A 57671-nucleotide genomic window follows, 5' to 3' on the forward strand; every position below is an offset into this window, starting at 1 on the left:
GTTTACAGGGTACTTTTTTATTTATTTAGCCTGCTTACGGTAAGATATAACTTTATCTATGATAAAATTAATTGATTAGGAGAAATAACAGTACATGAAAAAATTTATTGAATGGTACTTCAAACAAAATAAACCAACAGTTACACAAGAAGAGATGAAAGCAGCTTTTGGTGATGAGTTAGAAACATTAGTTCCTGCTATTTCACCATATTTTGATATAAGACAAGATGGTGTTATATTAAAACATAAATTTAAACTAGGTATTATCCAAGTTAAAAAAACAGTTGCATTTTTAATTCAACCAGATAGTGACATAAGAATTGATCTTTATGACCTAAATGGTGCGATGGATAATGATTTAGTCTTAGTAAATAACTTCGCATATGATCCATATGTCGTAGAAATCATTAAATCAAGTATCACCCAAGTGATAGCAACCGTTCGTAAGTCAAATAAACATATTCGTTTTGATGCAACAGGCAATGCTAAAGATAAACTGATTATGGTAAAAGCATATCCAGATTATCTAGTGGATGGCCATGTAGTATTGCTAAAAGTGGTAGAAGTTACGCCAACTAGAATCTTCACTGATTTTGTTGAAGTGATTGGTCATCAAAATGATCCAGATATTGAAATTGTAAAAATTATTAATGAATACGAATGGCCACATACTTTTAGTAAAGAATTATTAAAAGAAGTTGCAAATATTAAAATTGATGAAGCATATGAAGAAAAAACACGTCGTAACTTAAGAGATAAATTAATTGTTACAATCGACGGAGAAGATGCTAAGGATTTAGACGATGCGGTTTGCTATGAAAAATTAGAAAATGGCTTGTTTAGAATTGGTGTCCATATTGCTGATGTTTCATATTTTGTTAGAGAAGAAACTTTAGTTGATAAAGAGGGCTATCGCCGTGCAACATCTGTTTATTTAGCGGATCGAGTGATTCCTATGCTTCCGCATAGTTTATCAAATGATTTATGTAGTTTAAATCCACATGAGGCTAAATATACAATTTCATGTGAGATGGTAATGAATGAAAATATGGATTTAATTTCATACGAAATCTTCCCATCAATTATTGAATCTAAATATAGACTGACATATTCTAAAGTTAATGAACTGATTAAAAATAACAAATCGCTTGGTAATGAAGATTTAGATACCATGATTTTTAGATTAAATGAAGTGGCATTAAAATTAAAACAATTACGTTCTAAACGTGGAGCCATTGATTTTGAATCAAGTGAACTTAAATTTGAAGTGGATTTAGAAGGTAAAGTCTTAAGTGTTAAAGAACGTAAGACTGAAGAAGCAGAAGGCTTAATTGAGTCTTTAATGATTCTTGCCAATGAAACAGTAGCAACGCACTTTCATACACATGATTTACCAGGAATTTATAGAGTACATGAAAAACCAGACCCATTAAAACTTGAAATGGCTCTAGATACGCTTCGAAAGATGGGTTTCCAAGCAGATAAGAATGCTAAAACAACACACTTTATGCTTCAAAAATTAGCTAATGGTGCAGTTGATTCGAAGTACCAATATATTGTTCATATGACCTTACTACGTGCGATGCAAAAAGCTAAATATGATCCAAAACCAATTGGACACTTTGGTTTAGGTAGTGACTATTATTCTCATTTCACATCTCCAATTAGACGTTATCCAGATTTACTTCTTCACCGCATGATAAGAAACTTAATGTTTACTGAACATAGTGAAAAGAAATTAATAAAAGAAATTAATCGTTTTGCTGATTTACTACCTGAATATAGTGATCATGCAAGTATTCAAGAACGTATCGCAATTGATATGGAACGTGAAGTTACTAAGTTGAAGTCATGTGAATACATGAGTGCATTTGTTGGTAACTTATTTGATGTAACAATTACTCAATTTTCACCAAGCGGATTTTATGTCAAACTAGATAATGGTATTGAGGGTTTTGTCCATATTAAAAACGTGAATGAATATTTAATGTTTGATGAAGAAAAACTTCTTTTCTATACCGATTCTGGTAAGAAGTATCGCTTAGGTGATGTCTTAAAGGTTAAACTCTTATCAGTTGATATGAAGGAGCTAAAAATTGACTTCACATTAAACGAAAAGAAAAAAGAGTTTAATGGTAAACCTAAACTCGGTAATAAACCAAGTAAGAAAAAAGATTTAGCAAGAATTATGTCATCAAATAAAAAGAAACAAAATTCATTTAATCGAAATAGAAGATAAAGCTTAGAGGTAACATATTATGTTACAATAATAAGTACGATATAAAGAAAAAAGGTATTTCAAGATGAAAGTAATCTCAACGAATAAACGTGCAACATTTGAATATATAATTGAACAAAAATTTACTGCTGGTATTCAACTTCAAGGTAGTGAAGTTAAGAGTATTAGAGCAGGTAAAGTGTCAATTAATGAAAGTTATGTCACAATTAAAAACGGTGAACTTTTTGTCTTAAATATGCATATTGCTAAGTTTGAAGCATCATCAATCTTTAATCACGAAGAAAGAAGAACAAGAAAACTTCTTTTACACAGATCTGAAATTAATAAACTTATTGGTCTTCGTGAACGTGGAGGGTATACAATTATTCCACTTCAAGTTCAATTACACCAAGGTTTAATTAAATTAGAGATTGCTGTTGCTAAGGGTAAGAAATTATACGACAAACGTGAATCAATTAAAGAAAAAGATTTACAAAGAGAACAAAGACAATTATTAAAGGGGAAAAATCGTCTGTGAGTAAACTAAAAATAGGACTTATGCTTGGTGGTGGCGGTGCTAAAGGTGCTTATCAATTAGGGGTAATTAAAGCACTTGAAGAAGCCAAACTATTAAAACACATCAAATCCATTTCTGGCACATCAATTGGTGCTATTAACACGATGCTTCTATTAAGTAAGAAAAATCATAAATTAATGTCTATGATTTGGGAAGAAATTGATGCAAGTGATGTTTTTGGTACAAAGGGTAGTCTATTTGATAAAGAGTCTAGAATGTATTCAGTTGAACCATTAACACATAAATTACTTCAAATGGTTAACATGAAGGATGTTAGAAAATCAAGAATTAAAGGTTACGCAACATCAAGTTTAATGTATTCAAAAACATCGATGTCACACCAAATTAATACAGAAACAATGGAAAAAAGAGTTTTCCATTTAAATAAGATGCAAGATCCATATAAAGCAGTTGTCGCATCTGCATCAATGCCAATTATCTTTGGTCCGACAAAAATTGATGATTTTTATTATGTTGATGGTGGTATCCTTGATAATTACCCCGTTGATCCATTACTTGGTGATAAATGTAACTTAATTTTAACGGTTGCATTAGATACTAAATTTAATCCATATTTATATGATCAACTTGATATCAATATCATTGATTTTACTTCTCAAGAAGCGTTTGAAAGAAGCATTATTAAAGATAGCATTGATACGTTAAGTTTCAATCAATCCTTTAAAGATGAAAAAGCATTATTAGGATACGTTGTGGGTCAAAAATTAATTGAAAAAATGTATCAAGAAGGTATCATCAAGAATTTCTTAGGCATGAAATTCTTTAAAAAGTTGCCAGAGTTTAAAGTAATCAAATTAGATGAACAAGAAGAATTACATATTAAAAACTTAAAACTCCAAACTAAAAAGGAATTTAAGAAACAAGAAAAGTTAAAGAAAAAGTTAAAGAAAAGAGAAGTTAAAAACGAACAAAAATCTCTTAAACAGAATAAATAATATTATCATGTAATAAAAATAAATTAAATGTAAGGACTTGTTCATGGCTACAGTAAAAATAGGATTAATGCTAGGTGGAGGTGGAGCTAAAGGTGTCTACCAACTTGGCGTCATTAAAGCATTAGAGGAAGCAGGACTGTTAAATCATATAGAAGTTTTATCAGGAACCTCTGTTGGTGCAATCAACGCCCTTCTTTTAATGAGCAAAAAGACACATGAACAAATGCTTAATATTTGGGATGAACTAGATAAAGAAAATGTATTTGGTACTAAAATGAACATTTTCAAAAATGAAACGAGAATGTATTCCATTGAACCAATTGCTAAAAAATTAATTGAACAAGTTAATTTAAAAGAAGTTAGGAATTCTAAATATCAAGGTTATGCAACAGCTGCTTTAATGTATTCCAAAACATCAATGGTTCATCAAATGAATCCTCATAGGATGGAAAAGATAGTGTTTGACCTAAATAAGGCAGATGATCCATGTAAGGCGGTCATGGCGGCAGTATCTATACCTGTCATCTTTGGTCCAACTGAAATCGATGGGTTTAATTATTTGGATGCAGGTAAGATAGATAACTATCCAGTTGACCCGCTCATTAAAGATGGTTGTAATTTAATATTTGCTGTACCACTTGATTATAAGTTTAATCCTTATATGTACAAGGATAAAAATGTAACCATTATAGACTTTACATCAAATAAAGTGTTTATTCCAAATATTGCATTAACACAATTAGAACTTTTATTTTTTAACAAAAAATATAAAGAAGAAAAGTATATCTTAGGGTATGTTGTTGGTAAAGCAATGATAGAAAGACTTTATGAAGAAGGTATACTTAAGAATATCTTTGGATTCAAATCTTTTGAAATAAAAGAAAAATTTAATTATATTAAACTTTCAAAAGAGAATGAACATCAAATAAAGACATTACGTATTCAAACAAAAAAAGAATTAAAAGTTGTATTTAAAAAAATGAAGAAAATGAAGAAAGAGAGAACAAGCAACAATGTTTAATGAAATTCAAATCATTGAGTTTATCCAACAAATGCGTTCAGGTTTCATGGATGCATTATTCCAAATCATCACTGAATTTGGTGATCAGTTAATTTTTATTGCCGTTGCCTTAGTCGTTTATTGGTTTGTTGATAAACGCTTAGCATTTAAATTAGTCTTTACATTTATTTTTAGTGCGATTGTAAATGAAGGTTTAAAAGCTTTAGTTCAACGTCCAAGACCATTTAAAGAAAATCCAGCATTAAATGTTGGGGAAGAAACACATGGATATTCATTTCCATCAGGACATGCTCAAAACACAGCCGTAATTTCAACTGTATTATACCAATCACATGGTAAAAAGAATAAATGGTTAAAATGGGTTTTACTTGCTACAATGATCCTAGTACCATTCTCAAGAATGTATTTAGGTCAACACTACCTAACTGACGTGTTAGTTGGTTTAGCAGTAGGTATTGGTGTTTCAATCTTAGTTGGAATCTTAGTTGATAAGATGAAAGATAGAGAACACATTTTTGGATTATATACATTGATTCCGTTAGTTTTAGCAGCAGTAGCTATTCTTTTCTTTGACCCAGTTTATGATGAAGTTAAGAATATTTATGTTGCAGTTGGTGGATTATCCGGTTTCATGGCGGGTTATGCACTAGATAAATTAGTGATTAAGTATGATGTTAAACCAAAAGGCTTACAAATACTTTGGAGAACCTTGATTGGTGGTGCAGGGGTTGCAGTTCTTTATCTTGGTTTGAGTGTAATCTTTAAAGCAATCATTGCTGAAAGTTTAATTTTAGACTTTATCCGTTATGCAACAATTGGTTTCTTTGGTGCAGCTGGTTCAATTTATCTATTTAAATTATTGAAGGTATAAAAATGGTATTTTCTAAAAGCTTTGATGAGTTAACAAATTATGAACTTCTAGAAATCATGAGTCTTCGACAAGAAGTTTTTATGATTGAACAACAAATCATGGAAGTTGACATCGATGAATATGATTCTAAAGCTTTACATGTCTTTATTAAAAGAGAAGGACATGTCGTATCTTACGCAAGATTAATTAACAAACACGACCAATTATATATTGGTCGTGTTGTTACTAAAAAAGCATTTAGAAATCAAGGATTATCAACAGAAATTATGAACTATTTCTTAGAAAGATTTGATGTTTTAGCAGTAAGTGCCCAACTTCAAGTAATTCCTTTTTATAAAAAATTAGGATTTAGAGAAGTAGGGAAAAAATACAAAGATGGTGGCATTCCACATCAAAAAATGGTTTTTATTAAATAGTTTGTGTATCCGTAGCTTAATTGGATTAAAGCATTTCCCTCCGAAGGAAAAGAGTGCCGGTTCAAGTCCGGTCGGATGCACCATATTGAATTGAAATAGTTTTAAAAATTAAGATAAAAGATATTATATTAAGCAAGAGATTGAACCAATCTCTCTATAATCTAAGTGAAAATTAATCAATTTCACCTAATGAAAAAAATAGTAATGTAATATTTACATCAAATAAAAAAATTATTTAATATAAAGAATGTCTAATAAAAATACTGCAAAAGGATAAGTTAAATGAAGAAAAACTGGCTAGTCATATTTGAAATAATTATATACATAGGTGTAATATTAATTTTCAACTTTTTTTTAAACGATATTTATGTAAGTATAAGAAGTTATAAAAACTATTTTAATAGTATTCCACTGGACTTTATTATTATCTATAAAACATTTCTTTATTTTATACCAATATTAATACTAATCATTTTCTTTAAATTAATAATTAACAAACAAAAAAAGACTGGTATTAATGGTATTTATAGGTTGATAAAAAAGATATTAAAACCACATAAATTAGTTTCTATTTTAGTAATAATAGTATCTATAGTATTATTATTTTCATATACAATAATCAATATACATGATTTATTTATTTATTTTCCAACTTACGCTCCAGGTGCGGAGAATATAGTAAGAAATGAAGGTGTTTATGAAAAAATCAATATTATTTCAAATGATGGAAATCAATATAATGGATGGGCATTAATTGATGAATCTAACACTGAAACAATAATTTATTATGGTGGTAATGCCCAATCATCAGCTGTTTTCTTTATGAATCAAAATGAGTTAAAATGGAGAGATTATCAAGGATTTAATTTTGTTATGGTAGATTATCCTGGATACGGGTTAAGTAGTGGAAAACCTAATGAAAACGATATTAATAAAATGTCACTTAGTGTTTATGATTATGTAAGTAAGATGAAGTATGTAGATCCGAATAAAATAGTTGTTATGGGTTTTAGTTTAGGAACAGGTGTTGCCTCCTATGTAGGTAGCCAAAGAAATGTATATAAATTAATTTTAGTAGCCCCTTATACATCGTTAATTGATGTATTTAATGCTAGATTTCCAGTATTTTATGGTCCATTTGAATTACTTATTAAATCTAAATTTAAAACAATAGAAAGAATTGAAAATATAGATTCCGATGTTTTGATTATATACTCATTAAACGATGAAGTTATACCATATAGATTTTCAAAAAAGGTTATGGATAAAGGCAATAACATAGAATCTCTTGTGTTAGAAGAAGAGAGTCATAATAATATTCTTAATAATGAAATGGTATTTATTAAGATTGGTGAATTTATTAGATAATGAACTTTTAGTTATTATAACTACTGGTTTTATTAAAAAATTCTTAGGTTAAACAAGCTTAAAAATATAAAAATTAGGGGTGCGTAAAATGACTAAGGGTGCGTAATTGTATCAAAATAGGTCAACTAACACATATTGAATGCATAGGTTTGATACAATATCAGACCTTTTTTATTTGGTGGCAGAAAGGGTATAATTTTTATCCGCCAGTTTTATAAAGCAAGTTAGATTCATTTAATAGTCATAATCAATGCAAATTGAGAGTCTCTTTTAATTTTATTAAATAACTATTTAACGATTAGGCCTAGTTTTGAACGATTTGAGAAAAAAAGACTACTTAATATAATAAATTTTAGTAATAAATAGATATTTTGATAAAAAAGTGAACTGATATCAAAAACCTGTACTTAATGTAAACTAAGATATATGCAGGAGGTATCTCATGAATAAGCTACATATCGTTTGTAAGGTAAGAAAAAAGAGATATCGCTATATCTTTCAAATATCAAACAAAATTACACCAAACTTACTCAAAAGAGACTTTAAGAAGGATGATCCTAATATGGCTTGGGTCACAGATGTCTCAGAGTTTAGGTTCAATCGTAAGTGGTTATATCTTTCTGTGATTCAAGACCTTTACAACGGAGAAATCAAAGGGTATCAAATCTCTAGAAGTCAAAACGAGGATTTAGTTCTTAAGACACTCAAGAAAGCGATTAATCCAAATGAAGATTTATCAAAGCTTCTCATACATTCTGATCAGGGTATTTTATATCAATCACCTAAATATCGTAATTACCTTAAGAAATCATTATTTACTCAATCCATGAGTGCTAAAGGTAATGCATATTAAATGTCAGTTGTTGAAAGTTTCTTCGGGACACTTGAATGCGAAACCATATATTTACAAAAGTTTAAATATTTATCAGATCTGATTAGAACAATTGATGAGTATATCTATTGGTATAATCATGAACGAATTAAACTAACGCTAGGTGGTTATTCACCTATACAATATAGACTCATGAATCAATTAATGATACAATGATGAAATGTATACAATATACTATTAGAAAGAAAATAATAATAATGATTACACTAAGAATAATAAATGAAGACAATTTTGTTGATGTGATACGTTTAAAGGTGGATGATTCACAAAAAGATTTTATAGCTCCCAATGTTTACTCCTTAGCTCAAGCTTGGCTACATTATAATAAAACAAAACCATTTGCTATTTATTATGAAGAAACAATGGTTGGATTTGTTTTGCTTGATTGGGATGAAGATGAAAGAACAGTAGGCATCTGGAGATTTATGATTGGCAAAGATTTTCAAAACAAAGGTTACGGAAAAGCTAGTTTAATTGAAATTATTAAATTGATTAAATCATCAGTAAAATTTGATATGATTCATTTATCTTTTGTTCCAGGAAACGAGGTTGCCAAACACTTGTATTATAGTTTGGGCTTTAGAGAAAATGGGAAATTAGATGTTGATGAAATAATTATGACATATCCATTAACTGATAATCCTAAAGTTGGCTTTAGGGTTGCAGATAGCGATGATGTCGATGAGATTTATGAATATTTAGTTCAATTAAATAATGTAGAGCATAATGTATCCAGTGAACTTTTATCAAAAGACAATATTGAAAAACATGTAGAAGAGCAAAAAATTGTTCGTTATACAATCATGGGTGAAATGATTGGTTTATCATTTAATAATGAAATATTTTTATTAGATAAAAAATATTTTGATGATATTTTAAAATTTATAAAGAAATAAAAACTTAATATATTTAATTTAGTTTAAGAAACTGCCAAATATTTTTAGCGGTTTTTTAAATTTATATTTAATGTAATAGGCTTACATTGATTTCTTAAGTAAAATATAAAAATTACCTGTGCTTTTAAAAGCTATCAGGTAATTATTATTTAGATACGTATTTAATTGTTGAAGATTCTTTCTGTTAAGAATAAATATGTTATCTTCTTTTCAAAAAGTTAAGAATAGCGATAAACACAACAGCTCCTAAAATTGAAGTGAAGAAGCCTGTCCAACTTAATTCAGTGGTTGTGAAATCATGGAATCCGCTGCCGGCCCAACCTGCTAAGAATGAACCAACGATACCTACTAAGATATCACCAAGTAAACCACGTTTATCTTTTAAAATCCATCCTGCAATACCACCAGCTGCTGCACCAAAGAGTAACCATAATAATAAATTTAACACTATTTTCCTCCTCCTTTTATACCCTTATGATAACTGGGATTTAACTTTAGGTGTGAAAATTTGCTTTTATGAATAAATCAATAAATATATAGGATTAAAATTAATGGTTCAAAACAGTGACACAAAAGGATATGTAAATTGTCTTTAAATATGCACGAACTTATATAAAAATTAATTAAGCAATAAATATTATATTAACATTGAATTATTTAACTATGTTAAACTGTATATAAAGCACAAAATAAATTTTCACAATTTATTAGTTAATTAATGAATATATCATTAAGTACTTTAAAATAGAAAATAATTTTATTCAACAAAGCAAAATAAAGGAGATTTATAAATGGTTACAGGTGAATTGAAAAATAAAATTGATAATATTTGGGAGACTTTCTGGACAGGTGGATTAGCAAATCCTTTATCAGTGATTGAACAAGTAACATATTTAATGTTTATCAAACTTTTAGATGATAATCAATTAAAGAAAGAAAGAAATGCACAAATATTAGGAGTAGAACCTAAAAATTTATTATTTAAATCAGGTAATTTTATTGATGAAAAAGAAAATATCAATGAACCATTTGAAAATTTAAGATGGAGTAGATTTAAAGATTTTGAACCACAGTTGTTATTTAATACTGTAAAAGATAAAGTATTTCCTTTTATTAAACAAATTAATAATGGAAAAGATACAGCTTTTTCTAGATACATGAAAGATGCTGTTTTTATGGTGCCAACACCAAGAGTATTAGTAAAGGTTATTGATGGTTTAGATGCTCTTGATTTGAATAACAAAGATATTATGGGTGATGTTTATGAATATTTACTTGCAAAAATAGCATCAAGTGGTACTAATGGACAATTTAGAACACCAAGACATATCATTCGAATGATGGTTGAAATGATGAGACCTACTTTAAATGATACGATTGTAGACCCGGCAATGGGAAGTGCAGGATTCATTGTTGAATCAGCAAGATATATTCATGAGAATTATGCAAATGAATTATTAAAAGCTGAAAATTTAGAGAAATATACGACAACAATGTTTAGTGGTTATGATACCGATCAAACTATGTTACGTATTGGTGCTATGAATATGATGCTTCATGGTGTTGATCAACCAGATATTAAGTATCAAGATTCGCTTTCAGAAGAAAATAAAATTGCTAATAAATTTACTTTGATTCTAGCAAATCCACCTTTTAAAGGTAGTTTAGATTATGAAGCTGTCTCCAAAGATTTATTATCAGTAACCAAAACAAAGAAGACTGAATTATTATTCTTAGCTGCAATGTTACGCATGTTAAAAGTTGGTGGAAGAGCAGCATCGATTGTTCCTGATGGTGTTTTATTTGGTTCAAGTACTGCACATAAATCCATTAGAAAAGAATTAGTTGAAAATCAGAAACTAGTTGCAGTTATTTCTATGCCAAGTGGCGTATTTAAGCCATATGCTGGAGTATCCACAGCTATTTTAATTTTCACAAAAACAAATACTGGTGGAACTGATAAGGTATGGTTCTATAACATGGAAGCAGATGGTTACTCACTTGATGATAAGAGAAGTAAAATTGATCAAAATGATATCAATGATATAATTGAAAGATTCCACAATTTAAATAATGAAGTAGATAGAACAAGATTTGATAAATCATTCTTTGTTGATAAACAAGAAATTGTTGATAATGAATACGATTTATCAATTAATAAATACATTCAAACAAAACAAGAAAAAGTAGAATATGAATCATCAGATGTTATTATTAAAAGAATTGATGAATTAGATAAAGAAATTGAAATGCTAAAGAGTGAATTGAAATCACTACTAAATTTAGATTTGTAGGGGTGAATGATGAAATACAAATTTGACGAACTTGTAGTTGATTCAAGAACCGGACTAAACCCAAGAAAAAATTTCGTTTTAGGGAAAGGTAGTAACAATTACATCACCATTAAAGATATACGTGACGGTAAAATCGTTATTAGTGATAAGACAGATAAAGTGGATGATGAAGCCATTCAAATTATCAAAAAAAGATCGCAAATTAAGAATGGTGACATTTTGTTTTCGAGCATTGGTCGAGTTGGTGATACAGCTATTGTGGTTAATAAGGATGATAGTTGGGATGTGAATGAATCAGTTTTTGTATTTACTATCAATAAAGATTTGATTACTCCAGAATATTTTTGTTATCTTATGTCATCTAAATCTATCCAAGACAAACTAAATAAGAATAGTACTGGATCAACCTTTAAAAGTGTAAAAATGGGTCAATTACAGAAGATGGTTTACGATGTGCCTACAATAGAAGAGCAAATCCTAATCTCAAAACAACTCAAAAAATCTCAACTAATAATTCAAAACAAAAAACAACAACTATTTGAATTTGATCAACTTATCAAATCCCGATTTGTAGAGTTATTTCTTAATAAAAACTATGAATATAAATCTTTAAAAGACTTATTAAAATCAAGGGCTGAATATGGAGCTTCATCTGCATCAGTTCCATATAAAAGTGGAAGGCCACGTTATGTAAGAATTACTGATATAAACGATGATGGAACATTAAATAATGATACTGTTTGTTCTATAAATAAACAAGATGATATTGATTACAAATTAGAATACGGAGATTTCTTATTTGCAAGAATGGGTGCAACAGTTGGGAAAACATATGCCTTTATAGAAGGAAATGAGATATTTGCAGGTTATTTAATTAGATACAAATTAGATCTCAATAAAATAAACCCACGTTATTTATTTGTATATACAAAAACTAAGGAGTATAACATGTGGGTTAAGAATAACCAAAGTGGTGCTGCACAACCTGGAATAAATGCAAAAAAATTTGATATACTACATGTTCCAGTTCCACCTATTGAATTTCAAAATGAGTTTGCTAAATTTGTAGAACAAATCGACAAATTGAAATTTGTAGTTTAAACTTTCATTATTTTAATAAAAATTATACAATATAAATATCAATACTTTCAAAATAGGGGTGAGTATGTGAATTTTGAATACATAAAAGACATTGAAGGTTTTAAAGATGTTTTTTTATTACTACAAGATGCAGAAGCATTTGTTTTATCACGCCCTAATTTAAGTGCAATTCAATCAAGAAAAGTATTAGAATATTTAGTTAAACTGATTCATCAAATGAAAATAGGTTATGTTCCACAAAATGGGACTCTTTTTGAGTTGATTTCATCTCAGGATTTTGTAGATTATATCAATGATTCTTCAATGATAAATGCATTACACTATATTAAAAAAGTAGGTAATATAGCTGCTCATGAATTAGAAGTGAATCAAAGAGAAGCAATTTTATCATTAAAACAGTTACATATATTCATAGGTGAACTCTTAATTAAACTTAACCTGATAAATTCATATCCGCTTTTTGATGAATCTTTACTTGTTACAACAAAATTGAATGAACCTCTACAATCCGATTTATCAATTAATCAAGAGCTAGTAAATAAAATTAAGCCAAATTTTGATAAATATTCCACACTTGGTGTCGGGGTTAATTTAAGTGAAGCTGAAACAAGAAAAATATATATAGATATTTATTTGAAAGAAGCAGGCTGGACTGTTTTAGATAAAGAAAATATCAAATTCCCAGGAAAAGCTGGTATTGAGATTAAAGTTCAAGGTATGCCTAATAATGAGAAAATAGGATATGTAGATTATGTCTTATTTGGTTCAAATGGTAAACCACTTGCTATTGTAGAAGCGAAGAAAACTGGTGTATCACCAATAAAAGGTAAAGAGCAAGCAATACTTTATGCAAAATGTCTTCAAAAAGAATATGGTTATGAACCGATTATCTATTACACAAATGGTTATCAAATATGGATAATTGATCAATTAGGATATCCAGCAAGACAAGTTTTTGGATTCCATAATATTAAAGAACTTGAATACTTAATGAATCTTAGAAAACGTGGATCTATAAGTGATCTTAGAGTTGAAGAAAAGATCAGTGATAGACCATATCAAAAAATGGCAATCACTTCAGTTGCAGAAGCCTTTAATAATAAACGAAGAAAAGCATTGCTTGTTATGGCTACTGGAACAGGTAAGACAAGAACAGCAATATCACTTGTTGAATTATTACAACGAAATGGTTGGATTAAAAATGTTTTATTTTTAGCTGACAGAACAGCTTTAGTTACACAAGCTAAAAGAAACTTTAATAAATTACTTCCAAATTATACGATTTCAGTTCTTTCAGATAATCAAACTGAAAGAGATTTGAATGCTAGACTAGTTTTTTCAACATATCAAACCATGATTAATTTAATTGATGGTGATGATAGAATGTTTGGCATTGGTCGATTTGATTTAATTATTGTTGATGAAGCACATCGATCAATATTCAACAAATATAAAGCTATTTTCACTTATTTTGATGCATTAGTGGTAGGTCTAACGGCTACTCCAAGAAATGAATTAGAAAAATCTACTTATACTATTTTTGATTTAGAAGATGGAGAACCAACATTCCATTATGAAATGGAAGAAGCGATAAAAGATCATTATTTAGTTGGATACACAGTTTTAGATAAAACTACAAAGTTTTTAAAACAAGGTATCAAATATAATGAATTAACTGCTGAAGAAAAAGAAGATTATGAAAGAACTTTTATTTCACAAGAAGGTGAAATGCCTAACGAGCTTAGTGGTTCAGATTTCTTCAGGAAAATTTACAACGATCATACAGTAGATTTAGTTATTCAAACACTAATGAATGAAGGGTTAAGAGTTAATGGTGGTGATACGCTAGGTAAAACTATCATATTTGCTTTTAACCATAATCATGCAGAATTGATAGTAAAAAGATTTGAAAAACTTTATCCTGAATTAGGACCTGAATATTGTAAGTTAGTTGATAACTATGTTACTTATGCTCAAAATATAATTGATACATTCAGTGTAAGAGATAAATTACCACAAATTGTTGTATCTGTAGATATGTTAGATACAGGTATAGATGTACCAGATATATTAAATCTAGTATTTTTCAAACGTGTTTACTCGAAAATTAAGTTTATTCAAATGATTGGTAGAGGGACACGTAAGTCAGAGAATATATTTGGATATCAAAAAGATAAAGAATTATTCTATATATTTGATTTTTGTGACAATTTTACTTTTTTTGATATGAATAAAGAAGGTAGAAAAGTTAATCAAGGATTAACTCTCTCGCAAAAAGTATTCCAACTTAAACTTGATTTGTTATTTGAACTTCAAAATCATGAAAATCAAACAAATGATTTCCATAAAACATATTATCAAACTTTAAGAAATGAACTTTATCAAACTATTAGAGATTTTAATCGAGATAGAATCTTAGTAAGAGAAAATATGTCATTAGTTGATAAATATTCACATGAAAGTAAATGGTCTTATTTATCTAAAATAGACGTTCAAGAAATAAAAAACAATCTTACAGTTTTAATAGATAGTGATAAGGACATTGAATCTGCTAAGGCATTTGACCTAAAAGTCTTTTATATTATGCTATCTAAGCTGAATGATGATGTAGTAGCAACGAAGGCAGTTCAACAAATTTATTCAATATCATCAGTCTTACTGGATAGATTAACAATTCCACAAGTTGCAGCAAAAAAAGATTTGCTTTTACAGTTACAAATGCAATCTTATTGGGAAAATTCAAACTTACAATCTTTGGAAAACTTAAGAACTGAATTAAGATTATTGATTCAATATATTATTGATGATCATGTTGTCTATTCAACTGATTTTAAAGATCAAATTATTGATCAAGGTAGAAAAGATGTAAATATAATTGACTTTAAGACATATGAACAAAAAGTTATTGATTATTTACTATCAAATCATTTTAATGAAACGATAGTTAAAATAAAAATGTTAGAAAAAATAAATGAATCAGACCTTAAAGAATTGGAAAGAATACTTTGGCAAGAATTAGGTACCAAAGACGATTACTTTAATGTAACTAAACATGAAAATTTAGCTGTATTCATAAGAAGTATTGTTGGTATAGAACAAGAAGCAATTAACCAAAAATTTAGTGATTATTTAAATACCAACACACTATCTTCGAAACAACAAGAGTTTATCAAAAGTATTATTAATTACGTAAGACAAAACGGTGACATTACAAGACATGATTTAATAGAATCGCCGATATTTATTAATAATGATACATTCAGTGAAATATTTAAAGATAAGTATGAAGTTGTCTTAAAAATCATTGATTTACTACATGGTAGTATTCTTGTTTAACTTATATGATAAACAAAAAGCCCTTTATAATCTGGGCTTTTTTAGTGTAAAAATCTTCTTATTTAAATTCTTTATACTTATTTAAGTCAATCTCATCAAAAGGTACTTGTGTTTTACCATCAATGATTTGATACCTTGTTCCCGATTTACTTGTTAAAACATCTCCAATATTAACATTTGATACTAATGGTAAATAAAAGTAAAATGTTTCAAATCCTGTTGGATATTTTTTTGCTTCAATGATGATATATTTCTCGTTCATATAATTCCCCTTTTTAAAATCCATAATTTTATTTTAAATGGAATTATCAAGATTATGCCTTTAAATGCAATTAATTGTTAAAATACTAAAAAACAGAAGTGTTTGAATTATTTAGTTATAATAAAGATAAAGGGGTATAAGTTAAATGAAAAAAATGACAATCATAATTTATATCGTATTATCTCTATTCATTCTTACTTCGTGTGTAAGTTTTTATGCGACAGTATTAAAGAAAAAATATGTAAAGTGGATATCAGAAGATCAAATTTTACAGTTTGAAATTCAAGGTCCTTATAATGAGCAATACGGATTAGGTATATTAAAGATTGGGAATGATTTTAAGGATATTAATACTTATCTAAATCTTGGTGTTGGAACATTATATTTAGAAGTGTATGATTTTGCTGATAATAGTTTATTACTAGGATTTGATGTTGCTTTTGTAAGTCAAACAAGACTTCATTTAACAGTAGAAGATAATGAAACTGATAAATCAAGTTTTGATAATTTAGAATTAACGATCAATAGATTTGATTTGAGTATCGATGAAATTGATGCTAAGAAGTATTTATATGTACAGTATGTTAATGAAACTTTTGGTATAAATATTGATAATGAAATAGAAGGAACATACAGTCGTCGTGGATCAATCAACTATAATAATCAAAGATTAGAAATCATAATGGATTTTTTAGATAATCACACATTTGAAATCTATATCTTGGAATCAAATGATTTAATTCTAAGTGGAGAGTATACTACAACAAAAGAATATATTGACCTTGTATTTGATTTTAATGATTTTTATCAGAGTAATTTAGATTCTATGCGATTAAGTATAATCGAACCTACTACATAAAATTAAGATATTGTATAATTAAAAATTAAAGGGGAATAAAAAATGTATAAAACAGAAGTTATTAAAGGTTTACGTAATTTAGATAAAAGAGCAGAAAAAATGCTTGAAATCATTAGTGAAAATGAAGAAAAGGGGTTTGAATTAATTAGCACGGCATCCTCGGTTAAAGGCGTAATCCTTATATTTAAAGAAAATTCAGCAGCTAAACTGAATAAGGACATCGATAAAGGTGTCAAAGAAGTGACGGGTAGATTTAATAAAATTGTAGATGCGATTACAGGTAAATAAGAAAATATAAATGGAACTCATAAATGAACTGCACTCTGTTTAGTAGATAATAAATTTAAAGGTTAAATGATAACAATATTATCTAATAACCAAAGTACTCAATTATTTTAATATGCTATAAATGCATAAGTGATAGCAAAATTACGATAAAGTCTATTATCTAAATCCGAGATTTTATTCGCTTCAAGAACTTAATCTAAATAATCAATTGTAATTTTACATGAAATATTTTTTTATTCATGCTACAATTAATTTGATAAAAAAAATAATAGAGAGTGAGATCAAGATGAGAAGTTCTTCTGCATTAAAAGTTGTTTCAATTTATTCTATCGTCATTGGAGTGCTTGGACTGATTGGTTCGTTCAATGATCAGTTAAGTAGCTATGGTTCTAATGCATTTATATTTATAGTTTTAATTGTTTTATCAATCTTGTCATTAACTATTCAAAATTTAACTGCACAAAAAGTCTTTATGATCATTATCTTTGTATTTTACTGTCTTATGATTGGTACAAGTTTGATTATTTTAGCAATATTCCCTGGTATTGGATTATTAGTACTTGGACTTTTCGTTGTTCCATTCATCTATGGCATTATTTATCTTGTTAAATCAGGAAAAGAACGTGTTTTTGGTGCAAGCAGTGGATCTTCTAATTATCGTTCACTTGAAGTACAAGAATTAGATGAAGAAGTTAAATTCAACAAATATGATTTAGCAAGAAAAATGGAAGAACAAAATGAACTTCGTGTTGCACTTCGTTTATTCGAAGAAATTCGCGACTACAAAGATTCATATTTACATATTTTAAATATTAAAGAAGCATTAATAAGACAAGAAAAAGAACATCTTGGAAGAAATAGTTCGGAATGATAAAAAACTAAACACCTTTAACAGGTGTTTTTTTATCTTCTATATTTATACTTTATAGGTGCTATAATAAGTTTATAGATACAATAACAAAAGGGGTCGATTAAATGAAAAAAATAAAGGTTAGTATTGTGAATCCAACAACTTTGAGATTAGATGAAGAAGGACAGGTTGGGGATATTATTGATTTACGAGAACTTCAATCAGTTGATCAATCTTTTTTAATAGATGCAATTAATCAATCAAGAGATGAGACATATGAAAAATTACTTGAAAAAAATCGTGAACAACAACAATCATTGATTAATGTGAAAGTTTTAGAAGTTGAAAACAATTATAAACTTCAGTTAGAAAAAATGAATCTTGAGAAACAAAGACTTGAAGATTTGGTTAAGTCACTGGATAAAAAAATCGAAGAAGAAGCAAAAACAATCACATCGAATTTAAAAACACAATTTGTTTCGGAAAAAAGCCAATATGAAATTCAAATTGCTCAATTACAAAAACAATTAGAAAGCCAAAAACAACTCATAGCTTTAGAAACTCAAAAAGCAAAAGATGATGAATATAATAAGAAAATTCAAGAGCTTAATAAGTTGATTGCAGATAAACAATTAGAGATTCAAAAACTTAATTCGAGTTTATCTCAATCAGATAACGAGAAAAAACTTGCTGAACAAGCACTTAAGAGTGAATTTAGTTTAAAACTAAAAGAACTAGAAACTGAACGCGATTACTACAAAGACCTAAAAGCTAGAGTATCGACTAAGATGCTTGGTGAAACACTTGAACAGCACTGTGAAATTGAATTTAATAGAATTCGTTCAACAGCGTTTAAAAATGCTTATTTTGAAAAAGATAATGATGCTAAAAAAGGTAGTAAAGGAGATTTCATTTTTAGAGATTACAGTGATGATGGCACTGAAATCATTTCAATTATGTTTGAAATGAAAAATGAAATGGACACCACTGCAACCAAACAAAAGAATGAAGATTTCTTTAAAGAACTTGATAAAGATCGCAATGAAAAGAATTGTGAATATGCAATTTTGGTGTCATTACTAGAAAAAGATAGTGAGTTATATAATCAAGGGATCGTTGATGTATCTTATAAATATCCAAAGATGTATGTAATTAGACCTCAATTCTTTATTCCACTGATTACATTGTTACGTGATGCAGCAATGAATTCAGTTAATATTAAACGTCAACTAGTTGAAATCAAGAATCAAAACGTAGATATTACCCATTTTGAAGAGGACTTAAATGAATTTAAAACTAAGTTTGGTAATAACTATCGTCTTGCAAGCGAGAAATTTGCTAAAGCAATTGATGAAATTGATAAGACAATTGATCATTTACATAAAACCAAAGAAGCATTACTTTCATCTGAAAATAACTTAAGACTTGCAAACAATAAAGCAGAAGAATTAACGATTAAAAAGCTAACTAGAAATAATCCAACCATGAAAGAAGCTTTTGAAAAATTAAATAAAGGTGAATAATCTTTTTTGAGGATAAGTGAATGGAATATAGAGTTGATTTAAGAAGAATACCTAAGAAAAATAATGATATAAATAATATTCGTTGTATTGTTCTTGGAATATATTTAAAGTTTAAAGTAACAGCAAAATTACTGAAAGTATCTGAGGCAAGATACGAAACTTATCTGGATGCATTAATGGATTCAAAAGTGATCATGCGTGAAAAAGGAAGCAAAGGATATCAAATTGAATCATTCATTATATTTGATGAAGCTAAACTTGATCAATATAAGAAAACAGCATTTCGTAAAATGATTGAAAAGCATATTTTGCCATTCTTTAATGCAACTAAAGATTTAAAAGATATAATCAAATAGATTTATTTTAGATAATTAAAGAAGACAATAAAAACATACAAGGTAATTATGAAAAAAAAAGCATTAGAAATTGATATTAAAATATCAAAAGAAAAATTAATTGAATCACTTAAAAATTATACCGATAAAAGAGATTACATTCGAATAGGTGAACATAAAGATTATGACATCTGTTTAGAGTTGGTTTGGAGAAAAGATAACAAATCATTTATTGAGTATTTATATCTTGCCAATGTAGAAGGTAATAAATTAGTTGGTAAAATTGTTAAACCGCCACTCAATTATAGTAAACATGAGAAGAAAACTGCTAAAGATATATTTAGTATGATTATGATTGCAATCTATTCTCTATTGTTCTTTTATGGATTCCCATTCTTTATCATCTACGCATTTAGTGAAAGTATCTTACTTTCATCATTAATCAGTTTAGTACCCTTAACCGGATTAATACTTTTTGTTAAATGGCAACGAGGATCAACAGAAGTACATGAAAACAATATTAGAAAACTAATTAAAAATATTGAAGGATGATTAATCTTGTTTTTTAAAGAATCTCCTTATCTATATATGTCAAATGTACATGCATTTATAAGTGAGATTTTTATTTATAACATGAAAAATATAACCAATTTTTTGTTCATTTTTTATTGTTTTTTAATTTGAAATTAGTTTAATTTATAAGTGGTTGAAAAAATATTGACAAGTTTTTTGAAAAATGTGATAATTAAGAAAACGCTATCAAAAATAGGAGATATATAAATGAAAGAAAAATCTAATGTAGGACTTATTTTAGGCATTATCGGCGGGGTTCTGTTGATACCTGGAATGTTTTGTGTAGCATGTATGGGGGGATTAGCTGATGCAGGAGCAGGTGGTACCGGCGAAGATGGAGTCATGGCTGGATATCTAATTGGTATCGTTGGTATCGTATTCTCTTTCATTGGTGCTGGTTTATCAAAGAGTAAAGGGACTGCAGCAGGTATTTTATTAATCGTTGCAACTTTATTCGCGTTAATCGGTTTATTTATGACTTTATTTACTTCAATTTTCCATTGGGCAGCAGTTATATTATTAATTATTGGTTCTGTTTCTGCATTTAAAAATAAATAGTAAATAAATGTTAAAACCTATCGTTGATATTGATTACTTTGGGATGAATATTTATCTTTTAATGGCCGCATTAGGGTCATTATTTGCAGTACTTCTTGCCTTGAAGCAATTTAAAAAAGCTAACTATACAGATAATGAAGAATCTGTAGTTATATTTGTATATTTGGGATCTGCTTTATTTGGTCTTTTTATGGCAAATGTTACGAATTGGATATTTATGCCGGAGTTATTCGAACTATCCTTTGTTCAAAGAATGGAAGCTGCAGGTTTCAACTTTTATGGTGGAATCTTGTCATTTTTCCTTTTAATATTTATACTTTCTAAAATACTAAAACTAAATACTAAACAGTTATTCAATCAGGTTGTTCCATCTGTATTAATTTTCCATGCTTTTGGTCGAATTGGATGTTCATTAGCAGGTTGTTGTTATGGTATTGAATTACATGCATATCCATTGATTGAGCATACACATTTGGAATTGTTTCCAGCAAGAGAAATAGAAGCAATATTTTTATTTGTGTTAGCTTACATTTTCTACAAAAAAGAATTCTCAGAAGCATTACCAACATACTTTGTTGCATATGGAATAATTAGATTTATACTAGAGTTCTTTACAGGAGATTATAGAGGATATTTATTAAATGTAAATTGGTCACCTGCACAAGTGATATCGATGGTAATCGTTTTAGGTTCAATTGTTTATTTTAGTTTTGAGATTTATAAAAATAAAAAAGAAAATTTAACATAAAATAAAATAAGAGGCTTTTTTAAAAGTTAACTTGAAACAGTTAACTTTTTTTATTTGTTATAATGAACTTGGAGGTATACTTATGGAAATCATTTTAATTAGGCATGGTGAACCTAGATATGATGAAGTACAAGCACGCGGTTATGTTGGCATGGGTTGGGAATTAGGTAAACTCACCGAACGTGGTAAACAACAAGCAGAAGATGTATCTAGTGATGAAAGACTTATTGGTGCAACACTTATTCTAACCTCACCTTATACAAGATCATTAGAAACTGCAGCCATCATTTCAAGAAATACAAGAATTCCTTTAGAAGTTGAAAATGATTTGCATGAATGGATGCCGGATGTGAGTTTTAAGTTTGATTATGATGGTCAAAAATCATATGAAAACTATATTCAATCTAAAGGTGTACGTAACGATGACACATCATTTAGATGGGAAACTTATGAAAACCTACAAAATAGAGTTCGTGATGCTATTTTAAAGCATAAAAATCATGATAAAGTTATCGTTGTTTGTCATGGTATAGTCATGAGCTCATTAACTTTTTTTGAAGATCTTATTGAGCACACTGGAATTAGAGTAGTTCACTTATAATCGATTCATAGTCATAAAAAATTGATTATTTTTTTATAAATTTTGAATGAGAAACTTTCTCATTCTTTTTATTTATTCTGACTTATCGTTTCAAATCGTTTACTTTGTAAAATATGATAAAATCAAGAAGTACGATTATATTCGGGGGTACTTATGAAAACGTCTTTATTAAGGGTTGGAGCATTCATCTTATTAATAGCATCCTTTTTTGTACTAGTTGCATGTACACAAATAGGAAATGAGGAAGTTCAATCCATTGCAATTCAAGATTCTTCACTAGAATCTTTTTATGATGTTGATAATTTTTCTTTATCAGACATCAAACTTGATGTCACATTTACAAATGGTAAAGTTGAATCTATTTCATTAACGAATTCAATGTTAACAGAAGTTGACTTAGCCAAACTTACTGTTACTGGTGTACATCAAATTAATGTAACATATGAAGAAAAAACAACTAACTTTAATTTAACTTTAGGGAATTCCTCTTTTAAAGCAGAACTTTCAAGAATTTATAATTTAATGATTTCATTAGATAAATTTGAAGGTACTTACAAAGCATTTGTTTTAAGCGTTGGTTCACCAAACGGTAAAAACAACCAAGAAGTTATATTCAAAGTATTAGAGGGATTTATTAAATGGCAATATAAAAATGATATTGTTTGGCATAATGTCATTGAAATATCGACTTTATTAACAACAACTGGCGATACAGTTTATCAAGCATATTTAAAGACACATCCTACTTATACCAAGAGTGAAGTTGAATATTATGAAGATTATATCTATGGAAGATTAGTAGAGGGCAATCTAACATATACAATAACATTTGATACCAATGGTGGTGCAGCTTTAAATCCATTGACAGTTAATGCTGGTGAAACTCTAACGCTTCCAATACCAACAAGAAATGGTTATTCATTTATTGGTTGGTATACAAGTTTAGATGCAAATGGTGTTTTAGTTGGTAATAATACTGCTGTGTTTGAAAACTTAACACTATATGCTAAGTGGCAAGCTGTTGATGTAGAACCGACTTATGTAATTACTTGGAAAAATCATGATGGAACTATCCTTTTAACACAAAACTTAGAAGAAGGTGTATTACCTGCCTACACAGGTACAACACCTACAAAAGCAGAAACAGAAACTCACACGTATGTATTTGCTGGTTGGACACCAACCATCGCTTTAGTTACTAAAGACCAAATCTATACAGCAACATTTACAGCAGAAGCTAAATCTACTTCAGATTATAAACAAGATTTAAACACAATTTTTGAATTTAATATTTCAGCATTACTACCTGAGATGGTAGTTAACGACTATCAAATCTTTGATGATTCAGATGATGAGATGATTGCCGTTTATCTTTATGTCTTTAATTGGGATTTAGAAGATGCACTTGCATACATGGATTTACTAGATTTAGAATTAACTTATGACAGTATAGAAGATGCCTGGGTATTAGGTGATTATTACTTATACGTCTTTGAAGATGATATCGAATTTGGTGAATTGTTCTATGGTATTGGTATCTATGGATACTTAGAAGATGGAACTGACCCTGTTGATCCAGTTGAAGGTACACCATTTGATAAAAATGAATTAAATGCAATCTTTGGATTTGATATTTATCAGTTAATGCCAGCATTATCAAATAATAATTCACTTATTTCTGATTATTCAGATGAAACAGTTAAAGACGTTTATATTGATATCTTTGACTGGACTGAAGCAGATGCACTTGCATACATGGATTTACTTGATGCAAACTTAACATATGATGAATCAAATGAAGTTTGGATTCTAGGTGATTTCTTCATCTATGTATTTGCAGATGATGAAACTTATCCTGGCCAAATGGTTTATGGTATTGGAATTTTTGGTGACCTTGATCATAATGTTGATCCAACAGATCCGGTTGAAGGTACACCATTTGATAAAAATGAATTGAATTCATTATTTGGATTTGATATTTATGCATTAATGCCGGCTTTTGCAAGTAGTAGTTCATTAATTTCTGATTATTCAGATGAAACATTTAAAGACGTTTATATTGACATCTTTGATTGGACAAGCACGGATGCAGATAACTATATGGACTTACTAGATGCAGCATTGTCATATGATAGTGAAGAAGACATATGGATTTTAGGTGATTTCTACATTTATGTCTTTGAAGATGACCAAACATATCCAGGACAAACAGTTTATGGTATTGGTATTTATGGGTATTTAGATGACGAAGTTGAACCTACTTTCCCACTTGAAGGCGAAGAATTTAACCCAGCGGATTTAAATGCAATCTTTGGCTTTGATATTTTTGCTGGTATGCCTTCATTTACAAGTTTGAATTCATTAATCACTGACGTATCAGATGATGTCATGAAAGATGTTTACATTGATATCTTTGATTGGACTCAAGATAATGCAATCGAATATATGGACTTACTTGATTTAGCATTATCCTATGATAATACTGAAGATGCTTGGATTTTAGGTAGCTATTTCATCTATGTATTTGAAGATGCTGATACTTATCCAGGATATGTTGTTTATGGTATTGGAATTTATGGACTGATTGAAGATGAAGTAGAACCAGGTGAACCTGTAACTGAACTTTACTATGAATTCAATGTTCAAAATACAACAACAACGATTGATGGTAGTTATAAAAACACAGTAAATCAGTCAATTTTATTCCCAAATAGTACAAATAAAGTTGATGTAAAAGTAAGTTATCTTGCTAATATCACAGGTTCTGCACCAAGTGGATTATCAACGGGTAAAGTGTTTGCATCGTCAGTTAGTGGTGTATCAAATGCTCAAGCATATTTAGAAATTGATACAAAGGGTACAAATATTTCATATTTCACGTTTGATATACTTGCAAGAAATAACTTCGCAAGTGGTATGACTGGTGCGAAGGTACAAGTATGGAATGGAACTACTTGGACTGATTTAACAGGTGGTAATTTCTACTCTCAAATTAAATCAGAAAAAGTAACCATTACAATTGAAAATGTGAATGCATCTAAGTTTAGATTATTATTCCAAGGAACGGGTTCAAGTAATGCCGGTCAATTCATGATGTTTGATGTAAAACTTTACCAAACATCAGCTCCAGTTGCACTTACTTGGCCAACGGTAGTAACTGATTTAAGTACTAAATTTTCTGAACCACTCATGTCATCACTATTACCTGAGATTGAAGATTTTTCAAACTTAGTGTTAACTAAATTAAATAATGTTGAATATAAAATTACTGGTGCTTTCCCACATGTAGATCATGAACAAAGAATTTCTGATTATATTCAAACATTACTTGCGTTAAATTACACTTTAGATGAAGAGTTATCTTTATTAAAAAATAAAAATGTTTATTCAAATAAACTATCAGATGATGTTGCATATGCACTTTATATTGAATCAAATGGTTCAACATTAGAATTAAGAATTTGGAAATATGACCCAGTTAAAGAAGTTGGTGAACTTCAAGTATTATCACCACGTCAATCAATTAATGAATGGGAAATCATGAAGTTTAACCAATCAGGTTTACCTTCTAAAGGCTCATACGATGTTTTAGTCATTCCTGTTGAAATTAAAGGTGTTTCATTCCCTCAAAACTATCAAACTAATCTTGATTTAGTCTTTAACGGAGATGCACAATCAACAGGTTGGGAATCTGTTTCAAGTTACTACTATAAGAGTAGTTATGGATTACTTGATTTAAACTTTGATATTGCACCATCTTATACAACAACTCAAAATAGAACATACTATGAGAATCAAGGTGATGGCGGTGACCAATATGTCATCAAAGAAACATTGAACGCACTTGATTCAACAATTGATTTCACTAATTACGATTCAAATAATGATGGAACAATTGACTCAGTTATCTTTATTTATTCTGTAGATTATGATTATGATACGAATCCATGGTGGGCTTGGGTATTCTCAGCTAAATATGGATATGCAAAAAACACAACACTAGATACTAAAAAGTTTGAGTATTACTTCTGGGCAAGTTATGCCTTTATCGAAGATTCATTAACAGGTTTAAACAATTTAGTAGTCAATGCTGAAACATATATTCATGAACTTGGACACTTAATGGGATTCCCGGATCTTTATTCTTACGAGGATGAAGTTTATGGTCCAGTTGGTGGGTTTGACATGATGGATTATAATGCTGGTGATCATGGACCAGCCAATAAATTACTTTATGGATGGCTACAACCATATGTCGTGCCAACAACCGGTATGTATCAAGTGACATTAGATTCATATTCAACGGATAACGATCAATTTGGTAATGCCTTACTAATTCCTTATAACTTTAATGATTTAAGTGATGGTAACGCATTTGATGAATATTTACTCATTATGTTCTATACACCAGAAGGTTTATATAATGGTCATATGAACTATAACTATGTTTTAAATAATGCAGCAATTGTTATTTACAGAGTAGATGCTCGAATGAATTCAAGGGTTACATTTTGGGGTGATTATTTTGCAAGAACCAATGATGGTACTTCTAATTTCTTTGTTGAAATTTTAGAAGTAGATAAAAATAATTCGATTCCATCAACAAGCAATAGTGGCTATATTAAGATGTCAGATGTATTAACATCAGGTTCTGTTGATTTATCAACATATACTTGGCATCAAGGTGGAAACATTAATGTTGTTATTGAAGTAGCAGAAGCATTCAATAACAATTCATCACAAGCTGTTATCAATGTGACAGTTAACTAAAAATATAAATATATTAGCAATTAAAAAGCCCAATTTAACCATTGGGCTTTTTTACATCTTATTTGGGTTATTTTTAAGTCTTAGATATCTTACAGTTAATAGTATTAAGATTGTACTTGATATGAATAGGACATAAGGATATAGTGCAATTGTTGTTCTATCAAAGATAAAACCAACAAACGGCGTGACTAAGCCAAAGCCCATATAACCAATGACCATTTGAAGTGACATGACTTTAGATATTTCATTAGGTCTATAGTAATCATTATTGATAAACATCATATTTGGATAAATTGGACCAGAACCAATACCAAGTAATGCAACAATGATAAAGTAGTAAACAGTAAAGTTGATATCTAGTAAAAATAGAATGACGCCTAGTCCAATAGTTGTCATACCTATTTGAATTAAAGTTTTTGGCGTTAATCTTTTAGCAAGTATGCCTGATAATAATCTACCCAGGGTTAAACCTAAATAATAACAAGTAGCACCAAGTGCTGCAGTTGAAGTAGATACACCTTTTATTGCAAAAAGATAGGATGCAATCCATACACCAAGTAATGATTCTATATGAACATAAAGTAAGAAGATAAACATTGAATTAACTGCACCTTTTAATTTAAGTCCAGTTTTTAATTTGATTGGATTATGTTCTTCCTTATCCTCTTTAGTTTCTTTCTTCCATAATTTAAATGAAATAAGTATAACTAAAGCAATAATGATTAATAGGGATCCAACGATAATATAACCCATACGCCAAGAACTTAATTCTAAAGTATATGCCATAATAGAAGGTCCAGCGGTTACTCCAATACCATAGAATGAATGGAGGTAACTCATATGAGAAGCTTTATAGTTTTTAGCTAAATAGTGATTGAGAGATACATCAATCGAACCAGCACCAACACCAAGTGGTAGTGCAAAGAATAACATTTGATAGAACTCACTCACCTGACTCATTAAAACTAAAGCCAAACCTGTAAAAGCAATTGAAACAAATGTAATCCATTTGGTTTGGAAAAGTTTCAATAATTTAGGAGCATTGTATGTTGAAATAATTGACATAATATAAATGACAAATGTCATGATACCTAAGGTACCTAAACCAACATTTAAATCAACTCTAACCTGATTCCAAGCAGAACCTAATAATGCATCAGGTAAACCTAATGCAATAAAAGCAACATAAATTACTGGAAGTAGGAGTAAATATGCAATTGGTGTTTTTTTAGTATCATTCATATTTAGTCACCTCTTTAATTATAGCGCAGTCTAATAAAAGTTAATTTGTTATAATGGACATATCATAGATTTTGTGATTTCATTGGAAGGATTCATCATGAAAAAGATTATTGTGATAGGTTGCCCAGGAAGTGGGAAAAGCACTTTCTCTAGGAAATTAGGAGAAAAACTAAATATTCCTGTATATCATTTAGATATGTTGTTTTGGAATAGAGATAAAACTACAGTTGATGATGAAACATTTATGAAAAGACTTAATGAAGTATTAAGTAAAGATCAATGGATTATTGATGGGCATTACATGAAAACATTAGAACATAGAATAAAATCATGTGACACAATATTCTATTTAGATATGCCTGTTGACTTGTGTCTAGAAAATGTAACAAATAGAATAGGTAGAGTAAGACCAGATATGCCTTGGGTTGAAAAGAAAGACCAAGAGTATTATGATTTTGTAGAGTATATTAAAAGCTTTAAAGAAACAAAGACACCATACACATTAGAGTTATTAAATAAATATCAAGATAAAAATATGATTAGATTTACTTCGTTTGATGAAATTAATACTTATTTAAAGTAATTTGTGAAGTTTTTAATGCAATCACGACGCATCAGTCGTGATACTTTTGATAATTATAGACTATAATTAAGATATAAATTAAATCAATACACACGATGAATAAAACGACAAGTAAGGGGATTTGTTGTTTTTATTTTTATCTAAAAAAGAGAAAGAAGGATAAGTATGAAAATAAATATTGAGGGTTATAAAAATATTGAAAATCTTGAGTATATAATTCAAGATAATAAGTTGAATGTTTTGGTTGGCATTTCTGGTAGTGGAAAAACTTCAATACTAGAAGCTCTAAAAAAAGAAGATTTTGAATTTAACAAGAAAATAGGATTTAGTGGCAACGTAATATCACTCATCGATGGTAAAGAGCCTGAATCAATTGAAGTTTTTAATGAGTACACTGTAGATAAATATTTATTGGATAAAAATAAAGATAGCAATGTTTACAATGTGTTAATAGATAATGAGAATGAACTTTTGAGTGCTAGAAATGATTTGGAGAATAGACTTAAGAATATTCAATCAATCATAAATTCTTATACTCAAGAATATAATTCATTAAAGGCAATTCAAAAACAGGTGAGTGGGCCATTAACTTCTAAGTTGAATATAAAACAGAATTCTGCAATCTATACATTAAAAAAGAGTTTTGATTCGATACAAAATAAACGAATATATAATAAAATTGCAACAATTGGAAAGGATAAGATAAGTTGGGTTGTTGATGGGGCCAAATTTATAGAAAATAGTAAATGTCCTTTTTGTGGAAAAAAATTAAATTCAAAAAAAGAAAAGGAATTTCATGATATTTCTCATCTCGATGTTGCAAATCATGAGAAACTTTCATTATCAAAGGATCAATTATCTACCTTGAAGCTATCAGGGATTCAAATCACTTTGAATGGAATTGATAAAATTGAAAAAGAAATAATTAAAGTTGGAATTGCTTTAATTGAATTTGAACGACTTAAATCTGATTTAGATAATTTTTACGACTTAAATTATGATTATAAAAAAATAGATTTATCATATAATGAAAATTTATATGAATTTTTCCCGTTAATTAAAAATGAAATTATTAAACTAGATAAAAATAAGATAAGACTTATAAAAAATATTGAAAATGCTTTAATCAAAACGAAATCTATTTTTACAAGGAATTTGAATAATATAAATAGAATAATTAAAATTTTTGGTATACCGTATGAATTAGAAGCAACTTATAAAAGATCTGTAATATCAAATTATAAACTTTATCATATTGATGATTCACAAAAAATAGAAAGAAATAAAGGGTTATCTAATGGAGAAAGAAAAATTATTGCATTAATTTTCTTTATTATAGAGATATCAAAAAAGAAGTCTCAATTAGTTGTCTTTGATGATCCAGTTTCTGCGTACGACGATGGTAGAAGATCTTCAATTTTTAATTTAATATTGGATAGAATTAAGGATTCTACAGTACTTTTGTTATCACATGATCAATTTTTTGCTCGCTATGCAACTATTAATAGAAAAAAACAGATAGGTAATATTGATTATTTTGATAATCATTCTAATATAAGTATCCAACAAATTGTTAAGACTGATTTTGATGCATTAAACAAATTTATAATTGAAAGAATTTTATCATCTAAAAATTATATTCAACAAATTATAAATTTAAGATTTTATTATGAAATTAATAGAAAAATCGATATTTATGGATATTTATCAACGATAGTTCACAAGGAAGATCTGAATGCATTTTTAATAAAGAGTAATATCACAGAGCAAGTGATATTAGATAAAATCAACTATGAATTGAAAATAAGATTGTTACCTTTTGATCAAAAACATTATACGAATATAGATACCTCTGAATTTTCTATTCTGGAAAAGATGTTTTTATTAAGAGAAATGAAATTGAATTTAGGGTATAAAGATGAACTGGATAATCATATTCATTTAAACTCAAAAAAAGTTATAACTCTAAATCCATATAAGTTTTGTTTTGCCAGCAAGTTTGTATATGATGAAGTAATGAATAAAATTGGTGTAATACATTCAATGTAAAATTTATTTTTGCATAAAATCCTTTTAATTGTATAAGTTTAATGATAAAATATATCATGCGTTGATTAAGGCGAGTAATTGAAGTTGTTTAAAGAAGAGAACTATTCATTTGGTGAAAGGATAGTAAATGACAAGATGAAGGCTACCTTAGGAGCAAACAGTAAATCGGCTATAACGATAACATGAGGTGCACAAGGTAACTTGTGAACTAAGGTGGTACCGCGGAATAATTATTTCGTCCTTAGAAGTTTAAAGACTTTTAAGGACTTTTTATTTGTTTATAAAGGAGAATATGTGTATATGAAATATATGACATCTAATGAAATCAGAAAAATGTGGTTAGACTTTTTCAAGTCTAAAGGACACATGGTTGAACCATCAGCATCATTAATACCAGTTGATGATCCAACATTACTATGGATTAATGCAGGGGTTGCACCATTAAAGAAATACTTTGATGGTTCTGAAACACCAAAATCAAGAAGAATTACTAACATTCAAAAGAGTATTCGTACAAACGATATTGAAAATGTTGGTAAAACAGCTAGACACCACACATTCTTTGAAATGTTAGGTAATTTTAGTATTGGTGATTACTTCAAAGTTGAAGCAATCGAATTTGGTTTTGAATTATTAACTTCTGAAGAATGGTTTAATTTCCCATTAGATCGTTTATATATGACGTATTATCCAGATGATATTGTCGCTAAACAAACATGGATGAAGTTAGGTGTAAAAGAAGATCATTTAATTCCACTTGAAACTAACTTCTGGGAAATTGGTAAAGGTCCATCTGGTCCTGATACTGAAATCTATTTTGACCGTGGTGAAAAATACGATAAACGTGGTATCGAATTACTACAAAATGATATTGATAATGAAAGATATTTAGAAATCTGGAATATTGTATTCTCTCAATATAATGCTGACCCATCGATTCCAAGAAGTCAATATAAAGAACTACCTTCTAAAAATATTGATACTGGTGCTGGTTTAGAACGTTTTGCATGTGTCTTACAAGATACAGAAACTAACTTTGAAACCGACATACACTTTCCAATTATTAAGAAAACATCAGAATTATCTGGTGTAGAATACAAAGGTCAAATGGCTTTCAAAGTTATTTCAGACCACATTAAAACTTTAGTGTTTGCTATTGCAGATGGTGCAATGTTATCAAATGAAGGTCGTGGTTATGTTCTACGTCGTCTATTACGCCGTGCTGTTAAATATGGTAGAACACTAGGCTTCCATGAACCATTCTTATACTCATTAGTAGATACAGTTGTTGAAATGATGGGCGATTTCTATACTAATCTTGCTCCAACTAAAGAGATTGTTAAAAAGATTATTCAAAAAGAAGAAGCTAAATTCTACTCAACAATTTGTGATGGTGAAAAACATTTAATTTCTTCAATTAAAGATCATAAGATTTCAGGTGTTGATGCATTTAAACTATATGATACATATGGTTTCCCAATTGAATTAACATTAGAATATGCAGAAGAGAATAACGTATCAGTTGATTTAGATGCATTTAAAGAAGAATTAGATAAACAAAAATCAAGATCAAGAGAAGCTAGAAATGTTCAAACTTCTATGAAAGCTCAAGATGAAGCTTATCTAAACTTCATGGAACCTTCGAAGTTTGTAGGATATGAAACACTACAACATGAAGCTAAAGTGATTAAAGTGTTTGAACAAGGTATTGTACTTGATGAAACACCATTCTATGCTAAAATGGGTGGTCAAGTAGCAGATACTGGTACAATCAATGGTTTAGTTGTTAAAGATGTTATGAAATTACCTCATGGACAATTCTTACACGTAATCGAAACTGAAAGTTTTGAAGAAGGCGATGATGTACTTGCAATTGTTGATGAGGAACGTCGTTTAAGAACTACTAAGAACCATACTGCAACGCACCTATTACATCAAGCAATTAAAGATGTGATTGGTAAGCATGCTAACCAACAAGGTTCATATAATGGTCCAGATAAATTAACATTTGATATTAACCACTTTGAACCATTAAAACATGAGGAAATTTTAGCAATCGAAAAGATTGTTAAAGAAAAAATTAATGAAGCATTACCAGTTGTAACGCATGTACTTCCAATTGAAGAAGCTAAAAAGCTTGGTGCGATGATGTTATTTGGTGAAAAATATGGTGACACAGTTCGTGTTGTTGATATCAACAAATGGTCATTAGAATTCTGTGGTGGTACACATGTTAATAACACTAAAGATATTGTGGAATTCGCGTTAACATCTGTTGAATCAATCGGTTCTGGTATTTATCGTTTTGAAGGTACAACCAATAATGTAATTGCTTCATCAAAAGATTATCTTGCAAGTTATTTAGGTACTTTAGATCAATTATTAACTAAGAAACAAGAACTTACAAAACAATCAACTAAAGATCAATTACCTACTGTCTTAGGTAGTTATCAAGACATCCTAAACTATCGTGAAGCAATCGTTAAACTTCAAAATGAAGTTAAAGACTTAGAAAAGAAAGCGGAAACTGATTTAATTTCAAGCATTTTAAAGAATGCGGACAACTTCATTCCTGCTGAAATTAAAGAAATTACTTACATAGTTACCGACAATTTACCTCAAGCATCACTTAAACCACTCGTTGATGTTCTCTATGATAAAATGAAGACAGAAGCAATTGTCTTAATTAACAAAGGAGAAAAAGCTACATTCTTAGTAAAAACTTCTAAACTAATTGCTAGAGACTTACTAAAAGACTTCACAAGTAAGACAAATGGTAATGGTGGCGGTAAGAATGACTTTGCTCAAGGTGGTACTGCGGACTTAGTTGCTTTAGAAAACTTCTTAAAGGGGCTTTAATTTGAAATATTTCGGTCTAGACTTAGGTGAAAGAACCTTAGGTATTGCAATTTCTGAATCAGGTATTATTGCTCAAAATCTAACAACAATTCGTTTTAAACCATTAGATTTTGAAGATGCTTTAAACCAATTATTAATATTAGCAAATCAATATAAAATTGATGTGTTAGTCATTGGTTTTCCAAAACACATGAATAATGATGTAGGGGAAAAAGCATTAATGGTTTTACGATTCAAAGAAATGCTAGAATCAGTATCTTCAATTAAAGTTATTGCTTGGGATGAAAGATTATCTACCAAGACTGCACTAAGAATGCTTAGTGATTCAAACAAGAAGTATGATAAACAAAGGGCATTAAAAGATGAAGTGGCTGCTCAAGTCATTTTACAAAACTATTTAGATTCAATTTAGGAGGAATCAAATGAACGCACTTGATAAATTAACAATTTTTAATGGTGAAAAAGAAGAGTTAGCAACAATTTTATTCACATTCCAAGAAAACGGTAAAAACTACGTTGTATTTGAATTTGATGAAACACATGAAGTTTCAGCTGCAGTTTATGTACCTGGTGCAACTGCTGACGAAGGTGAACTATTCGACATCCAAACAGATGAAGAGTGGGATTTAGTTGATAAAGTTTATCAACAATATGAAGATGCATTAGACGAAGAAGAAGACGACGAAGACCTTGACGCTTAATGATTTTAAAGCCTTTTGTCTGAATCATCATATTCCAATTATCACTGATGAATCATTAGACTATATTAAGAAATTAATACTTGAAAAAGGCATCAAATCAATTTTAGAAATTGGAACTGCATATGGCTATAGTGCCATATGTTTTTCTAGTGAAAACACCCATGTTGATACAATTGAATATGATGAAGAAAGATTCAGTGAAGCAATAAAATGGGTAAAAGAGTTTAATGCAAACGTCACAGTTATACAAGCAGATGCTAAAACCTATGAAGTAGGTGATAAGACTTATGACCTCATTTTCATCGATGGTGCTAAAGCATCTTATCAAAGATTCTTTGATAAATATAAAAAATATTTAAATCCTGATGGTTTGATTGTTTGTGATAATTTAACATTCCACAATTTAACTGTAGATAAGACAAAATCAAGATCTACTAAAAACATGATTAAAAAGTTAGAACAATTTAGAAAATTTCTTGCAACCACAGATGAGTTTGAAACTGTTCAACTTTCAATTGGTGATGGATTATCTATTTCAAAGAGGGTTAAGTAATGAAGGTTTATGAGAAAAATGGCATAAGTGTTACTTATGAAATCATCTATAAATCAATCAAACATATTTACTTTAGAAACAGAAATGACCATATCATTATTACTGCAAATAAAAAAGCTAAAGAATCGGAAGTTTTGTCGTATCTTGATAAATACTTTGAAAAATTAACGGCTAAAAAAACTAAAACTAAAGTAGAAACACCAAAATATCAACTTTGGGGAATATCATTAACCGAAGATGAATTCTTTGGAAACTATCAACATTCCCAAAAGAATTATGATCTTATTTTAAAATTAGAAGTTTTGAAAATGGTTGATACATTAAAACCACGTTTAGAACAAGATTTATCAAAACTAAGTTTAAAACTAGTTCCAATGCATGTTAAAAAACTACGTTCAAAGTATGGGTTATGCAGAACAAACATTAAAGAAATAACTTTAAGTTCATTTCTTGCAAGAATTAACCCTGAATATCTATACTATGTTTTATTGCATGAATATGCACACTTAATTGTCGGAAATCACTCAAAATCTTTCTATCAAGTGTTAGATAAGGTTATGATTAATCATAAAATTGTTCAAAAACAATTAAGAAAGCATGAAATTAGTTATTAGATTGATTAAATAATGATATAATAAATTGAAGAAAATTTAAGGAGTCATACACATGGCAATTAAAAAAACATATGAGTTAACTCAAGCCGGTTTAGAAGAACTAAAAGCCGAATTAGTTGATTTAAAAGAAGTCAAAATTAAAGAAAACTTAGAGGCTTTAAAAGAAGCAAGAGCACAAGGGGACTTATCAGAAAATGCTGACTATGATGCAGCACGTGATGAACAAGCAAGAATTGCTGCTCGTATTCAAGAAATTGAAAATATCATCAAAAACGTTAAAATCATTAAAGCTAACGAAGACTCAACATCTGTAAACATTGGTAAGGAAGTCGTTTTATACTTTATCGATAAAGACAAAGAAGTTACATATCACTTAGTTGGTACAATCGAAGCTGATCCAATTAAAGGTAAAATTTCTGTTGAATCACCATTAGGTAGAGCAATCAAAGGTAGAGAAGTCGGCGATATCGTCACTGTTAAGTCAGAAACTGGTAAGAGTTTTAACGTTAGAATTGTTTCATTAAATTAATGGCTATTTATAAAAAATGTATTCCGGATTTATATGTTAAATCCATTTACGAAATTAATTATGACGAATTAAAAAAGCAGGGGAAGAATGCTCTGCTTTTTGACTTAGACAATACGATTATTGACTACAATCAAACTAAACTTGAACAAAAAGCAATCGATTTTCTAAATTCTTTAGAAAAAGATTTTAAAGTCATTGTCATATCGAATTCACATTACAAAAGAGTCTTTGAAGCAATTGGTCATCAATTTAAGTTTGTGCATTTTGCTAAAAAGCCTTTAAAATTTGGTTTTAAAAAAGCTATTAAAATGTTAAACGTGAAAAAAGATGAAGTTGTCATGATTGGAGACCAATTGATGACAGATTGCTTTGGTGGTAAACGTATGGGCTTTACTACCGTTTTAGTTGAGGCTGTTAAACGTTCAAGTGATAAGTTACCAACTAGAATTAATAGAAAGATTGAGTCTTACTTTTTAAATAAAATTAAGCGTAAAGAACCAAAACGATATGAAGAGGTATTAAAAGCATATGCAGAAAAATAGTAAAACTTGTTTAGGTTGCGGTGCAGTCCTACAAAATATCGATATTGAAAAAGAGGGTTATGTTAAATCGTTAGATCAACCCTTCTGTATGCATTGTTTCAAACTAATGCACTATGGTAAAGGTGATATTCACTTTCATCCGGATAAATTACCAACATTTAAGAAAGATGCATTAATTGTCTTAGTTTCATCGGTTTTATACTTAGACACAATTTTAACAAGTGAAGTTAAGCGTCTTGCAGAAGATTATCACGTAGTCCATTTGATTAACCAAATTGACTTACTACCTGATTCAACACATAGAAACTATTTACTTGGTAAAATTCAAAAACAATTTAACAGATTTAGAGTAGCTTATGATGAAATCATCTTAATGAGTGCTTTAAATAAATTCGATATTGAAAATCTTAAGAACTATTTATTAGATTCTAAATATAAAGAAGTTTATTTCATTGGACTTCAAAACTCAGGTAAAACAACAATCTTTAAAGCACTAACTGGCAATAAAGAAGCCTTAGCTTTAAAGAAAGCAGCTTTAACTCAAACAATTTTATCTGGTGAGTTAGAGGGTATTAAAATATATGATACGCCAGGGTTATATCAAGAAGGTTATCTACATGAGTTCTTCCCATATGAAGTTTATAAAGACTTATTACCATCAAATCAATTTAAGCCTAAAAATGGAAAACTAGAAAAAGGCGATGCCATTTTAATTGATGGGTTGGCTGCAGTATCAATCTTAAAGGGTTCAACAACATCTGTTTTCTATGGATCAGAATCCATTAAATTACATCCAACAAAAGCTGAAAAAGTTGCTGATTTACTTCAAAATAAACAAGTTGTTAATGTCAATTTTGATGAATATAAATCATCTGAATTTGCATTAAAAGAAGACGTGAAATATCAAATTACTTTTGCAGACTTTGGATTCATGATTTTAACAGGTCCAGTCACAATTAAAATTGATACACATCCAAATTTACATATCACGGTAATCGAGGCGTTTATTAGATGATTGATGAAATAATCAATGATGTTGTAACTAAATATGAAGGTAGAAATGAACGACTCATTCATATTGAAGGGGTAGTTAGAAAAGCACTCGAGTTAGGTACTAAATTAAATCTTGATTTAGAAAAGTTAGAAATTGCTGCTTGGTATCATGACTACACAAAATATGATGATATTGAAACTCAAATTGCAGTCTTAATAGAAGAACAAATTGAAGCATTCAAGGATACACCGATTGTATTTCATGCTTTAAGTGCTGCAGAATATTTAAAAATTAGACATCATATCACAGATGATGATATATTAAATGCTATTAGATTTCATGTATTTGGAAATCCAGACATGAACATTTATGCAAAGGTTATCTTACTTGCAGATAAAATTGAAGATTCAAGAAATTATTTTATGGTTGAACACTTTAGAAAACTTGCTGAAACTTCGATTGATGATGCAATCCTTAATTATCTTTTAGATTTAAAAGAGATGTTAAAAAAAGATAATAAAACCATTCATCCTTGGATGAATGAATTGATTAATAAATTAGGAGAACAGCTTGTGGATTTAGTTAAAAAAAGTATTGAAATTTTAGATAAAGTAAATGCCAAAGACATTTCAGTTTTTGACTTTAAAGAAACATCACCATATTATGATTACTTTGTCATTGGAACAGTTAATGATCGTGCAGGTCAAGCAGCAGTTGGATATTTTGGTGATGAATTAAGAGATTATATTCGTCATGTTGAAGGTAAAGGAAATGTTGGCTGGGTTTTAATTGACTTAGGTGATGTTGTTGTTCATTTATTCAAAGAAGAAGATCGTAGATTCTATGGTTTTGACCAAAGATTTATGGAATTTAAAAAATGACTTTCGAACAAGTTTATGACATCTTACAACAAGATGTGAACTACGAAAAAATATTAAAACCCATCTTAAAGTATCTAGACAAAGAAAAACTTACACTAGATGCTGGTTGTGGAAGTGGTTATATCTTATCGATGCTTGCATCAAAAGGTTATTTAATTGAAGGTTTAGACAATAATCAAGAGATGTTAGATTTGGCTAAGCAAAGATTAGAAGAACTAAACTTAAATGTTTTGTTAATCAATCATGATTTAAGAAAACCATTACCAAAAAAGTATGATCAAATTATTTCACTTTTAGATGTAACACACTATTTTATGGGTGTTAAAAACCTATTTAAAATTTATTTTAATGCATTAACTGCTGGTGGCACTTTAATTCTTGATTTATACAAATCACCAGTAAATGAAGAAGAATCTGGTATCTATGATGATCTTAAATACACTTGGAAAGTCCGTACCACTGTCTCACAGATTATTCATAAAATAGATGTGGAATACCTAGATGAAACATACAACTTTAGAGTAAGACAATTCTATAAACCTTTAAATATTTATTTAGATACATTAAAAGAAATAGGTTTCAAAGTTAAAACTATTCAAAGTTTTGATGATAGAAAAGTATTTGTCATTTGTCAAAAAGAAAAATAAGAACCTTTCCGTAACTATATTTATGGGAGGTTTTTTTATGCGAAAAAATATTCTTTATGTCTTAATCGTTTTATTTATTATTGGAGCTATACTACTCTTTCCAAAAGAAAAGAAGTTAGAACTAGTTACCTCAGATATAAGAATGATTGATGTTGAAATCTCTGGTGCTGTAGCTAAACCAGGTACTTACCAAGTCGAAAAAGGTGTCACTTTAGCTTATGTTATTAATCTTGCTGGAGGTATTTTGCCATCTGCTGATATCAACTCACTCAACTTAAGTCTACTCGTAGAAAATAAAACATATGAAGTCAAAACATACAGTAAAGAAATCAAAGATAAGACATATAAAGTTAATCTAAATGAAGTTACTTATTTAGAGCTGATTACGATACCAAATATCACTGAAAAAAGAGCACTGAATATCTTACTTTACCGCGAACAAAACAAAAAATTCACAGCTGTTTCTGATCTTTTAAATGTTTCAGGTATTGGGGATGCAACTTATGAGAAGATTAAACAATTTTTCTATATCTAATTATTTACACCTTTATATGATACTTTTAGTCTTTCTCATTCTAAGTATCAAGTATCCAATCTTTATTCTGGTTTTAATTTATCTCATCTATAGATATAAAAAAGTTACTTTTGTTTTTCTAACTGTCAGTATATTCATCTTATTTAGTTTGTCGCTTATTTATCAAACCGTTAGTGATGATACTATCAGTGAGAAAGTATTGATTATCGAAAAATACGAACAAACTTATCAGAATTCATATATCGTCTTAAGTCACTTGAAAAGATATGAATTTGAATCTAAACAAGATTTCAATGTTTATGATTTAGTTGAGATTAGAGGAAACTTAGTTGAATTTAATCACGTTACAATTCCAAATGGTTTTGATGAAAAGAATTATCAATTAGGTAACGGTGTAATAAAAAGTATTGAGGTAGAAAGTGTTGTATTAAATAAGAGAATAGATGCACTATCATTTTTAAGTAGTGATAGTCTTTGGGTTAAACTCTTTAAAGATGAAAATTTCTTTGAAGTAGATAATATAGGTTTTTTATTTTCGCTTTCTAGCATGAACTTAATGGTCCTATATTACATACTTCATAAAATTTTATATTATCTTGATATAAAGGATGATAAGAAACATTTAATTACAGCCATTTTAGCCATCTTTGGATATTTAATAGGATTTAGTTACTTAGTACTTAGAATACTCTTAAAATCCTTATTTTCGTTTATAAATTTAACCTTTGATTTACATTTAACTAAACTAGATATTGAGTCGTTAGTTTTTATCTTGATTTTAATCTTTCACCCTTATTTGATTTATAATCAAGGTTTTATTGTTATCTATTTACTTATTTTCATTTTCGAGTTAAAACCATATGCTAATTCTTCAATAGATTATTTACTTCCTCTCATGATTCTTATGCCTTTTCTTATTTTATGGCAAGGAAAAATTAATATCGTTTTACTTTTAATGATACCTATCTTTCAATATCTTATTAGACCGTTGTTTATTCCAAGTCTAATCATCTTATCGATTTTTCCATTCTTGAATTTTTTCCCTATCTTAGAATCTTTTTTTGTCGAAGTAATCTCATTTTTTAACCAGTTTAATTTTGGATTTTATATGATGCGTTTAGAAGGCATCATGCTTGTTATATACTACTTAGTACTCATTTATATACTTACAATAAAGTCTATAAAATTGCGTGCAATTTTTCTAGTAACTATGTTTACTGGTTTAGTTCTGATAACTTGGATTCCAAAAGCTGACCAGGTGATCTTTTTAGATGTGGGTCAAGGTGATAGTTCGGTCATCTTTAAAGACAATAAAGTCATTGTTGTTGATAGTTTTCAATATGTTGGCAATTATTTAAAGTCAAATTATGTTTATACAATTGATTACTTAATTCTATCTCATAATGATAATGACCATATGAAAGAAGCGAAAGATCTCATCGTTGAGTTTAAAGTAAAACATTTAATCCTAAGTGGTTATCAAGATTATGGTCTAAATTTTAAAGACACAATATATATTACAAATGAAAACTTAATGACAATTGATTCAATTGATTTGAGTTTTTTAGGTCCAATCAAAGACTATAAATCGGTAAATGGAAATTCATTAGTCTTTAAAATTAATGTTTTAAACCAAACCTTTTTATACACTGGTGATATTGGTGTTGAAGTCGAATTAGATTTAGTTCAAAAATATGCATTCAATTTAAAAGCGGACGTATTAAAAGTTGCTCATCATGGTTCGTTCACTTCAAGTTCTAAAGAATTTATTAGTATGGTTAATCCTAGATTTGCAGTGGTTAGTGTGAAACTTAATAATATATATAATCAACCAACACCAGAAGTTATGGATCGTTTTAAAACGATGGGAGTATCTGTTTTTGAAACTAGATACCTTGGTTCAATCTTGTTTTACAAACAAGAAATTATTAACTTTAGTCCATAAATTGATAGTCAATCATGTATAATAGAAAATAAGGATGGAAGCTATGGAAAAAATATACTTACTGGTTGGAGAATCCACCTATTTAATACGTGAACAAATTAAAAAATATCAAGTGATTTCAAAGATTGATCCAATGAATGTTGTTACATTGGATGCGACTGAAACACCTTTAGAAAATATACTTCAAGAACTTTATACTGTTTCTTTTTTTGATGAACAAAAAATGGTAATCATTGAAAATGTAGATGCACTAAGTCAATATGATATGAAAGAATTAAAAGATTTTCAAAAGTATTTAGAAAATCCAAGTTCTGAAATCATCTTGATTATGTATGTAACTAAAATACCAGAACGTAGTGCCTTTACAGATTTACTTGAAAAATATACTTTTATTGAACAAATTAAACCGATTGAAGGTTCACTCTTACCAATTCACATTAAAAAGATTTTTGATGAGGATGGTTATAAGATTGATGGTAGAACGATTCAAGCGATTATCGATAGAACAGGTAATAATCTTTATCTTATTGAACAAGAGATTGAAAAATTAAAAGCTTATGCACATGATACAAAAGAAATTTCATATCTCATTGTTGATGAATTAGTTCCAAGAACATTAGAAGAGAATATTTTTAACTTCTCAAAAGCCTATCTTCAAGGGGATGTGAGAAGTTATATTCAAATTTATGATGATTTATTAGAATCTAAGATGCAAGCATCAACGATTATCAATCATTTATATCAAACAGTTTATTTAATTTATCAAGCTCAAAAATTATTAAAATCTGGTTATGATCAAGAATCTATTTCACATTATCTAGGTATTACATCAGGTCGTGCATACCATGTGGTTAAAGAAGCTAAAGTTCAAAGTCCAAAAGCATTAGAAGCATTAATTAAGGACTTATCAAATTTAGATTTAGATATTAAATCAGGTAACCAAGATGACAAATTAGGTTTTGAGTTACTCTTATTAAGAAAGGTGAAATAACATGAATTTACCATATCAATCAATTTTAATCTTTGACTTTGAAACAACCGGTCTTTCACCAATAAAAGACAATGTTATTGAAGTAGGGGCAGTTAAACTCACAAGAGTTGGTGAAACCTATGAAGTAACAGATACACTTGATTTACTTATTAAACAAAACGAACCAATTAGTGATTTTATCACTAACCTAACAGGGATTACTAATGTGATGTTACAAAAAGAAGGCTTACCTGAAGAGATAGCCTTCCAAATGTTAAACAATTTAATTGATAAAAATACATTGTTAGTAGCATATAACCTAGCATTTGACATTGGGTTTCTTTTAAAGTTATTCCAAAAGTATGTTTCTCGTAATTATATGATTGAAAACGATATTTTAGACTGTATGGCAGTTTATAAAGATCGTTATGCTTATCCACATAAATTAATGAATGCAGTTGAACAATTTGGATTAACAAATGAAAATGCACATAGAGCATCAGATGATGCCCTAGCTACTTTTAAAGTTTTAGAAAAATTAGATCAACAACAACCAAACTTACCTTTATATATCAATGTTTTAGGTTATAACCCAAAATATCAAGCACCACAAACGTACTTTTTTAAGACAAAAGTGAGAACAGTTGCACAAGGTATGTATGGTAATCGAGAAATTGAGAAATCAAAGTAAAAAAAAACACCTATTAGGTGTCTTATGCTAGTGCGTTAACTTGTTTTGTTAAGTTTGACTTATGACGAGCAACGAAGTTCTTGTGGAATACTCCTTTAGCTTGACCTTTGTCTAACTTCTTGAATGTTAAAGATAATAAAGCTAATGATTTTTCTTTGTCATTTGCAGCTACTGCAGCGTTTAAAGCTTTAACAGCAGTTCTGAATGAAGATTTTAATGCAACATTCGCTTGACGAGCTTTTTCATTTGTTTTATTACGTTTAATTTGAGATTTGATATTAGCCACCAAATTCACCTCCTAAATCAGCACAATTCATTTTATCAAATAACATATTCAATTGCAATAAAAAACGGCTGATTATGATAAAATATTTATGATGTGAGGAAAACATGACAACAGCAAATAAATTAACCATATTTCGCGTTATTTTAATACCATTTATGATTGGGGTTCTATACATCGAGCGCTTGATGCGTATGGATACCGCTTTCCTTAATATGAGTGTTGGACAAATTATATTTGCCCTTATTTTTGTAATCGCGAGTTTTACAGATTTTCTTGATGGATATATCGCAAGAAAATATAACCAAGTTACCACTTTTGGTAAATTCTTAGACCCAATTGCAGATAAAGTTTTAGTCTTTGCAGCACTTTATTATTTAATGGTATCAATGCCTGATCGAGTTGCTATCTGGTCAGTTGTGATTATCATGATAAGAGAGTTTGCAGTAACTGGGGTGAGATTGCTAGCAGTAGAACGTGGACATGTTATTGCAGCAAGTAAACTTGGAAAATATAAGACAGCAACAACGATGGTTGCGATTATTATTTTCTTATTCAATGACTTTGGATTAACATCAATTGATCCAGTGTTTGCTTGGTTTGGTAATAACGTTTACTACTTAGCAGTATTCTTTACCATCATTTCAGGATGGGATTACTTATACAAAAATAGAAAAGTAATTTTAGAATCAATTTAAAAAAGAAATTATCAATGGTTTTATCTACTATAGAAATAGGAGGAATGATTAGTCCATGAGTGATAACAAAAAACAACAGGCATTAGAACTTGCCTTAAAACAAATTGAAAAACAATTTGGTAAAGGTTCGATCATGAAGTTAGGTGATGAAGGCGATCATTCAGTTGAAGTCATTCCAACCGGATCATTAGCATTAGATATTGCATTGGGTATTGGTGGATATCCACGTGGCCGTATTATTGAAATTTATGGACCAGAATCAAGTGGTAAGACAACACTTACTCTACATGCCATGGCTAGTGCACAAAAACAAGGAGGAACAGTTGCGTTTATTGATGCTGAACACGCACTTGATCCAACTTATGCAAAAGCATTAGGCGTTGATTTAAACAATTTAGTTTTATCTCAACCAGATACAGGTGAACAAGCACTTGATATTGCAGAAGCTTTAATTAAGTCAGGATCAATTGATATGATCGTTGTCGACTCAGTAGCTGCTTTAGTACCAGAACAAGAAATTGCTGGCGATATGTCTGCAAACCATGTTGGTCTACAAGCAAGAATGATGTCTCAAGCAATGAGAAAATTAAGTGGCGTCATCTCTAAAACAAATGTTGTTGCGATCTTCATTAACCAAATTAGAGAAAAAGTTGGTGTAATGTTTGGTAATCCAGAAACAACCCCTGGTGGACGTGCGCTTAAATTCTTCTCTTCTGTTCGTTTAGAAATCAGAAGAAGTGAACAATTGAAGCAAGGTAATGATCTAGTCGGAATTAAGTCCAACGTGAAAGTCGTTAAATCAAAAGTAGCACCACCATTAAAAGTAGCAAGTATCGACATTATGTATGGTACAGGTATTTCAAGAAGTGGTGAAATCTTAGATCTTGCAACAGAACTTGATTTTGTTAACAAGAGCGGTGCTTGGTATAATATTGGTGATGAAAAACTAGGTCAAGGTCGTGAAAATGCACGTGCTTACTTAGAAACAAAACCAGAATTACTAGATGAATTAGAAAAGAAAATTCTAGGACACTACAATATTAAGTAAACAATATGTAAAAAGGTGATATCTTTATCTTTAAGATAAAAGGGTATCGCCTTTTTTCATTTATAGGTTTATAATGAAACTATCTATGTAAAGAGGTTTTGTTTATGATAAACATTATAAAGAAAGTTAGTTGGTACATCAAACAGGAATGGCGTTCATATTCAATCATGTTCATCTTCCTAATTATCATCACGTTATTGGCACTTACACCAGCCTACATCTTAGGATTAGCGATTGATATTATCGTCAGTAAGAGTTTAACAACCGAGAGTTTAATCTTTTTAATTGTGGGACTAGTTTTAGTTCCTTTTGGTCGTTATACATCTTCATTTATTTATAACTACACATTAAACAAAACAAGCCAAAAGTTAGCGTTTCAAATGAGACAAAAGTATTTATCAAAACTTTTTTCAATGGATGCTGAATTCTACGAAAAATATCAAAAAGGTGACTTAATTTCTAGAGCAACTAGTGACCTAGATTCAATTACCGTTGCAGCAACATCAATGATTGAAGGTATCGTATTAAACGTGTCAATGATTACAGTTGCAATTACTATTATGGCCACCACAATCTCTTGGCAGTTAACCTTAATTTCAGTTACAGTTATGCCAATTGGATTAACTATTTTAAACATCATACGTATGAAAAAAAGAGAATACGTTAAGAAGCATCGAGTTATCTATGCTAAAATGACTGAAAAGATTTTAGAATCGGTTGAAGGTCAAAAAACTATTCGTGCTTATGTTCAAGAAAATACTGACCTTAAAGCTCAACAAGAAGCAATTGATGCGGATATAAAATCATGGCGTTACATCATTAATTATGAAAATAAGTTGACCCCAATGTTTGAAACAGTTTATGCGATTGCATATATTCTTGCTTTCATTTTCGGTTCAATCTTTATTATGAATCGAATGATGACTGTAGGTCAACTCATCACATTCGTATCCTATGTTGGTATGTTATATGGACCATTAATTGGTATTTCTGGTGTCTTCCAACAAGTGAATAATGCCACTGTTGCTATTGATAGATTTTATGAAATCATGGATTTAGAACCAGTTGTTAAAGATGATCATGATTCAGATCATATTATGAGTTTTAATCAAATTGATTTTAAAGATGTGACCTTCAAGTATCCATTTGATCAAAGTGATACCATTCAAAATATTAACTTGACAATTAAACATGGTCAAACACTTGGTGTTGTTGGACCGACTGGTTCAGGTAAATCAACGTTGATTCGTCAATTATTGAGAGAATTCAACGTGACATCCGGTAAAATTCTAATCGATAATAAAGATATCAAACGATATAACATAACTGACATTAGAAAAATGGTTGGTTATGTTCCTCAATCACATATGTTATTTAGACGTGGTGTTGACGATAATATCTTAATTGGTAATCCACAAGCATCGATTGACCAATTAAATAGAGCAGTAAAAATTGCTGACTTTGAAAAAGACTTAAATTATCTTTCTGAAGGTATGCATACAAAAGTTGGTGAAGGTGGAGCGACCCTTTCTGGTGGTCAAAAACAAAGATTATCGATTGCCCGTGCTTTAGTTAAAGAACCTGAAATCTTAATCTTAGATGACTCACTTTCAGCTGTTGATGCTAAAACTGAGGAAAATATTATTGATCAGTTAAAACAATTTAGAAAAAACAAAACGAATATTATCATTGCCCATAGATTCTCTGCAGTAAGAGATGCAGACCAAATCATTGTGATGCAAAAAGGTAAAATCATTGACCAAGGTACCCATGAAGAACTCATCAGTCGTGATGGTTGGTACAAAGAACAATATATCAAGCAAATGAGTATGAAGTAGGGTAGAACGATGAGACAAATTAAAAAAGTTTGGCGATATATTAGACGCTATAAAAAATTACTTGTTATCTCTATTACATGTATGTTAATAGTCCAACTCTTAGGACTAGTAGCACCGTTAATCGTAAAATCAATTTTAGATGACCAATTAGTTGGTATTACTAGACCTTGGTATGAAACAACTGATTCATCACATGTTGCTTATAATGGTAAATATTACACTCAAGATGACCCATCAGGAAATCAATTAACGATTGTTATTTTAAATGGTGAATATCTTGCAATAGATGGACCAATCGAACTTGGTCAGCAATTCTTTGATGGTTCTCAACTTAAAGTTGTTACATTTGAAGGTAATGAAGTATTTTATGATGCCGTAAGACTTGAAGGTAGAGAAGTGATGAATTTCTATTCACCATTTATCCAACCAGTTACAATCCTGTTAATTTTACTATTTGTAAGATATGTCTTACATATTATCTTCTTATATGTTCAAAGAATTTCAACTGCATATATTACAACAAACGTTGTAAGAGATGCTAGAAGTGATGCTGTTCGTGCGCTTCAAAGAATGCCAATGACATACTTTGAATATGAACCAGCTGGTAAAGTTGCAAACCGAATCATTACCGATGTTAACGGTATGATTAACTTATTCTCAACATTAATGAACTTACTACTTAATGCATCGCTTTCTGTCATCTTTGCATATGTTGGTATGTTCTATCTTGATTCAAGCCTAGCTTTAATGACATTTATTGCATTCCCATTAATTTATGTTTGGTTAAGAGTATTCGTTTCACACTTAAATAACATTGCAAAACGTGTATCAGAATCTGCTTCAATGATTACTGCAAAACTTAACGAAATTATTAATGGTGTGAACATTTTACAAATCTTTAACTACCAAAAAGAGACTGAAAAAGAATTTGAAGTTGTATCAAATGAATACAGAAGAGAACAATTAAAAGAACAAAAACTCCATCTAACGATTGGGTGGAATATGATTCGTTTAGTTGGTTTAATGGTTACTGCATTAATTATTGGTTACTTCGGCTACCAAAGTCTAACAATCAGTGGATTCATCATTTCTGCTGGTACTATTTATGCGTATAATGATTATCTCTCTCGTTTAATTGAACCAGTTCAAACGTTATTTAGAGAATTTGGTAATCTTCAAATGGCATTAGTTAGAACGGATAGAATCTTCACTATTATCGATGCGGAACAAGAAGATGATAGTTATGAATTGATACCTCATTATAAAGGTGATATTAAATTTGAAAATCTTTGGTTTTCTTATATAAAAGATAAACCAGTTTTACTTGGTGTAAATCTTGATATCCCAGCTGGTTCGATGGTTGGTGTTGTCGGTCATACTGGTTCTGGTAAATCCACACTGATGAACTTATTACTACGCTTCTATGATCTCAAAGATGGAGATCTTGGAAATATTTATGTTGATGGTAAAGAAATTAGAGAATTATCTAAACGTACATATCGACAACATATTGGTATTATCTTACAAGACCCAATGATTTATACTGGTACGATTGCTTCAAACATTAAGTTTGGTAAAGATGTACCAGACAGTGAAGTCGAGAATGTTTTACGAGAAATTGGTGGAGGTTACATGATTGATAAACTTGAAAATGGTATTCACCATGAAGTTTATCGTGGTGGTGGTAACCTATCAGTTGGTGAAAAACAATTAATTTCATTCGCGAGAGTTGTTATTCATAATCCATCAATCTTGATTATGGATGAAGCGACTGCAAATATTGATACAGAAACAGAAAATTTAATTCAAACAGCTTTAAATAAAGTAAAAGAAGGTAGAACAACGATTGTTATTGCCCATAGACTTTCAACAATTAAGAATGCGAATAAAATTGTTGTTTTAGAAAATGGTTTAAAAGTAGAAGAGGGTACGCATGATGAACTTCTTCAAAATGATAAACAATATGCTGGTATTTACCGCTCACAAACTAAAAATACCTAATAAAAAAAGGGTTCACTTTTGAAGTGAGCCCTTTATTCTAATTATTCTTGTGCATCAATTACTGCCGATGGTGTTAAATTAGCTAAGTCAATTTTGATGTAATGTGTTTTGACTTCATGTTGATTCATACCAATTTCAGAATTGTAAGTTAATTTAATATAAACATATGGTCTTTCAACAGTGACGAACCATAATGGGTTTTGAGGTAACTTGAATTCATAATTGATTGTTTGGTTAGAACCAAAACTTTCACTTGCTGTGATTGATTTTGGTGCGCTTTTCGCATCAATCCATAATGTTTGAAGTACAAATGTACCATTAACTGAAGAAACTAATTTACTTGGTTTTTCTGTGTATTTAACTTTAAATACATAATTACCTGGATCTTCTTTAAACTCTGGAACAAGATAACTAACCCATTTAATGTGATAAATTAATTCAGATGTTTCAAAATTAATAATTTGATGTCCAGTCTCCTCTTCGGTTGTAATATAGTAGTTTGTATTAAAACTTGAGACTGGATCATTTCCAAAGTCAACAGTTTGATACTTTAAGTAGTCACCTAAATATAATGCAACAACAAATGCAGTTGGGATGACGACAACAAATGAAATAATTACGATGAGTAAACGGTGTTTAAGTAACCATTTACCAAATTTACTTGAAGGTTCGTGTTTTGGTAGCATGCTTATCTCCTTTTTCTTCTAGTATTATTATACTATAAACATCAAAAATTTAATCAGTTGGAAACTAAGTTTTTCATTGACTATGATAGCATAAAAAGTTATAATGAAGTATGTACAGAAAGTACATATAAATTGACTATTTAAACAAATTAAAAAGTTTAAAATTGAATATGGAGGTAACAATTATGTTTAACGTGTTGTTTGATGTAAGCAACGACGCATTAATTACCTTCATTTTGCTAATTGTCGTAGGACTAGTTATTGGTGCAATCGTTGGATATTTCATCAGAGTTGCACAGCACGAGAAGAGTTTACGCTTAAGTCGTGAAGAAGCTAGTCGAATTATTGAAGACGCGAAAAAAGAAGCTGAAAAGACTAAAAGAGAGCATGTTTTTGAAGCTAAACAAGAAATTTTAGCGTTACGTAAAGAGTTTGATAATGATATGCGTGAAAGACGCCAAGTCGTTTTAAATCTTGAAGAAAAGGTATCTCAAAGAGAAATTACTTTAAATCAAAGATCACAATACTTAGATAAACGTGAAGAAGGCTTAGATCTTAAAGAACAAAGACTTGACGAACGTAAAGAACAACTTGAAATTCAATATAGCAAAGTGGAAGAATTAGTGAAAGAACAAGAGGCAAAGCTTGTGTTTGTCTCTGGTTTAACAAAAGATCAAGCGAAAGACTTGATAATGGCTCAAGTAAGAGATTCTATTTCTAATGAAATTGCCGCATTTATTCGTGAAGAAGAAGAACAAGCTAAAAATACAGTACAACAAAAGAGTAAAGAATTACTTGCTCTTGCGATGCAAAAATATGCATCAGAAACTACATCAGAACGTACAGTATCTGTAGTAGAAATCCCTAACGAAGATATGAAAGGTCGTATCATCGGTAAGGAAGGTAGAAACATTCGTACACTTGAAGCTCTCACAGGTGTTGACTTAATCATTGATGATACTCCAGAAGCAGTTGTATTATCTGGATTTGATCCAGTAAGAAGAGAAGTCGCAAAACGTGCTTTATCAATCCTTGTTCAAGATGGTAGAATCCATCCAGGTAGAATTGAAGAAGTTGTTGAGCGTGCTCGTATGGAAATTGACATGTTCATCCGTGAAGCAGGTGAAGAAGCAGTTTTCAAAACAGCGGTAGGTAAGGTTCATCCTGACTTAATTAAATTATTAGGTCGTATGAGTTTTAGAACATCATACGGACAAAACGTTTTAAAACATTCAATAGAAGTTGCATTCCTTGCTGGAAAACTTGCAGCTGAAATTGGTGAAAATGAAGTTCTTGCAAGACGTGCTGGTTTATTCCATGATATTGGTAAAGCAGTTGACCACGAAATCGAAGGTTCACACGTTACAATTGGTGTTGACATCATGTCTCGTTATAAAGAACCAAAAGAAGTTATTGATGCCATCGCATCTCACCATGGTGATGTAGAACCTGAATCAATCATTGCAGTTTTAGTTGCAGCAGCGGATGCTCTATCAGCAGCTCGTCCTGGTGCTAGAAGCGAATCAATGGATTCATACATGAAACGTCTAACTCAATTAGAAGAAATTTCTAACGGTGTAGATGGTGTTGATAAATCATTTGCTATCCAAGCTGGTCGTGAAGTACGCGTAATCGTACAACCTGACAAGATTGATGACTTAGGCATTATTAATGTTGCTCGTACAATTAAAGAAAAGATTGAAGAATCTATGACTTATCCAGGTACAATTAAAGTCACAGTTATTCGTGAAAAACGTGCAACCGATGTTGCTAAATAATTTGAAATAAAAGAAGGGGAAAATTTTCCCCTTTTGTTTTATAATAGTATTATGAAAATATTATTTATAGGTGACATCTACGGAGATGCTGGTATTAATTTTTTATTGGAAAGACTTCCGGAATTAAGACAAACTTATCAGCCAAATCTCATAATTGCAAATGCAGAAAATGCCGCTAATGGTCGAGGTATGACTAAGGCTATTTATAAAAAGTTAATGTCTGCAGGCATTTCTCTTTTAACAATGGGGAATCACACTTGGAAAAACCCGGAACTTGAAACTTTTATCGATGAAGTTTCTAATATTATTAGACCAATTAATGATGGGTCAACAAAAGGTGTAGGTTATAAAATCATTAATTACAATGATAAAAAAATCTTAGTCATAAATGCCCTTGGTGTCGCATTTATGAATGTTCCTTATGAACAGCCATATATGAAAATTAAGGAGTTATTGGAAACTTTAACATATGATTATTCACTCCTTGATTTCCATGCAGAAACAACAAGTGAAAAAGTTGCAATGGCACACTATTTAGGTAAGAAATTAGATATGATGGTTGGAACCCATACGCATATTCAAACCAATGATGACAGAATCATGCCAGAGGGTACATTATACATTACTGATGTTGGAATGACTGGACCTCTAAATGGAGTTATTGGGGTTGAAAAAGATATCATTATTGATCGATTTATTAATGGTATTAGTAGACCAAATCAAGTTGCATCTGGTCCAAGACAATTGAATGCTGTGCTATTTACTTTAAGTCCTAAACGTAAAATTGAAAAAATTCATCTCGAAGAATCTATTAACTAAAAGTACTCATCTAGGGTACTTTTTATTTTTAAATATAATTGAGAATGGCTTTATAGTACAATTTCATTAAAAAATACGATAAATAAGACCATCTTACTTACTATAAGTAAATATACATGTTATAATTAGGTAAAGAATGAATTTTAGGGGGAATTTCCAAATGGCGTTATTTGACAAAGAAGGATATTTAATCGTCAAAGATAAGCAATTCGTAGTAGGCGATGTGTTAGCTAAACTATCACACGTCAAGGGAGAATACTTAGCGAAATTCCTACAAGATATTGGTTTAAACATTCCAAGAAAAATGCGCATGGGTGCTTTAAAGAATGTCTTAAGGGAATCCGTAGAAAAAACAATTGAAGAAAGAAAATCGCTAGCTGATGAAATGGGCTATCGGTTAACTTGGTTCTCAAGATATACTGACACTCAATTAGTTCATCTTTTAGAATGGTATAAAAATCCAGGATTAAGTGCAAAATACTTAGATGAGTTCTGGAAATTATTACTTCCCTACTTAGTTGAAAAAGGTCTAGCAGAAGCTGATCTTTTAAGATTATTTGAACAAGCTGAAGCAGATGCTAAAGCAAAACAAGTTGTTTCAAGTAATGAGTTTAATACTGCTATTGATAAAGTACTATTTGATGAACATAACGAAATTGATGGTGTTTCACAAGAAGCATTCAGACCAGTTTTATATAAAGCATCAACATTAACTGAACTTCGCACAATTGGCGATAAATTTAATGCACCTATTCCTAAACGTTTAAAGAAAAATGAAATGTTAGATATTATTCTTAAGAAACTTCAAGAACGTGGTGAATTAACAAAAGAGTTAGAAGAGAAACTAAGAAATCAAAATATTATTCTGCTTGAACGTTATGCAAAAGATCACGATATCAAGGTTTCAACAGAACTTAAAAAAGAAGAAATTATAGAGTTCATTTTATCAAACGCTAAAGAAACTAAAGAAACTTATTATGTACCATCTTCATCAGCAGTTTATGAGAAACAAGTAGATGAAGTTGAAGAATCTGTAAAAGTAGAACCAGTAGTCGTTGTTCAAGAAAAAATTGTTGAACAACAGCCTGAACCAGTAAATGAAGTTAAACCTGAACCAGTTAAAGAAGTGGTTCAAGTTTATACACAAACTGCTGCAGTAAATCAAATTGACTATAGAGAGCAATTTGATCGCTTAGCTAAATCATTTGAAACATTAGCAGAAGTTATCGCTAAAAAAGAATTTGTTGTTAATGTAGAGGCAAATCCCGTTGTAAATGTACAAGGAAATGCAGAACAACCTGCTATAGATCAACAACAACCAGTTCAAGAAGCTCAAGTTGTGCAACCTCAAATGACTTCAAAAGAAAGAATTATTGCAGAACTTTTAAAAGATGACAACGATGATTTCCCAGAAACAATTGATAGTTTAGAAGCAGAAATTCAAAAAGAAGAAGAAAAAAATGAAAAGCAAAAGAAAGAAAAAGCTCAAAAAGAACCTAAACACAAGAAGACTGGTGGAATCCATCCATTCTTATTAATCTTTACTTTCATCCTTCTATTAGCATCTACTGCTGCATGGGGTTATGCAACATATTATGCAATTGATATTGCGTTTATCCAAAATCTAGGATATCAAGCATTAATTGATGTCTTCGGATTCACATTACAAGAGGCATGGGTTGTCTTATCCGTATCAGCTTTAGCATTCTTAATTAATTTAATTGCAACATTTAGAGTATTTAATAAGAAACAAAGTAAGAAATCTGCAGTCTTTATGTCATTCTTACTTCTAATCACTCTAGCAGTTCCAGAAGCATTATTCTATCTCATTGCACATACAACTAAAGTAGAACAAAAAGTTCAAGTAGCACAAGATGATAGTGTTGGTCGAATTGTTGAAGCAATTAATAATATCTCAATTAAATCAGGTACAACTAAGAAACAAGGTAAAGGATTCTTTGGAACTATTGGTGCAATCTTAGGTTGGATTATCGTATTAGCAGCCTTACTAGCATTAATTGTCTTTGCATTATGGCGCTTAGATTTCACATATGGTTATGAAAATATCGATGTTGTTGGACCATTTATTAGAGATTACATTATGGAGCCTATCTTTGGTTCTTCACACTACCTAACACAATAATACTTATACAATTTTCAAGAGGAGTTAAAATGGAAGATATTCAAAAATATACTCCCATGATGCAACAATATATTCGTTTAAAAGAAGACTACGCTGACGCGATAGTCTTTTTTAGATTAGGTGACTTCTACGAGATGTTCTTCGATGATGCACTTGTTGCATCTAAGGTTTTAGAAATTGCATTAACTGGACGTGATGCTGGTAATAGAGTCCCAATGTGTGGGGTTCCGTATCATGCTGCAAAAGTATACATTCAAAAACTAGTCTCAAAAGGTTTTAAAGTGGCAATCGCTGAACAAATCACTGAACCAGGTAAAGGTTTAGTCGAAAGAGAAGTCGTAAAATTAATCACCCCAGGAATGATTATTGACGATGGTATTTTAAAAGGCTCTGGATTCAATTTCATTGGTTCGATTGACCTTTCTGAATACGGTTATATATTTGCATATGCCGATATATCAACTGGTGATACTTTTTTAGTCGAAGGTTTATCTAAAGAAACACTCTTAGATGAAGTTACGAATATCGGATTAAAAGAAGTAATTTTAAAGAATCTAGCTGATACGAAATTAGTTGATGAACTAAAAAACATGGGTATTGTCATTTCTGTTTATGCAGACGATGAAATCAAAAATCAAGTGATTGTAAAAAATCTAAATACTAAAGCAGCTAAACAAGGTGCTTCATTACTAGTAAACTATCTATTTTCACAATCTAAACAACAACTTTCCCATTTAATGGCATTTGTAGAAACGAAAACTAAAATGTTGATGCATCTTGATCGTCATGTTTTAGAGCACTTAGAATTAACTGAGAGTTTAAGTGGTAATCAAAGGTCAACACTAATCCATTGGATTGATCAAACGAAAACAGCAATGGGTTCAAGATTACTTCGTTATCGATTAACACATCCAATCAAAGATAAACAAGAACTCGAAAAGAGATTTGATTATATTGATGCATTTAAAGAGTATGGTCCAAGAGAAAAACTAATTGATACATTATCTCGTATCTATGATATTAATCGTCTAGTTGGTCGTATTGCATCAAACAATACAAATGCAAGGGATCTTGTTCAATTAAAATACACATTAGAAAATGTACCAGCTTTAAAAGAAGTACTAAAGGAATATTCATCTAATTTAATCGAAGAACTCAATCATTCGATTAATGCACATGATGAACTTTACAATGAGTTAAACAAAGCTTTACTTGATGATGCACCAATTACTGTTAAAGAAGGTGGCATGATTAAAGAAGGCTATCATCAAGAACTGGATGATTTAAGAAATATTGCATCTCATGGTGAAACTTGGTTGGCTGAATTTGAGGCTCAAGAAAGAGAAAGAACCGGTATTAAAACTTTAAAAGTTGGCTATACTAGAGTTTTTGGCTATTATATTGAAGTCTCTAAAGGTGCAATTTCTCAAGTAAAAGATGAGTTTGGTTATATTAGAAAACAAACACTAACTACTGGTGAACGTTATATCACTCAAGAATTAAAACAACAAGAAGATAAACTTTTACATGCTAAAGAAAAGTCTTTTGCTTTAGAATATGATATCTTTCAAGTTCTAAAAGAAAAGACAAAGTCTTATATGACAACACTTCAAGAGTTAAGTCAAAATCTTGCTTTAATTGATATGTATGTATCACTTGCAGCAAGTGCAGATAAATATAGTTATGTCAGACCTAAATTAAATTTAAATTTCTTAGTTGAAATTGAAAATGGACGTCATCCAGTTGTTGAACAACACGTTCATTTCATTTCAAATCATATCACCATGAAACCCAAAGAAATCTTTATTCTAACTGGACCTAACATGAGTGGTAAATCAACATATATGAGAATGTTTGCACTCATTGTAATTATGAATCAAGCAGGGATGTTTGTTCCAGCTACGCGTGCAAATCTTCCGATTTATGATGCAATCTTTACAAGAATCGGTTCTAGTGATGATATTGCTGGTGGTAAATCAACTTTCATGGTTGAAATGGTTGAAGCCAATGAAGCATTAACTAAAGCAACATCCGAATCATTAATTTTATTCGATGAAATCGGTCGTGGTACAGCCACTTATGATGGCATGGCACTTGCTCAAGGTATGATCGAGTATATTCATAATGAGATTGGTGCACAAATGATGTTTTCAACTCATTATCATGAATTAACAAAATTATCAGAAAGTTTATCAAATGTAACAAATCTACATGTTCGTGCGAAAGAAGAAAAAGATACAATGGTTTTCTTACATACAGTAGAAGCTGGTGCATCTGATAAGTCATATGGTATCCAAGTTGCTCAACTTGCACACTTACCAGAAAAGATCATTCAAAGATCAAAAACTATTTTGAAAAAATTAGAAAAATCTTCAAAAGAAAAACAAGTTGATTTGTTTGATTTACATGAAGAAGTTAAATTAGAAACTGTGATTCCAAAGGAAGTTATGGAACTTGTCTCAGAACTTGAAAACATTGATATAGATTATCTAACTCCAGTGGATGCACTTGTTCGTTTAAAATATTTACAACAACTACTTAAGAAAAAGAAATAGGAAGTAAATTATGGCTAAAATTGCTTTAATGGAGATGGCACTTGCCAATATGATCGCAGCTGGTGAGGTTGTCGAGCGTCCTGCATCTGTCATCAAAGAATTAGTTGAAAATGCGATTGATGCAGATGCAACTAAAATCATTATTGAAGTGAATAATATCGGACTTGATTCAAT

The 57671-nt window shown here is 29.8% G+C and carries 52 protein-coding genes, 1 tRNA gene and 1 pseudogene (1 of these 54 running past the window's edge); 49 read left to right on the forward strand and 5 right to left on the reverse strand.

Going from position 1 to position 57671, the window contains the following annotated elements; all coding sequences use genetic code 11:
- Positions 1-94 precede the first annotated feature (94 nt).
- From rnr to PG914_RS04250, 11 genes and pseudogenes are all read left to right on the forward strand, one after another.
- Positions 95-2239, forward strand: coding sequence for a ribonuclease R (gene rnr / locus PG914_RS04200; RefSeq protein WP_488822458.1), 2145 nt, complete (start codon positions 95-97; stop codon positions 2237-2239).
- A 46-nt stretch (positions 2240-2285) separates the two neighbouring features.
- Positions 2286-2756: pseudogene (gene smpB / locus PG914_RS04205) on the forward strand (SsrA-binding protein SmpB); the annotation flags it as partial.
- Complete coding sequence (locus PG914_RS04210) at positions 2753-3751, forward strand: patatin-like phospholipase family protein (RefSeq protein ID WP_488822459.1); 999 nt, start codon at positions 2753-2755, stop codon at positions 3749-3751. The pseudogene smpB and the gene PG914_RS04210, both read left to right, overlap by 4 nt.
- A 43-nt stretch (positions 3752-3794) precedes the next feature.
- On the forward strand, positions 3795-4772 hold the full coding sequence (locus PG914_RS04215) for a patatin-like phospholipase family protein (RefSeq protein ID WP_488822460.1): 978 nt from the start codon (positions 3795-3797) through the stop codon (positions 4770-4772).
- Complete coding sequence (locus tag PG914_RS04220) at positions 4765-5643, forward strand: phosphatase PAP2 family protein (protein ID WP_488822461.1); 879 nt, start codon at positions 4765-4767, stop codon at positions 5641-5643. Before PG914_RS04215 ends, PG914_RS04220 begins: the two co-directional genes overlap by 8 nt.
- 2 nt (positions 5644-5645) lie before the next feature.
- Positions 5646-6059, forward strand: coding sequence for a GNAT family N-acetyltransferase (locus PG914_RS04225; protein WP_488822462.1), 414 nt, complete (start codon positions 5646-5648; stop codon positions 6057-6059).
- A gap of 5 nt (positions 6060-6064) precedes the next feature.
- Positions 6065-6142: transfer RNA gene (locus PG914_RS04230), tRNA-Arg, on the forward strand.
- 199 nt (positions 6143-6341) lie between these two features.
- Positions 6342-7427, forward strand: coding sequence for an alpha/beta hydrolase (locus PG914_RS04235; RefSeq protein ID WP_488822463.1), 1086 nt, complete (start codon positions 6342-6344; stop codon positions 7425-7427).
- A 442-nt stretch (positions 7428-7869) separates the two neighbouring features.
- On the forward strand, positions 7870-8280 hold the full coding sequence (locus PG914_RS04240) for a DDE-type integrase/transposase/recombinase (protein WP_488822464.1): 411 nt from the start codon (positions 7870-7872) through the stop codon (positions 8278-8280).
- Complete coding sequence (locus tag PG914_RS04245) at positions 8281-8475, forward strand: IS3 family transposase (RefSeq protein ID WP_488822465.1); 195 nt, start codon at positions 8281-8283, stop codon at positions 8473-8475.
- A gap of 41 nt (positions 8476-8516) precedes the next feature.
- The gene (locus PG914_RS04250) at positions 8517-9215 is read left to right on the forward strand and encodes a GNAT family N-acetyltransferase (RefSeq protein WP_488822466.1); all 699 of its coding nucleotides are present in this window, start codon (positions 8517-8519) and stop codon (positions 9213-9215) included.
- 199 nt (positions 9216-9414) lie between these two features.
- Here the strand turns inward: PG914_RS04250 and PG914_RS04255 are convergent, their stop codons facing one another.
- On the reverse strand, positions 9415-9663 hold the full coding sequence (locus PG914_RS04255; RefSeq protein ID WP_488822467.1) for a GlsB/YeaQ/YmgE family stress response membrane protein: 249 nt from the start codon (positions 9661-9663) through the stop codon (positions 9415-9417).
- A gap of 343 nt (positions 9664-10006) precedes the next feature.
- On the opposite strand from PG914_RS04255, the gene PG914_RS04260 reads away from it, so the two are divergent.
- From PG914_RS04260 to PG914_RS04270, 3 genes are all read left to right on the forward strand, one after another.
- Positions 10007-11509 carry a type I restriction-modification system subunit M gene (locus PG914_RS04260; protein WP_488822468.1) on the forward strand — a complete coding sequence of 501 codons (1503 nt, stop codon included), beginning with the start codon at positions 10007-10009 and terminating at the stop codon, positions 11507-11509.
- A gap of 9 nt (positions 11510-11518) precedes the next feature.
- Positions 11519-12610: a restriction endonuclease subunit S gene (locus tag PG914_RS04265; RefSeq protein ID WP_488822469.1), complete on the forward strand. Its 1092-nt coding sequence runs from the start codon at positions 11519-11521 to the stop codon at positions 12608-12610.
- Between the two features lie 66 nt (positions 12611-12676).
- Positions 12677-15946: a DEAD/DEAH box helicase family protein gene (locus tag PG914_RS04270; protein WP_488822470.1), complete on the forward strand. Its 3270-nt coding sequence runs from the start codon at positions 12677-12679 to the stop codon at positions 15944-15946.
- Between the two features lie 58 nt (positions 15947-16004).
- Here the strand turns inward: PG914_RS04270 and PG914_RS04275 are convergent, their stop codons facing one another.
- Positions 16005-16208: a hypothetical protein gene (locus PG914_RS04275; RefSeq protein ID WP_488822471.1), complete on the reverse strand. Its 204-nt coding sequence runs from the start codon at positions 16206-16208 to the stop codon at positions 16005-16007.
- A gap of 145 nt (positions 16209-16353) precedes the next feature.
- Between PG914_RS04275 and PG914_RS04280 the strand changes: the two genes are divergently transcribed.
- From PG914_RS04280 to PG914_RS04325, 10 genes are all read left to right on the forward strand, one after another.
- Positions 16354-17067, forward strand: coding sequence for a hypothetical protein (locus PG914_RS04280; protein WP_488822472.1), 714 nt, complete (start codon positions 16354-16356; stop codon positions 17065-17067).
- 42 nt (positions 17068-17109) lie between these two features.
- A complete protein-coding gene (locus PG914_RS04285) occupies positions 17110-17355 on the forward strand; it encodes a hypothetical protein (protein ID WP_488822473.1) in 246 nt (81 codons plus the stop codon).
- A 286-nt stretch (positions 17356-17641) separates the two neighbouring features.
- Entirely contained in the window at positions 17642-18226 is a 585-nt protein-coding gene (locus PG914_RS04290) for a hypothetical protein (protein ID WP_488822474.1), read from the forward strand.
- A 104-nt stretch (positions 18227-18330) separates the two neighbouring features.
- Positions 18331-19728, forward strand: coding sequence for a DUF2130 domain-containing protein (locus PG914_RS04295; RefSeq protein WP_488822475.1), 1398 nt, complete (start codon positions 18331-18333; stop codon positions 19726-19728).
- A 20-nt stretch (positions 19729-19748) separates the two neighbouring features.
- Positions 19749-20084 (forward strand): hypothetical protein, encoded by a 336-nt coding sequence (locus PG914_RS04300; protein ID WP_488822476.1) that lies wholly within the window; start codon positions 19749-19751, stop codon positions 20082-20084.
- Between the two features lie 48 nt (positions 20085-20132).
- Complete coding sequence (locus PG914_RS04305; RefSeq protein ID WP_488822477.1) at positions 20133-20615, forward strand: hypothetical protein; 483 nt, start codon at positions 20133-20135, stop codon at positions 20613-20615.
- A 228-nt stretch (positions 20616-20843) separates the two neighbouring features.
- The gene (locus PG914_RS04310) at positions 20844-21194 is read left to right on the forward strand and encodes a hypothetical protein (protein ID WP_488822478.1); all 351 of its coding nucleotides are present in this window, start codon (positions 20844-20846) and stop codon (positions 21192-21194) included.
- Positions 21195-21201: 7 nt separating this feature from the next.
- Positions 21202-21942 (forward strand): prolipoprotein diacylglyceryl transferase family protein, encoded by a 741-nt coding sequence (locus PG914_RS04315; protein ID WP_488822479.1) that lies wholly within the window; start codon positions 21202-21204, stop codon positions 21940-21942.
- 82 nt (positions 21943-22024) lie between these two features.
- Complete coding sequence (locus tag PG914_RS04320) at positions 22025-22543, forward strand: histidine phosphatase family protein (RefSeq protein ID WP_488822480.1); 519 nt, start codon at positions 22025-22027, stop codon at positions 22541-22543.
- Positions 22544-22696: 153 nt separating this feature from the next.
- Positions 22697-27313: an InlB B-repeat-containing protein gene (locus tag PG914_RS04325; protein ID WP_488822481.1), complete on the forward strand. Its 4617-nt coding sequence runs from the start codon at positions 22697-22699 to the stop codon at positions 27311-27313.
- Between the two features lie 51 nt (positions 27314-27364).
- On the opposite strand, the gene PG914_RS04330 is transcribed toward PG914_RS04325, so the two are convergent.
- Positions 27365-28555, reverse strand: a complete 1191-nt coding sequence (locus tag PG914_RS04330) for an MFS transporter (RefSeq protein ID WP_488822482.1) — start codon at positions 28553-28555, stop codon at positions 27365-27367.
- Positions 28556-28652: 97 nt separating this feature from the next.
- On the opposite strand from PG914_RS04330, the gene PG914_RS04335 reads away from it, so the two are divergent.
- The 16 genes from PG914_RS04335 (at position 28653) to PG914_RS04410 (ending at position 43648) form a co-directional block, all read left to right on the forward strand.
- On the forward strand, positions 28653-29138 hold the full coding sequence (locus PG914_RS04335) for an AAA family ATPase (RefSeq protein WP_488822483.1): 486 nt from the start codon (positions 28653-28655) through the stop codon (positions 29136-29138).
- A 165-nt stretch (positions 29139-29303) separates the two neighbouring features.
- A complete protein-coding gene (locus tag PG914_RS04340; RefSeq protein ID WP_488822484.1) occupies positions 29304-31187 on the forward strand; it encodes an AAA family ATPase in 1884 nt (627 codons plus the stop codon).
- Positions 31188-31487: 300 nt separating this feature from the next.
- Positions 31488-34046: an alanine--tRNA ligase gene (gene alaS, locus PG914_RS04345; protein ID WP_488822485.1), complete on the forward strand. Its 2559-nt coding sequence runs from the start codon at positions 31488-31490 to the stop codon at positions 34044-34046.
- 1 nt (position 34047) lies between these two features.
- Positions 34048-34458, forward strand: coding sequence for a Holliday junction resolvase RuvX (ruvX, locus tag PG914_RS04350; protein WP_488822486.1), 411 nt, complete (start codon positions 34048-34050; stop codon positions 34456-34458).
- Between the two features lie 10 nt (positions 34459-34468).
- The gene (locus PG914_RS04355; protein ID WP_488822487.1) at positions 34469-34747 is read left to right on the forward strand and encodes a DUF1292 domain-containing protein; all 279 of its coding nucleotides are present in this window, start codon (positions 34469-34471) and stop codon (positions 34745-34747) included.
- The gene (locus PG914_RS04360) at positions 34737-35300 is read left to right on the forward strand and encodes an O-methyltransferase (protein WP_488822488.1); all 564 of its coding nucleotides are present in this window, start codon (positions 34737-34739) and stop codon (positions 35298-35300) included. Before PG914_RS04355 ends, PG914_RS04360 begins: the two co-directional genes overlap by 11 nt.
- Positions 35300-35914 (forward strand): YgjP-like metallopeptidase domain-containing protein, encoded by a 615-nt coding sequence (locus tag PG914_RS04365; protein WP_488822489.1) that lies wholly within the window; start codon positions 35300-35302, stop codon positions 35912-35914. Before PG914_RS04360 ends, PG914_RS04365 begins: the two co-directional genes overlap by 1 nt.
- A 52-nt stretch (positions 35915-35966) precedes the next feature.
- Positions 35967-36443: a transcription elongation factor GreA gene (gene greA, locus PG914_RS04370; RefSeq protein ID WP_488822490.1), complete on the forward strand. Its 477-nt coding sequence runs from the start codon at positions 35967-35969 to the stop codon at positions 36441-36443.
- The gene (locus tag PG914_RS04375; RefSeq protein WP_488822491.1) at positions 36443-36985 is read left to right on the forward strand and encodes a YqeG family HAD IIIA-type phosphatase; all 543 of its coding nucleotides are present in this window, start codon (positions 36443-36445) and stop codon (positions 36983-36985) included. The genes greA and PG914_RS04375 overlap by 1 nt, the downstream gene beginning before the upstream one ends.
- Positions 36972-38000, forward strand: coding sequence for a GTPase (locus PG914_RS04380; protein ID WP_488822492.1), 1029 nt, complete (start codon positions 36972-36974; stop codon positions 37998-38000). The genes PG914_RS04375 and PG914_RS04380 overlap by 14 nt, the downstream gene beginning before the upstream one ends.
- On the forward strand, positions 37997-38860 hold the full coding sequence (yqeK, locus tag PG914_RS04385) for a bis(5'-nucleosyl)-tetraphosphatase (symmetrical) YqeK (protein WP_488822493.1): 864 nt from the start codon (positions 37997-37999) through the stop codon (positions 38858-38860). The genes PG914_RS04380 and yqeK overlap by 4 nt, the downstream gene beginning before the upstream one ends.
- Positions 38857-39507: a methyltransferase domain-containing protein gene (locus PG914_RS04390; protein ID WP_488822494.1), complete on the forward strand. Its 651-nt coding sequence runs from the start codon at positions 38857-38859 to the stop codon at positions 39505-39507. Before yqeK ends, PG914_RS04390 begins: the two co-directional genes overlap by 4 nt.
- 37 nt (positions 39508-39544) lie before the next feature.
- A complete protein-coding gene (locus PG914_RS04395) occupies positions 39545-40042 on the forward strand; it encodes a ComEA family DNA-binding protein (RefSeq protein ID WP_488822495.1) in 498 nt (165 codons plus the stop codon).
- 199 nt (positions 40043-40241) lie between these two features.
- Complete coding sequence (locus tag PG914_RS04400; protein WP_488822496.1) at positions 40242-41987, forward strand: ComEC/Rec2 family competence protein; 1746 nt, start codon at positions 40242-40244, stop codon at positions 41985-41987.
- 43 nt (positions 41988-42030) lie between these two features.
- Entirely contained in the window at positions 42031-42978 is a 948-nt protein-coding gene (holA, locus tag PG914_RS04405) for a DNA polymerase III subunit delta (RefSeq protein ID WP_488822497.1), read from the forward strand.
- 1 nt (position 42979) lies between these two features.
- The gene (locus tag PG914_RS04410; protein ID WP_488822498.1) at positions 42980-43648 is read left to right on the forward strand and encodes a 3'-5' exonuclease; all 669 of its coding nucleotides are present in this window, start codon (positions 42980-42982) and stop codon (positions 43646-43648) included.
- Positions 43649-43670: 22 nt separating this feature from the next.
- On the opposite strand, the gene rpsT is transcribed toward PG914_RS04410, so the two are convergent.
- Complete coding sequence (gene rpsT / locus PG914_RS04415; RefSeq protein WP_488822499.1) at positions 43671-43934, reverse strand: 30S ribosomal protein S20; 264 nt, start codon at positions 43932-43934, stop codon at positions 43671-43673.
- Positions 43935-44038: 104 nt separating this feature from the next.
- Between rpsT and pgsA the strand changes: the two genes are divergently transcribed.
- The 4 genes from pgsA to PG914_RS04435 all read left to right on the forward strand — a co-directional run bounded on the left by pgsA (position 44039) and on the right by PG914_RS04435 (position 49516).
- Positions 44039-44629, forward strand: coding sequence for a CDP-diacylglycerol--glycerol-3-phosphate 3-phosphatidyltransferase (gene pgsA / locus PG914_RS04420; RefSeq protein ID WP_488822500.1), 591 nt, complete (start codon positions 44039-44041; stop codon positions 44627-44629).
- Positions 44630-44684: 55 nt separating this feature from the next.
- Positions 44685-45677 (forward strand): recombinase RecA, encoded by a 993-nt coding sequence (recA, locus tag PG914_RS04425; protein WP_488822501.1) that lies wholly within the window; start codon positions 44685-44687, stop codon positions 45675-45677.
- 104 nt (positions 45678-45781) lie between these two features.
- Positions 45782-47515: an ABC transporter ATP-binding protein gene (locus tag PG914_RS04430; protein WP_488822502.1), complete on the forward strand. Its 1734-nt coding sequence runs from the start codon at positions 45782-45784 to the stop codon at positions 47513-47515.
- A gap of 9 nt (positions 47516-47524) precedes the next feature.
- Entirely contained in the window at positions 47525-49516 is a 1992-nt protein-coding gene (locus PG914_RS04435; protein ID WP_488822503.1) for an ABC transporter ATP-binding protein, read from the forward strand.
- 41 nt (positions 49517-49557) lie between these two features.
- On the opposite strand, the gene PG914_RS04440 is transcribed toward PG914_RS04435, so the two are convergent.
- Positions 49558-50202: a hypothetical protein gene (locus PG914_RS04440; RefSeq protein WP_488822504.1), complete on the reverse strand. Its 645-nt coding sequence runs from the start codon at positions 50200-50202 to the stop codon at positions 49558-49560.
- Positions 50203-50387: 185 nt separating this feature from the next.
- Between PG914_RS04440 and rny the strand changes: the two genes are divergently transcribed.
- The 5 genes from rny to mutL all read left to right on the forward strand — a co-directional run.
- Positions 50388-51980, forward strand: coding sequence for a ribonuclease Y (gene rny, locus PG914_RS04445; protein WP_488822505.1), 1593 nt, complete (start codon positions 50388-50390; stop codon positions 51978-51980).
- 51 nt (positions 51981-52031) lie between these two features.
- Entirely contained in the window at positions 52032-52799 is a 768-nt protein-coding gene (locus PG914_RS04450; protein WP_488822506.1) for a TIGR00282 family metallophosphoesterase, read from the forward strand.
- A gap of 160 nt (positions 52800-52959) precedes the next feature.
- Positions 52960-54942 (forward strand): MFS transporter, encoded by a 1983-nt coding sequence (locus PG914_RS04455; RefSeq protein WP_488822507.1) that lies wholly within the window; start codon positions 52960-52962, stop codon positions 54940-54942.
- Positions 54943-54971: 29 nt separating this feature from the next.
- Positions 54972-57497: a DNA mismatch repair protein MutS gene (gene mutS / locus PG914_RS04460; RefSeq protein ID WP_488822508.1), complete on the forward strand. Its 2526-nt coding sequence runs from the start codon at positions 54972-54974 to the stop codon at positions 57495-57497.
- 10 nt (positions 57498-57507) lie between these two features.
- Positions 57508-57671 carry the 5' end (the start) of a DNA mismatch repair endonuclease MutL gene (gene mutL / locus PG914_RS04465; RefSeq protein WP_488822509.1) on the forward strand. It continues 1531 nt past the right edge of the window, so the window shows 164 of its 1695 coding nt (coding positions 1-164); its start codon is at positions 57508-57510; its stop codon lies off the right edge, out of view.

Source organism: Acholeplasma sp. ORD1043, from assembly GCF_057808485.1.

Excerpts from the sequence above, each read along its gene's own strand:
- PG914_RS04410 (WP_488822498.1), top strand. The coding sequence starts at position 42,980 with ATGAATTTACCATATCAATCAATTTTAATCTTTGACTTTGAAACAACC.
- PG914_RS04390 (WP_488822494.1), top strand. The coding sequence starts at position 38,857 with ATGACTTTCGAACAAGTTTATGACATCTTACAACAAGATGTGAACTAC.
- PG914_RS04285 (WP_488822473.1), top strand. The coding sequence starts at position 17,110 with ATGTATAAAACAGAAGTTATTAAAGGTTTACGTAATTTAGATAAAAGA.
- PG914_RS04275 (WP_488822471.1), bottom strand. The coding sequence starts at position 16,208 with ATGAACGAGAAATATATCATCATTGAAGCAAAAAAATATCCAACAGGA.
- recA (WP_488822501.1), top strand. The coding sequence starts at position 44,685 with ATGAGTGATAACAAAAAACAACAGGCATTAGAACTTGCCTTAAAACAA.
- PG914_RS04315 (WP_488822479.1), top strand. The coding sequence starts at position 21,202 with ATGTTAAAACCTATCGTTGATATTGATTACTTTGGGATGAATATTTAT.
- PG914_RS04245 (WP_488822465.1), top strand. The coding sequence starts at position 8,281 with ATGTCAGTTGTTGAAAGTTTCTTCGGGACACTTGAATGCGAAACCATA.
- PG914_RS04375 (WP_488822491.1), top strand. The coding sequence starts at position 36,443 with ATGGCTATTTATAAAAAATGTATTCCGGATTTATATGTTAAATCCATT.
- greA (WP_488822490.1), top strand. The coding sequence starts at position 35,967 with ATGGCAATTAAAAAAACATATGAGTTAACTCAAGCCGGTTTAGAAGAA.
- alaS (WP_488822485.1), top strand. The coding sequence starts at position 31,488 with ATGAAATATATGACATCTAATGAAATCAGAAAAATGTGGTTAGACTTT.
- holA (WP_488822497.1), top strand. The coding sequence starts at position 42,031 with ATGGAAAAAATATACTTACTGGTTGGAGAATCCACCTATTTAATACGT.
- PG914_RS04335 (WP_488822483.1), top strand. The coding sequence starts at position 28,653 with ATGAAAAAGATTATTGTGATAGGTTGCCCAGGAAGTGGGAAAAGCACT.
- pgsA (WP_488822500.1), top strand. The coding sequence starts at position 44,039 with ATGACAACAGCAAATAAATTAACCATATTTCGCGTTATTTTAATACCA.
- PG914_RS04235 (WP_488822463.1), top strand. The coding sequence starts at position 6,342 with ATGAAGAAAAACTGGCTAGTCATATTTGAAATAATTATATACATAGGT.
- PG914_RS04310 (WP_488822478.1), top strand. The coding sequence starts at position 20,844 with ATGAAAGAAAAATCTAATGTAGGACTTATTTTAGGCATTATCGGCGGG.
- PG914_RS04355 (WP_488822487.1), top strand. The coding sequence starts at position 34,469 with ATGAACGCACTTGATAAATTAACAATTTTTAATGGTGAAAAAGAAGAG.
- PG914_RS04225 (WP_488822462.1), top strand. The coding sequence starts at position 5,646 with ATGGTATTTTCTAAAAGCTTTGATGAGTTAACAAATTATGAACTTCTA.
- PG914_RS04380 (WP_488822492.1), top strand. The coding sequence starts at position 36,972 with ATGCAGAAAAATAGTAAAACTTGTTTAGGTTGCGGTGCAGTCCTACAA.
- PG914_RS04290 (WP_488822474.1), top strand. The coding sequence starts at position 17,642 with ATGAGAAGTTCTTCTGCATTAAAAGTTGTTTCAATTTATTCTATCGTC.
- PG914_RS04430 (WP_488822502.1), top strand. The coding sequence starts at position 45,782 with ATGATAAACATTATAAAGAAAGTTAGTTGGTACATCAAACAGGAATGG.
- PG914_RS04240 (WP_488822464.1), top strand. The coding sequence starts at position 7,870 with ATGAATAAGCTACATATCGTTTGTAAGGTAAGAAAAAAGAGATATCGC.
- PG914_RS04320 (WP_488822480.1), top strand. The coding sequence starts at position 22,025 with ATGGAAATCATTTTAATTAGGCATGGTGAACCTAGATATGATGAAGTA.
- PG914_RS04450 (WP_488822506.1), top strand. The coding sequence starts at position 52,032 with ATGAAAATATTATTTATAGGTGACATCTACGGAGATGCTGGTATTAAT.
- PG914_RS04250 (WP_488822466.1), top strand. The coding sequence starts at position 8,517 with ATGATTACACTAAGAATAATAAATGAAGACAATTTTGTTGATGTGATA.
- PG914_RS04300 (WP_488822476.1), top strand. The coding sequence starts at position 19,749 with ATGGAATATAGAGTTGATTTAAGAAGAATACCTAAGAAAAATAATGAT.
- PG914_RS04340 (WP_488822484.1), top strand. The coding sequence starts at position 29,304 with ATGAAAATAAATATTGAGGGTTATAAAAATATTGAAAATCTTGAGTAT.
- PG914_RS04365 (WP_488822489.1), top strand. The coding sequence starts at position 35,300 with ATGAAGGTTTATGAGAAAAATGGCATAAGTGTTACTTATGAAATCATC.
- PG914_RS04215 (WP_488822460.1), top strand. The coding sequence starts at position 3,795 with ATGGCTACAGTAAAAATAGGATTAATGCTAGGTGGAGGTGGAGCTAAA.
- PG914_RS04325 (WP_488822481.1), top strand. The coding sequence starts at position 22,697 with ATGAAAACGTCTTTATTAAGGGTTGGAGCATTCATCTTATTAATAGCA.
- PG914_RS04280 (WP_488822472.1), top strand. The coding sequence starts at position 16,354 with ATGAAAAAAATGACAATCATAATTTATATCGTATTATCTCTATTCATT.
- PG914_RS04435 (WP_488822503.1), top strand. The coding sequence starts at position 47,525 with ATGAGACAAATTAAAAAAGTTTGGCGATATATTAGACGCTATAAAAAA.
- PG914_RS04265 (WP_488822469.1), top strand. The coding sequence starts at position 11,519 with ATGAAATACAAATTTGACGAACTTGTAGTTGATTCAAGAACCGGACTA.
- mutS (WP_488822508.1), top strand. The coding sequence starts at position 54,972 with ATGGAAGATATTCAAAAATATACTCCCATGATGCAACAATATATTCGT.
- PG914_RS04295 (WP_488822475.1), top strand. The coding sequence starts at position 18,331 with ATGAAAAAAATAAAGGTTAGTATTGTGAATCCAACAACTTTGAGATTA.
- yqeK (WP_488822493.1), top strand. The coding sequence starts at position 37,997 with ATGATTGATGAAATAATCAATGATGTTGTAACTAAATATGAAGGTAGA.
- PG914_RS04395 (WP_488822495.1), top strand. The coding sequence starts at position 39,545 with ATGCGAAAAAATATTCTTTATGTCTTAATCGTTTTATTTATTATTGGA.
- PG914_RS04260 (WP_488822468.1), top strand. The coding sequence starts at position 10,007 with ATGGTTACAGGTGAATTGAAAAATAAAATTGATAATATTTGGGAGACT.
- PG914_RS04440 (WP_488822504.1), bottom strand. The coding sequence starts at position 50,202 with ATGCTACCAAAACACGAACCTTCAAGTAAATTTGGTAAATGGTTACTT.
- PG914_RS04220 (WP_488822461.1), top strand. The coding sequence starts at position 4,765 with ATGTTTAATGAAATTCAAATCATTGAGTTTATCCAACAAATGCGTTCA.
- PG914_RS04455 (WP_488822507.1), top strand. The coding sequence starts at position 52,960 with ATGGCGTTATTTGACAAAGAAGGATATTTAATCGTCAAAGATAAGCAA.
- PG914_RS04330 (WP_488822482.1), bottom strand. The coding sequence starts at position 28,555 with ATGAATGATACTAAAAAAACACCAATTGCATATTTACTCCTACTTCCA.
- rnr (WP_488822458.1), top strand. The coding sequence starts at position 95 with ATGAAAAAATTTATTGAATGGTACTTCAAACAAAATAAACCAACAGTT.
- PG914_RS04305 (WP_488822477.1), top strand. The coding sequence starts at position 20,133 with ATGAAAAAAAAAGCATTAGAAATTGATATTAAAATATCAAAAGAAAAA.
- rny (WP_488822505.1), top strand. The coding sequence starts at position 50,388 with ATGTTTAACGTGTTGTTTGATGTAAGCAACGACGCATTAATTACCTTC.